Here is a 44481-nt window from a genome sequence, read left to right on the forward strand (position 1 = left end):
TCGCGAAGGGCTTCGTTCCTCAGCCCTTCACTCCGCTCACTGCGTCAGGTTCACTCCCATGAGATGAAGACGTTCTTGGTCTCGGTGAAGGCCGTCAAGGCGTCGGGGCCGAGCTCCCGGCCGAGGCCGGACTGCTTGAAGCCGCCGAACGGGGTCCAGTAGCGCACCGAGGAGTGCGAGTTCACCGACAGGGCGCCCGACTCCACCGCGCGGGCCACCCGCAGCGCCCGCCCGACGTCGCGCGTCCAGATGGAGCCGCTCAGCCCGTACGGGGTGTCGTTGGCGATGCGCACGGCCTCGGCCTCGTCGGTGAACGGCACCACCGACACGACCGGGCCGAAGATCTCCTCGGTGAAGGCGCGGTCGGTGACCTTGGAGGTGAGCACGGTCGGCGGGAACCAGTAGCCCTTGCCCTGGGGGCAGTCGCCCTGGAGGTAGGGCGTGCCCTCGACGAAGCCGCGGACGCGTTCCAGGTGCTCGGCGCTGATCAGCGGGCCCATCTCGGTGGACTCGTCGAGCGGGTCGCCCACCTTGACGCCGCGCACCGCCGCCGACAGGCGTTCCAGGAACTCGTCGTACACCTCGGCCTGGACGAGGATGCGCGAGCGGGCGCAGCAGTCCTGGCCGGAGTTGTCGAAGACCGCATAAGGGGCGGTTTTTGCTGCTTTTTCGAGATCTGAGTCGGCGAAGACGATGTTCGCGGACTTGCCGCCCAGCTCCAGCGTCACCCGTTTGACCTGCGCCGCCGCCTTCGCGGCGATCTCCTTGCCCACCTCGGTCGAGCCGGTGAACACGATCTTGGCCACGCCGGGGTGCTCGACCAGCCGGGCCCCCGCGACCTCCCCTGCCCCGGGCAGCACCTGGAGCACCCCCTCGGGGAGGCCCGCCGCCAGGGCCAGCTCGGCCAGCCGCAGCGCCGTGAGCGGAGTCCACTCCGCCGGCTTGACGATCACCGTGTTGCCCGCCGCCAGCGCCGGGGCGACGCCCCACGACATGATCAGCATCGGGAAGTTCCACGGCACGATGACGCCCACCACGCCCAGCGGCTCCTGGAACGTGACGTCCACGCCGCCGGGCACCGGGATCTGCTTGCCGTGGTTGCGCTCGGGGGCGGCGGCGTAGAAGTGCAGCACGTCACGGACGGCCCCGGCCGCCCAGCGCGCGTTGCCGATCGGGTGCCCGGCGTTGTCCAGCTCCAGCCGGGCCAACTCCTCGCCGTGGGCGTCCACCAGGTCGGCGAAGCGGCGCAGCAGCCGCGCCCGGTCGCCCGGCGCCACCTCCCGCCAGCTCCGGTACGCCTTCGCGGCCCGCTCCACCGCCCGGTCGACCTCGGCCGCGTCGGCCAGCTCGACCTCGGCGACGACCTCTTCCGTCGCCGGATTAACGATCTTCATGCCCTACCGTCACATTCGCTCGAAACCACGGAACAGCTCCCAGTCCGTCACCGCCGCGTCGAAGGCGGCCAGCTCCACGCGGGCGTTGTTCGCGTAGTGCTCGACCACGTCGTCGCCGAACGCCTCCCTGGCCAGCTTCGACCCCTCGAACAGGGCGAGGGCGTCCCGCAGCGTGTGGGGCACGGTCTCGGCGCCGGAGTCGTAGGCGTTGCCCGTGAAGGCGTCCTCCAGCGGCAGCTCCCGGTCGATGCCGTCCAGCCCGGCCGCGATCAGCGCCGACACCGCCAGGTACGGGTTGACGTCCCCGCCCGGCACCCGGTTCTCCACCCGCAGCGACGGCCCGTGGCCCACCAGCCGCAGGGAGCAGGTGCGGTTGTCGACGCCCCACTTGACGGCGGTCGGCGCGAAACTGCCGGGCACGTAACGCTTGTAGGAGTTGACGTTGGGCGCGTACAGCAGGGTGAGCTCGCGCATGCGGGCGAGCTGCCCGGCGATGAACCGCGCCCCGAGCGGCGAGAGCCCGTACGGCCCCTCGCCCGCCATCGCCAGGCCGCCGTCGAGGCCGCGCAGCGAGATGTGGATGTGGCAGGAGTTGCCCTCGCGCTGGTTCGGCTTGGCCATGAAGGTGATCGAGCGGCCCTCCTGGGCGGCGATCTCCTTGGCGCCGTTCTTGTAGATCGAGTGGTTGTCGCAGGTGCGCAGGGCCTCGTCGTAGCGGAAGGCGATCTCGTGCTGGCCGAGGTTGCACTCGCCCTTGGCCGACTCGACGTACATGCCGGCGCCCTCCATGTCGCGCCTGATGCGCCGCAGCAGCGGCTCGACGCGGGCGGTGCCGAGGAGGGAGTAGTCGACGTTGTAGAGGTTGGCGGGGGTCAGGTCGCGGTAGGCGCGCCGCCAGGCGTCCTCGTAGCTGTCGTCGTAGACGACGAACTCCAGCTCGGTGCCCACGTACGCGGCCAGGCCCCGCTCGGCCAGACGGGCGAGCTGGCGGCGCAGGATCTGCCGCGGCGAGGCGGTGACCTCGCCGCCCTCCTCCCAGGCCAGGTCGGCCATGACCAGGGCGGTGCCGTCCTGCCAGGGGATGCGGCGCAGGGTGGACAGGTCGGGTTTCATCGCGAAGTCGCCGTAGCCGCGGTCCCAGGAGGACATGTCGTAGCCGGAGACGGTGTTCATGTCCACGTCGACGGCGAGCAGGTAGTTGCAGCCCTCGGAGCCGTGGTGCAGCACCTCGTCCAGGAAGTAGCGGGCGGAGAGCCGTTTGCCCTGCAACCTGCCCTGCATGTCGGCGACGGCGAGCAGCACCGTGTCGATCCGGCCGGAGGCGACCTCGCCCCGCAGTTCCTCGACGGACAGGAATCCGTTGCCCGCTGGTTCGCTCACCCTAGGTCGCTCCGATCTGCTCTGAAGCGCTTTCCCGTTGATTGGGCTAGTCTCAGACCATTGATGTGCATGCCGGGATCGCTTGTCAAGACCTGAGGACACCTTGGACGATTCGGCGCGTTTGATGACAGTGCTCCGCCCGGTAAGGGCGGGAAACGCCTTCGAGGAGACCGTGGAACGGCTGCTCCAGGCGATCAAACTGGGCGTGGTGGCGTACGGCGACAAGCTGCCGCCCGAGCGCGAGCTCGCCGTGCGGCTGGGCATCAGCAGGGTCACCCTGCGCGAGGCCATCCGCGCCCTTCAGGACGCCGGCTACCTCGACGTGCGGCGCGGCCGGTACGGCGGCGCGTTCGTCACCTATGTCCCGCCGCGGCCCGACGCGGGCGACCTGCGGCAGGCGGTGGCCGACATGGGCGTGGCCGAGCTGTCGGACGCGCTGACGTTCCGGCTGGCGGTCGAGTGCGGGGCGGCGCAGGTGCTGGCCGCGGCCGGGCCGGCCCCGGCCCAGCGGGAGGTGCTGCTGCGCCGGCTCGCCGAGCTGGACGCGGCGCCCCTGGAGGACTACCGGCGCCTGGACACGGCCTTCCACCTGTCGATCGCCGAGCTGACCGGCTCGACGCTGCTCGCGGCGACGTGCGCCGACGCCCGCTCCCGGGTGAGCGACCTGCTGAACGCGATCCCGATGCTCCAGGTGAACATCGAGCACGCGGCCGCCCAGCACCGGGCCATCGTGGACGCCATCCTGGCCGGCGACCCGGACGCGGCACGCCGGGCCATGGCCGAGCACCTGGAGGGCACGGCAGCCCTCCTGCGCGCCTTCCTGGCCTGAACGTGGGCGGGGATGTCAGGCGGCCGGGGCGCGGACCTGGAAGGTGTGGCGGGTGCCGTCGGGCCAGGTCAGCGTGATCTCGTCTGCCGTCACCGCCGCCGTCGGCACGCTCGGCGTGATGTCGTCACCCGCCGCCGACGCCGCGCCGGCCGGGGCGCTGCTCAGGACGGCGGCGCTGACCGCCCAGCCGTCCGCCGCGACCCCCTCCAGCACGGGCACGGCCGCCGGGGCTCCGAAGGCGCTGCCCTCGGGGTCGTCGGCGACGTGGGCCCGGCTGTAGCCGCGCACCGCGACCAGCTCGGAGACCAGCCCGTCGCCGTCCCGGACCCGGGCGCCGGGCCCGCCGACCGGGTCGGCCAGGTCGGCCAGGTCGGTCGGGTAGGCCCGGTCGGCCGGGGCGGCGGCCGTGACGAGCGCCCAGCCGCTCTGCCGGACCGCCGAGCCCGGCGCGACCCGATGGACGCGCACCTCGACGGCCCCCCTGACCACGCTCAGGCTCTCCACGCCGGCGCCCGCCGACGCGGCCCACGCCAGGTCGCCCGCCGAGCCCGCACCCCGGGGCGTGATCGTGCCGCGCCCGGCGACCGTGCCGTCCGGGCCGACCACGCCGAAGTGGTTGTCGGGGACGCCCGTGGTCGGCGCGGTGCGGGTGGAGTAGGCGTAGCGGTCGTACAGGGGGTCGCCGGGGTGGTGCTGGCTGCCGTGGTTGAGCAGGCGGGCGACGTCGCCGGTGTGCTGGACGACCAGTCCTGGACCGGGCAGCGCGGCCAGGCCGGTGGGGCCGGGCTCCTCGGGCGCCGTCCACACCGGGTGGCCGGCCGGCAGCAGCAGCCCGAGGAACGCCTTCGACGCCCAGTACGGCGACGCCGAGCCGGAGTAGGACTGCAGCGACGGCTCGTGCGGGCCGTGCCAGCCGAGCGTGAGCAGCCCCTCGGGGGAGAGCGCGCCCTCGTCGAGGAACCGGCGCAGGACGCCGGAGGCGATGCGGCGGGTCTGGCCGGGGGAGAGCGGGGTGGCGTCCAGCAGGGCGCCGGCGAAGAGCGAGGTCGCCGAGGCGAAGCGGTAGGTGAGGGAGCGGCCCTGGTAGAGCATGCGGCCGTCCTGGTCGAAGGTGAGGGCGTAGCTCTCCAGGAAGCGGCGCAGGCGGGGCCCGGGGGAGCCCTGGCCCGACAGGTGGGCCAGCAGGGCCGGGTAGAGGTGCATGGCCCAGCCGTTGTAGTGGTCGAAGGAGCGGTTGTCGCCGTCGGCGTACCAGCCGTCGCCGGCGTACCAGGGCTCGATGCGGGCCAGGCCGCGCTCCACCGCCGCGGCGGCCTCCTCGGCGTGCAGGCCGACGGCCGACAGGAAGCCGCCCACCATGGCGGGGAACAGCCACCAGTTGTTGTCCACCGGCTCGTGCCGCAGGGCCCCGGCCAGGTAGGCGGCGACGCGGTCGCGGGTGGCGGGGGACAGGCGGTCCCACAGGCGCTCGCGGGTCAGCCAGAGGGACAGGGCGATCGAGGCCGCCTCGACCATGGGCTGGGTGCGGTCCTCGATCGGCTGCCAGACGCCGGGGCCGGACTCCAGGCCGCGCGCGTACGGGGCCAGCAGCTCCTCGGGGCCGCCGCCGGCCACCCGGAAGGCGGCCAGCAGGAAGGTGCGCGCGTACCCCTCCAGGCCGTCGCAGCGCGACCAGCTCTCGCGTCCCGGCAACGTGATCACGGCGCCGTCCGCGGAGCGGTACGGTTCCACCGCGGCCAGCAGCCCGTCGGCCACCGCCGCCCAGTGGGCGCGGGTCCAGCCGGTGTACGGGCTGAGCGTTCGATCCTCCGGCGGAAGCGGGAACATGCGGCACTCCAAGGGACATCCGGTCTCGGCCGGGACCTTAGCATCCTGATCGAACGAAAGCATCCGTTCAAAAACGAAAGCACTTCCCGCTAGGATCGTAGGGTCGAGTCAGAAGGAGTCGCGGTGTTCGCCGAACAACGTCATGAACTGATCCTGCGCGAGGTGCGCGAGCGCGGTTCCGTACGCCTGGCCGAGCTGGTCGACCGGCTCAACGTCTCGATGGTCACCCTGCGCAGGGACGTCGAGCACCTGGCCGGCCAGGGCCTGGTCAACCGTGTGCACGGCGGCATCACCCGGCCCGAGTCCGCGCCCGCCGCCACCAGGGAGCGCTCCCTGACCCTCGGCATGCTGGTGCCCTCGGCCACCTACTACTACCCGGCCGTCATCAGGGGCGCCCGCGAGCAGGCGGAACGGCTGGGCGCGCGGCTCGTCCTCGGCGTCTCGCGCTACGACGACGAGGAGGACCGCACCCAGGTCAGGCAGCTCGTGGAGGGCGGCATCGAGGGCCTGCTGCTCACCCCGAGCAGGCAGCCGGACGCCTCGCACGAGGGCTGGCTGGCCGAGCTGGGCGTGCCGGCGGTGCTCGTCGAGCGGCGGGCCGAGCTGGGCGGGCCCGCCTCGCTGCTGGACGCGGCGGCCTCCCACCACGCCCACGGGGCCTTCCTCGGCGCGCGGCACCTGGCCGAGCTCGGGCACCGGCGCCTGGCCATGGTCTCGCGGGACAGCCCGACGGCCCCCCGGGTGCGGCACGGGTTCCTCGCCGCCGTCCGTGACCTGGGGCTGGCCGAGCCCGTGCACCTCGACGTCGCGCAGGAGGGGCCCTCGCGCGAGCAGGTGGCCGACGTGGTCGCGGCGATCAGGGGCGGCGTCACGGCCATGCTGGTGCACAACGACGAGGACACGTTGCTGCTGGTCCAGCACCTGCGCACGGCAGGGGTGCGCATTCCCGAAGAGGTGTCGCTGGTCGCCTACGATGACGAGGTGGCGGCGCTCAGCGACCCCCCGCTCACGGCCGTCGCGCCCCCCAAGGCCGCGGTCGGCCGCTGTGCCGTCGACCTGCTGGTGAGCCGGATCCAGGAGGGCCCGCGGCGCCCTGCCCAGCACGTGGCGCTGCTGCCCGAGCTGAGGGTCCGGGAATCCACGGTCGCGCCGCGTCCGTGACGTTACGCATCCATTTCGTTATTGATCGATTTGTGGCCTCTCTCTAGACAACCGATCGAGTATGAGCGAATGATGCCTTATCGATCGAAAGCGATGAGGAGCCATCGATGGGACGCAAGAGCGCCGGCATTGCCGGACTGCTGGCCGGTATGAGCCTGCTCGCCGCCGCGTGCGGCAGCACGGAGCCGGCGCAGCCCGCGGGCGAGGCGGGCAAGCCCGCCGAGGTCACCTTCTGGGGCTGGGCGAAGGGCACCCAGCAGGTCGTGGACGCCTTCAACAAGTCACACAAGGACGTCCAGATCAAGTACGAGGAGATCCCCTCGGGCAACGCGGGCGGCTACGCCAAGTTCTCCAACGCCGTCAAGGCCGGCAACGCCCCCGACGTCATGTCCGTGGAGTACCCGCAGCTGCCCGACTTCGTGAACCAGGGCGCCCTCCAGGACATCTCGGCCGACGTGGCCGACGTCAAGTCCAAGTACCCGGCCGAGGTCTTCAGCCTGGTCGAGCTGGGCGGCAAGGCGTGGGCGCTGCCCATGGACGCCGCGCCGCAGGTGTTCTTCTACCGCAAGGACCTGTTCGAGAAGAACAAGATCGAGGTCCCCAAGACCTGGGACGACTTCCGCGCCGCGGCCGAGAAGGTCAAGAAGGCGGACGGCAAGTCCCGCATCGCCACCTTCTTCCCCGACGACCCGAGCGTGCTGGCCGCGCTGTCGTGGCAGGCGGGCGGCAAGTGGTTCGGCACCGAGGGCGACGCCTGGAAGGTGACGATCAACGACGAGCCCAGCAAGAAGGTCGCCGAGTACTGGCAGGGCCTGATCAAGGACGACCTGCTGAAGGTCCAGCCGTCCTTCAGCCAGGAGTGGAACGCCGCCTTCGAGAACGACACCCTCTGGGGCTACGTCGGCGCCAACTGGGGCGCGGGCGTCATGAAGGGCAACCACGCCGGCCAGTCCGGCAAGTGGGCCATCGCGCCGATCCCGAACTGGGGCACCCCGGCCAGCGGCATGCTCGGCGGCACCACGTTCGGCGTGAGCAAGGGGTCGAAGAACGCCAAGGCCGCCGTCGAGGTCGTCAAGTGGCTGACCGGCTCGGAGGAGGCGTGGACCGCCCGCCTGTCCTCGGGCACCTCCAGCGGCTTCCCGGCCATCGCCGACCTCGTGCCGGTCGCGGCCAAGAGCTTCGACGCCTCCTTCTACGGCGGCCAGGACATCTACGCGCTGTTCGCGGAGTCGTACAAGACGATCCAGCCCGGCTGGACGTGGGGCCCGAGCATGGTCCAGACGCTGACCACCTTCAAGGACGCCCTCGGCAAGGTCTCCAGCGGCGGCACCACCATCCCCGGCGTCCTGGACGCCGCCCAGACGGCCACCGTCGGCGAGATCAAGAGCCGCGGCCTCAACGTCGCCCAGCAGTAGCACGACGCGCGCGGCGGAGCGCAGGCTCCGCCGCGACCCACCGAAAGGCAGCTTGTGACTCCTCCAGTAGGAAGCGGTCGCGGCGGCGAGGGGTGGCGGCGGCGGGGGGCGATCCTGCTGTTCGTCGGGCCGTTCTTCGCGCTGTTCGCGGCCGTGATCGTGGCCCCGCTGGCCTACGCGGTCTACCTCAGCCTGTTCAGCGAGAAGTCGTCGGGGCTCGGCTTCGGCGGCGCGGAGACCGTGTTCGTCGGGCTCGGCAACTACCTGGACACGTTGAAGGACTCCGCCTTCACCGACGGCTTCCTGGTCATCCTCGGCTACTGCGTGCTGTACATCCCGCTGATGATCGGCGGCGCGCTCACGCTGGCGCTGCTGCTGGACTCCGGGCTGGCCAGGCTGGGCAAGTTCTTCCAGCTCGCGCTGTTCATGCCGCACATCGTGCCGGGCGTGATCGCCGGGCTGATCTGGCTCTACCTGTACCTGCCCGGCATCAGCCCCATCGTGGACCTGCTCGGCGACGTCGACTTCCTCGGCGGTGACCACGTGCTCGGCTCGGTGGTCAACATCGCGCTGTGGGAGTGGGTGGGCTACAACATGATCATCTACTTCGCGGCGCTGCAGGCCATCCCGGCCGAGGTCGTCGAGGCGGCCAGGATGGACGGCGCGGGCCCGCTGCGCGTCGCCCTCCAGGTCAAGGTGCCGCTGATCCGCGGTGCCGTGGTCACCACCGTGCTGTTCACGATCATCGGCTCGCTGCAGCTGTTCACCGAGCCGATGGTGCTGGACAACGTCAGCGACGGCGTCGTCAGCACCTGGACGCCCAACATGTACGCCTACAACGAGGCGTTCGGCAACAACGACTACGGCCAGGCCGGCGCGGCCTCCATCCTGCTCGCGCTGCTCGCCGCCGTGCTGTCCTACGCCGTCACGAAGTGGGGGAACCGCCGGTGAAGTGGATGTCCCGCGCCACGGTCAACGTGCTGCTGATCATCTCCGCGCTCTACACGCTGCTGCCGCTGACGTGGCTGCTGTTCGCCTCCACCAAGTCGCTGTCCGACCTGTACTCGACGCCCGGCTTCTCCTTCGCCGGCTTCAACCTGTTCGAGAACATCAGGGCGGTCGCGCAGGAGGGCGACGGCGTCTTCTTCCGCTGGTACATCAACAGCGTCCTGTACGCCGGCGTCGGCGCGGCGGTCAGCTCGTTCGTCACCGTGATGTGCGGCTACGCCTTCGACAAGTACTCCTGGTTCGCCAAGGAGAAGATGTTCGGGCTGGTGCTGCTCGGCGTGCTGGTGCCGACCACCGCCACCGCCGTGCCGCTCTACCTGCTGGCCTCCAAGATCGGCGTGGTGAACACGTTCTGGTCGGTGTTCGTGCCGGTGCTGGTGCATCCGTTCGGCGTCTACCTGGCGCGGGTGCTGTCCTCCGGGTACGTGCCCGGCGAGGTGCTGGAGGCGGCCAGGTCCGACGGGGCCGGCGAGCTGCGCACGTTCGTGTCCGTGGCGCTGCCCATGCTGCTGCCGGCGTACGTGACGATCTTCCTGTTCCAGTTCACCGCGATCTGGAACAACTTCTTCCTGCCCCTGGTCATGCTGAGCGACCAGCGGCTCTACCCGCTCAGCCTCGGCCTGTACGGCTGGGAGAAGCAGGGCAACGCCTTCCCCGAGTTCCACAGCCTCGTGATCACCGGGTCGCTGCTGTCCGTGGTGCCCCTGCTGCTGGTGTTCGTGTCCCTGCAGCGGTTCTGGAAGGCCGGGATGACGGCGGGCAGCGTCAAGTGAACGAGCTCTCGGGGGAGAACATGAACAAGCCGGTGACGGTCGTCGCCATGGCCGCCGAGGTCGCCGGGCGCCTGCTCACCGGCGAGGTGCGGGCCAGGCTGGCCCGGGTGGCCGACGTCCGGGCGGAGGTCGCCGCGTTCGACGACGCCGACCTGTCGCAGGCCGAGGTGCTGCTCACCTCGTGGGGGTGCCCGCCGGTGACCGCCGAGGTGCTGGCCCGCGCGCCCCGGCTGCGGGCGATCGTGCACGCGGCCGGCTCGGTCAAGCACCACGTCACCGACGCCTGCTGGGAGCGCGGCATCGTGGTCTCCTCGGCCGCCTCGGCCAACGCCGAGCCGGTGGCCGAGTTCACGCTCGCGGCGATCCTGTTCGCCAACAAGCGGGTGATCGACATCGCCCGCGCCTACCGGGCGCGGCGGGCCAACGACGACTGGGACGCCCGCTTCCCCGGCTTCGGCAACTACCGGCGGGTGGTCGGCGTCGTCGGGGCCTCCAGGATCGGGCGGCGGGTGATCGAGCTGCTGCGGCCGTTCGACTTCGAGGTGCTGGTCAGCGATCCGTACCTGACGGAGGACCTGGGGGCGCGCCGGGTCGGGCTGGACGAGCTGGTCGCCCGCTCCGACGTGGTCAGCCTGCACGCGCCCGACCTGCCCGAGACCCGCCACCTGATCGACGCCGGCCGGCTGGCCGCCATGCGCGACGGCGCCACGCTGATCAACACGGCCAGGGCCGCCCTGGTCGACCAGGACGCGCTCGTCGCCGAGCTGACCTCCGGACGGCTGTACGCGGTGCTCGACCACACCGAGCCGGAGTTCCTGCCCGCCGAGTCGCCCCTCTACGACCTGCCGAACGTGCTCGTCACGCCGCACGTCGCCGGCTCGCTGGGCGGCGAGCTGGCCAGGATGGCCGACCTCGCGCTCGACGAGCTGGCCCGGCACGCCCAGGGCCTGCCCTTCGAGCACGGCGTCGAGCCCGGCACGCTGTCCCGGTCCGCCTGAAGCCCCCTCTGAAGCCCTCTGAACCGCTCTGAACTGCTCAGAGTTCGCCTGAAACACCCCCGGAGAGGAAACATGCGCCTTCAGTTAGTCGCGGCCCTGGTCGTGGCGGCCGGACTGGTCGCCACCCCCGCGGAAGCGGCCGCCGCCCGGAACTTCTTCGTCGACTGCCAGGCGCCGGACGGCGGCTCGGGGCGCAACGCCGCCGGGCCGCTGAACAGTCTGGCGGACGTCAACGCCATCACCTTCCGCGAGAAGGACACGATCAAGTTCAGGGCGGGGACCGTCTGCGCCGGCCGGCTCGAACCCGTCGGCTCCGGCACGGCCGCCCACCCCGTCGTCTTCACCTCCTACGGCGAGGGCCCCAAGCCGATCATCCAGGGCGACGGCGGCGAGTGGGCCGTCCACCTGGTGGACAACAGCTACGTGACGCTGGAGAAGCTGCACGTCACCAACCCGGCGGCCACCACGGCCAAGCGGACCGGCGTGCAGTACAACTCCACCACCCCCGAGCCGAAGGCCGGGCTGGTCCTGCGGGACCTGGAGATCTCCGACGTCGCCGGCTGGGGCAACAAGACCGGGGCGAACAGCTCCTGGTTCGCCTACTCGGCGGGCATCAGCATCCAGGCGCTGCCCGAGGGCAAGGTCGGCTACCTCGACGGCATCACGATCACCGGCAACTACGTGCACGACACGGGCGGCGGCGGCATCAAGATCAGCCGTAAGGGCACCGACTACCACCGGAACGTGCTCATCGCCCGCAACACCATCCGGGCGGTCGGCGGCGACGGCATCGTGGTGCACGCCTCGGACCGGCCGCTGGTGGAGCAGAACCTGTTCGACGAAGGCGGCGCCGGGAAATACCCGTACGTAGACGGAAATTTCGCGGGAATGTGGCCGATCAACTCTGTTGACCCGGTATTTCAGTTCAACGAGGTGACCCGGCAGCGGCCCACCATCTTCGACTCCACCGCCTGGGACTGCGACGGCGGCATCAAGGGCTCGTGCGTCTACCAGTACAACTACTCGCACGACAACGCCGGCGGCTTCTACCTCGGCTGCCAGAGCTGCACCGAGTTCCCCAACTACAAGGCCACCGCCATTCTGCGGTTCAACATCGCCCAGGACGACTGCCGCATCGCGGGCAACGCCTCCGGCGACAACACGAGCCCGCTGTGGCTGTACAACAACACGTTCTTCTGCCCGTCGCAGAAGCTCGACGTGGCCGTGCCGACCGGGAACTCGAAGATCGTCAACAACATCTTCTACGCGCCGTCCGGGACGCTGCCCGCGGCCCCCGGCATCGGCTACGACTCCAACGTCTACCACGGCGGCGTGGCCGTGCCGGCGGCCGACGCCCGCGCGGTGACGGCCGACCCCGGGCTCGCCGCCCCCGGCACCGCCGACGGAGCCGCCGACGTGAACGGCTACAAGCTGCTCGAAGGCTCGCCCGCGCTCGCGTCCGGCGCGGTCGTGGACGGTCTCGGCGACCGCGACTACTTCGGCAACCAGGTCGCCGGCACGGTCTCGCGCGGGGCCTACAACGGGCCCGCCGCCGCGCCGGTCGTGTCCGCCTCGGTCGAGGAGGCCTACAACAACGTCGCGGTCAGCTCCGACCTCAACCCCAACGCCGGCGGCTTCTCCACCAGCGGCCGCAGCTACTCCGGCCAGGCGCTGGAGAAGGCCGGCCTGACGCCGGGCCGGACCGTGAACGTGCTCGGCGCCGACTTCGTCTGGCACCCGCGCCCGTACGGCATGACCGACAACGTCAAGGCCGCCGGGCAGACGGTCGCGCTGCCGGGGCAGGGCGCCAGGCTGGTCCTGCTCGGAGCCGGTGGCCTGAAGGCCCGCGAGGGCGTGTTCAAGGTCACCTACACCGACGGGACGACCGAGGACAAGACTGTCAGGTTCGGCGACCAGTGGGACGCGACCGCGCCCGCCGGTGGCGTGCTCGTGGCCCGCGCCGACTACCACAACATGACGCAGACCAGCTACAAGAACCCGGCCACCGGGCAGACGCGCGAGTCGGGCGTGTCGGTGTTCGGCTACGCGGTGCCGCTCGACGCGTCCAGGACGGTCGCCACGGTGACCTTCCCGGCGGGCAGCCCGCTGGCGAACGCGGGGCTCCACGTCTTCGACATGAAGATCGCGAGCTGACGCCGTGACGAGCACCCAGGCCACCGGCCGGTCGCGCCGGGCGTCCGGCCCGCGTCCGGGGTTCCCGGCGCGCGGGCGGGTCCTGTGGGCGGCTCTCGCCCTGGCCGGGGTGCTCGTCGTCGGCATCGCGGTGTCGGGGAGACAGGCCGGGGGCGAAGTTCCCGCGCGGGCGGCGTCCGCGGGTGTGGCGGAGGTGCTCGGGATGCGTCCCGGGGACACGGTCGTCACGTTCGAGGGGGAGCCGGTGAGCGGGGCCGAGGTGCTGCGGGCGGCCGAGACCGTGCGCGCCGAGGTGATCTCCGAGTTCGCCGCCCAGGGGCTCGGTCCTGGCTTCTGGGACCGTCCCCGCGACGGCGTCACCCCGGCGCGGCGGCTCAGGGAGCGGGCGGTGCGGGCCGCCGTGCTGGACAAGGCGCGGCGGATCTGGGCCCGCGAGGCGGGCCTGCTCGCCGACGTCAGCGAGCAGGGCTTCCAGCGCGAGCTGGCCGCCGAGAACGCCCGCCGCGCGCAGGCCGCGCGCTCCGGCCGCCCGATCCCGGGCGTGCCCTCCTACGACCAGTACACCTACGCGCAGGTGCGGGCCGCCGAGCTGGACTCCGCGCTCGGCAAGCTGCACGCGGCCACCCTCGACCTGTCCGAACGCCGCCTGCGCGACCGGTACGCCCGCACCGCGGCCCCCGGCGCGCCCCCCTTCGACCAGGTACGCGACACCATCAGGCGGCAGCTCGTCATCGAGGGCTACGAACGGGCCCTCCAGGCGAGAGCCGCCTCATGAGCCCTCCCGCAGCGGACATACAAGGCTGTTCCGGCTCGTACCATCGACTTCTAAGGTCATGGGGAACTGGTTCCAGAGCAACATCGTCACCACGGGACGGCTGCCGCTGTTCTGTTACTTCGTCACGCTCATCGTGGCGTTCATCGCCACCCGCATCAACGTCCGCCTGATCAGGGCCAAGGTCGGCTGGTTCCGCAACGTCAACGTGGGCGAGATGCACATCCACCACGTCGTGTTCGGCGTCGTGCTCATGCTCATCGGAGGCGTGACCGGGCTCATCGTCAACGGCGCCGGGCAGGTCGGGCAGGTCGGTCAGGTGGTCGCCGCCTGCGTGTTCGGCGTCGGCTCCGCGCTCGTGCTGGACGAGTTCGCGCTGATCCTGCACCTGCACGACGTCTACTGGGAGGAGGAGGGGCGCACCTCGGTCGACGCGGTCTTCATCGCCGTCGCCGTGACCGGCCTGCTGCTCATCGGCCTGCGCCCCCTGACCTGGGACTACGGCACGCCGGTCAACCCGGCGGCGCTGATCGTGGCCAACCTCGCGCTGGCGGTGATCACGCTGCTCAAGGGCAAGATCTGGACCGGGATGGCGGGGCTGTTCCTGCCTTTACTGCTCGTGGTGGGCGCCGTGCGCCTGGCCCGTCCCGGCTCGCCGTGGGCCCGCTGGTTCTTCCGCGGCGGACGCTCGCCCCGCAAGCTGGCCACCGCCGTCCACCGTGAGGAACGCTGGCGGCGTCCGGTCATCAGGGCCAAGATCGCGTTCCAGGAGTTCCTGTCGGGGCGGCACGACCTGCCCTCCAGCCGGCGCGGCCGTCGGCATACTTGACCCATGACACCGCTCGCGTCCCCCGTCGCGCTCTGATGCGCTTACCGCCGTTCCCCGAGCGCCTGCTGCGGGCCCTGTCGCCGGCCGGCGAGCGGCACGGGCTGCTGCTGGCGGGCGGCCACGCCCTGCGGGCCCACGGCTTCACCGACCGCCTGGTCGAGGGCCTCGACCTGGTGACCGCCGCCGAACGGCCGCTGCCGTCCGCGGCCGGCGACGTCGTGGCCGCGTTGCGCGCCGGCGGGCTGGTCGCCGAGGTCGCCGAGAGCACCGCGTGGGCGGCCCGCCTGGCCGTCACGGACCCGGCCGGCGGGCGCGACGCCGAGATCGTCCTCACCCGCGAGGCGCTGCGCGAGCCCCCGGTCGTGTGCGACGGCGTGCCGGTGGCGGCCCCGGCGGACGTGATCGGGCTGCGGGTGCGCGACCTGCACGAGCGGGGGCTGCCCGCCGACGTCGCCGACGCGGCCTCGGCGGCGCACGTGTTCTCCTTCCGCGACCTCGAACGTCTCGCCGCCGTCCACCTCGACGACTTCTCGCCGCAGGAGCTGCTCATGCGGCTGGAGTTCGTCGAGCTGATGAGCGACGAACGCTTCGAGGCCCACGGCCTGGACGAGCGGCACATCGCCGACATCCGCGCCTTCGCCCGGGAGTGGGCCGAGGACATCAAGCTGCGCAGGGCCGACGACGGCGACGCCGACTACGACGACCCCGACCTGCCCGAGGTCGACTGATCCGGCAGGTGCGGTAGCACCGGCGCGAGCGCCGGGCGCTTGCACGCCCGGCCGTCGCCCGACGAGCGGCCTCGCAGGCGCCGGGCGATCCACGGCCCGGCGAACGAGCCGAGCCAGCGGGCCTCGGCCGCCGCCGTGCGCAGGCGGCCGGGCGGCGGCAGCACGGGCAGCGGCAGGTTCCAGCTGTCGTCGCTGCCGGGCAGCTCCAGCGCGTACGCCACCGACGCGGCGAACCTGGCGTGCCCCGCCGGGCTGGCGTGCAGCCGGTCGGGGCTCCACAGCCGCGCGTCGGTCACCGCCGTGTCGGGGAAGGTGTCCACCAGCGTCACGCCGTGCCGGGCGGCGGCCTCGCGGACGCGGGCGTTGAGGTCGAGCACCCGCGGCAGCAGCGGCCTGGCCAGCGGCGCGATCCGGCCGATGTCGGGGAACGTCACCGTCACCACCCGTGCGCCGGCCCCGGTCAGCGCCGCGAACATGTGCTCCAGGTCGGCCGCGACGGCGGCGGCGTCGAAACCGGGACGGATGACGTCGTTCATGCCCGCCATCACCGTGGCCAGGTCGGGCCGGAGCTCCAGCGCGGCGGGAAGCTGCTCGGCGCGGATCTCGGCGGCCACCCGGCCGCGCACGGCGAGGTTGGCGTAGAGCAGGCCGGGATTGCCGCGGGCCAGGTGCTCGGCGAGCCGGTCGGCCCAGCCGCGGTGGCCGAGGACGTCGTCGCCGTCGCCGAGGCCCTCGGTCTGGCTGTCGCCGAGCGCGACGTAACGGGTGTAGGTCACGGGTTCTCCTCGGGGGTGCGGGCGGCGCGCTCGCCGAGCGTCCGGGCGGTGCTCAGGCACCAGTCGCGCATCTCCCGCTCCAGGCGGCAGCCCGCCAGGCAGGACAGGTAGGGGCCGACCCGCTCGCCCTCGCGCAGGAACGACTCCTCGTCGCGGTCGCCGCGCAGGCGCAGCAGGGTCTTCTCGAAGAACGCCAGCTTGGCGGCGGCCTCCCCGGCGCGGTCGAGGAGCTGGGCGATCAGCGTCGCCGGGTCGAGCCGGTCGGCGGCGTGGACCTTGACGGCCAGGTCGTCGCGGAGCAGCAGCGGTTTGGCCGGGGCGGCGGCGAAGGCGGCCAGCTCGTCCAGGCCGGCCGGGGTGACCGAGAACAGGCGCTTGTTCGGACGGCCGCGCTGGACCACCTCCCGGCCGGTGACCAGGCCGTCGGCCTCCAGCCTGGTCAGCTCGGCGTAGAGCTGCTGGGGGGCGGCGTACCAGAAGTTGGAGACGCCCGCGTCGAAGATCTTGGTGAGCTGGTAGCCGCTGTACTCGCCGTCGAGCAGCGCCGCCAGCACGGCATGCCGTAACGCCATCAGCGACGCTCAAGAACATGACTAGTCATGGACATGACTATAGGGCTGCCGCCGATCCCGGTGCCAGGGGGTGGTGATCGCCTAGCTCCTCCTTCTCGAGGAGGAGACGTCAACGAAAGTTGACATACTTTGGTCGTCAATCTAAGTTGACCCTGGCGTGGCGGTGCGGATCGCGCTGCGCCGTTCGTTGGGAAATTTCGAGAAATGTCGTGAGAGGAGTCGGGGTGCTCAAAGAGCTGCTGGCTTACATCAAGCCGCACCGGAAAGTCCTGATCGCGGGTGGTCTGCTCGGGTTGATCGGCTCGGTGGCGGGGCTGGCGATGCCCCTGCTGGCCAAGTACGTCGTGGACGCCTTCGGCGAGGACCAGTCGCTGGCCGCGCCGCTGTTAGGACTGACCGTGGCGGTGCTCGTCGGAGCCGTCGTCTCGGCCGGGGGCAACTACCTGATGGAACGCACCGGCGAGGGCGTCGTGCTCGGCGCCCGGCGCAGGCTCGTCGACCGGATGCTCCGGCTCAGGGTCGCCGACGTCGACCGGCTCAAGCCCGGCGACCTGATGTCGCGGGTGACGAGTGACACGACGCTGCTGCGCGCGGTGCTGACCAACGGGATCGTGGAGTCGGTCAGCGCGGTGTTCATGCTGGTCGGCGCGATCGTCATGATGGCCACCATGGACGGCGTGCTGCTGCTGGTCACGCTGCTCGTGGTGGTGGTGATCGGCGGCCTGGTCGCGCTCATCATGCCGCGCATCCAGCGGGCCCAGACGCAGGCCCAGGAGGCCGTCGGCGAGATGGGGGCGGTGCTGGACCGGGCGCTGCAGGCGTACCGGACGGTCAAGGCCAGCGGCGCGGAGGAGCGGGAGATCGCGGTCGTCGGGGAGGCGGCCGAGCGCGCCCGCGACCGCGGGCTGCAGGTGGCCGGCTGGACGTCGCTGGCCGGCGTGGCGACCTGGATGGCCGTGCAGATCGCCTTCCTGTGCGTGCTGGCCGTCGGCGGGTCGCGGGTGGCGTCGGGCGTGCTGGAGGTCTCGTCCCTGATCGCGTTCCTGCTCTACCTGTTCTACCTGGTGCCGCCGATCGGGCAGCTCGTGCAGGGCGCCGTCCAGCTCCAGAACGGGCTGGCCGCCATGCGGCGCATCAAGGAGATCGAGGACCTGCCCGGCGAGCCGGTCAGCGCCGCCGTCCCGGCCGCGAGCACGCCGGTGGGCCTGCGGTTCGAGAACGTCGTCTTCCGGTACGGCGACGACCGTCCCGCCGTGCACGACGGCGTCACCTTCGAGGTGCCCGCGGGCGGGCTCACGGCGCTCGTCGGGCCGTCGGGCGCGGGCAAGTCCACGGTGTTCGCCCTGCTCGAACGCTTCTACGAGCACCAGGACGGCCTGATCTCCATCGGCGGCCGGGACATCCGCGACTGGCCGCTCGGCGAGCTGCGGGCCGCGCTCGGCTACGTCGAGCAGGACGCCCCCGTCCTGGCCGGCACGCTGCGCGAGAACCTGCTCTTCGCCGCCCAGGACGCCACCGAGGACGAGCTGCGCCGCGCCGTCACCCGCACCCGGCTCGACGACCTGGTCGCCCGGCTGCCCGAAGGGCTCGACACGGCCGTGGGGCACCGCGGCGTGCTGCTGTCCGGCGGCGAGCGGCAGCGGGTCGCCATCGCCAGGGCGCTGCTGCGCAGGCCCAGGCTGCTGCTGCTCGACGAGGCCACGTCCCAGCTCGACGCGGTCAACGAGCTGCGGCTGCGCGAGGTCATCGCCGAGGTGGCGGCCGAGACGACCGTGCTGGTCATCGCCCACCGGCTGTCCACCGTGACGAACGCCGACCGCATCGTGGTGATGGAGGCGGGCGGCGTACGGGCGGTCGGCACCCACGCCGAACTCGTCGCGGGCGACGACCTCTACCGCGAACTGGCCGCCACCCAGTTCCTCACGAGCTGACCAAAGACAGCGGGCCGCTTAACGCTTTGGGGACCGTAGGCGCAGGCTTTGCCTGCTGCCTGCGGTGGACCGCTGGACGCGGTCCACCGTAGTCTTCGGGTGACAAAGGTGAATGTGTTCATTCAGGAGGGTCACCATGAGCCGCAGCGTGCGCGCACCGCGAGGCACCACGATCACCGCGAAGGGGTGGCCGCAGGAGGCGGCGCTCCGCATGCTCCAGAACAACCTGGACCCCGAGGTCGCCGAGCACCCCGAGCAGCTGGTCGTCTACGGCGGCTCCGGCCGGGCCGCCCGCGACTGGCCCTCCTTCGACGCCATGGTCAGGACCCTGACCACGCTGGAGGGCGACGAGACGCTGCTGGTCCAGTCGGGCCGCCCGGTGGGCGTCTTCCGCACCCACGAGTGGGCCCCCCGGGTGCTCATCGCCAACTCCAACCTGGTCCCCGACTGGGCCAACTGGGAGGAGTTCCGCCGCCTGGAGGCGGCCGGCCTCACCATGTACGGCCAGATGACCGCCGGTTCATGGATCTACATCGGCACCCAGGGCATCCTCCAGGGCACGTACGAGACGTTCGCCGCGGTCGCCGCCAAGCGGTTCGGCGGCTCGCTGGCCGGCACGATCACCCTCACGGCCGGCCTCGGCGGCATGGGCGGCGCCCAGCCGCTGGCCGTCACCATGAACGGCGGCGTCGCGATCTGCATCGACTGCGACCCCCGCTCGGTCACCCGCCGCATCGAGCACCGCTACCTCGACGTGCAGGCGGCCTCCCTGGAGGAGGCGCTGCGACTGGCCTACGAGGCCCGCGACGCGCGCCGCCCGCTGTCCATCGGCGTCGTGGCCAACGCCGCCGAGGCCCTGCCGGAGCTGCTGGCCGCGGGCGCCGAGATCGACATCGTCACCGACCAGACCTCCGCGCACGACCCGCTGATGTACCTGCCGGTCGGCGTCGCCTTCGAGGACATGGGCGCCGAACGCGACAAGGACCCGGCCGGCTTCACCGAGCGGGCGCGCACGTCGATGGCCCGGCACGTCGAGGCCATGGTCGGCTTCAAGGACGCCGGGGCCGAGGTGTTCGACTACGGCAACTCCATCCGCGGGGAGGCCCAGCTGGCGGGGTACACGCGGGCCTTCGACTTCCCCGGGTTCGTGCCGGCGTACATCAGGCCGCTGTTCTGCGAGGGCAAGGGGCCGTTCCGGTGGGCCGCGCTGAGCGGCGACCCGGCCGACATCGCCGCGACCGACCGCGCGATCCTGGAGCTGTTCCCCGACAACGAGCCGCTGGCCAGGTGGATCGCGCAGGCCGGCGAGAAGGTGCACTTCCAGGGCCTGCCCGCGCGCATCTGCTGGCTCGGCTACGGCGAGCGCAACGTCGCGGGCGAGCGGTTCAACGACATGGTGGCCTCCGGCGAGCTCCAGGCGCCGATCGTGATCGGCCGCGACCACCTGGACAGCGGGTCGGTGGCCTCGCCGTACCGGGAGACCGAGGCCATGGCCGACGGCTCGGACGCCATCGCCGACTGGCCGCTGCTCAACGCCATGCTCAACACCGCCTCCGGCGCGGCCTGGGTGTCCATCCACCACGGCGGCGGCGTGGGGATCGGGCGGTCCATCCACGCCGGGCAGGTCACGGTCGCCGACGGCACCGCGCTGGCCGCGGAGAAGCTCAACCGCGTGCTCACCAACGACCCGGGCACCGGCGTGATGCGGCACGTCGACGCGGGTTACCAGGAGGCCGCCGAGGTGGCCGAGGCCCGTGGCGTGCGCATCCCCATGCGCGAGTCCTGACGCCGCCGTCGCCGTCCCCCGCGCGGCGCGGGGGATGAGAATGCCGGTGGCGAAGTGTTGGAGGTGGCGTGGCTGACGGATATCACGGTGGGCTCGGCGTGCTGCTCGACGGCCGGAGGTTGTCGCCGGTGCAGCGCAGGATCGCCCATTACCTGGGCGAGCACCTCGACGAGGCGATCTTCCTGTCCAGCGTCGAGCTGGCCGAGCGGGCCGGGGTCAGCCAGCCGTCGGTGACGAGGTTCGCCATGGTGCTCGGCTTCGCCGGCTATCCCGAGCTGCGCCAGGCGCTGCGCCCGCTGGTGCTCGGCGGCGGCGTGGTCGCGCCCCAGGAGAGCCTGCTGCGCAACGCGATCGACAGCGAGATCCGCAACCTCGCCGTCGTCCGCGAGCGGCTGGCCGCCCTCCCGCTCAAGGAGCTGGGCGAGCAGCTCGCCGCCACCGAGCCGCTGCCGGTGCTGGGCCTGCGGGTCTCCTGCGGCCTGGCCACCACCTTCGCCTACTACGCCAGGCGCATCCACCCCGACGTGCGCCTGCTCACCCACGGCGGCTCGGAGCTGGTCGAGGGGCTGCACGCGGCGCGGCGGGCGGGCGCGGAGTGGGTGGTGGCGGTGGTGCTCCCGCGTTACCCGGCCGAGGTCGTGCAGGCGCTGGAGTACGCCGGGAAGCTCGGCCTGCGCGTCGCCGCCATCACCGACAGGCCGGACTTCCCGGCCGAGGTCGTGCTCGACGGCCCGGTCGGGGACCGCCTGGTGTTCGACTCCCACGCGGCCCCCCTGGCCCTGGCCATGGCCCTGGTCGAGGCCATGGCCGACGCCGCGCCGCTGCGTACCAGGGCCAGGCTGGAGGAGTACGAGCGGATGACCGACGAGGCCGGCACGTTCCTACCCGGCGATCCTGCGTAGCGACCGCATCGACCACAGCGTCGTGAGCACCGCGAGCACGATGAACAGCGCGAACGCGATCGGGATCGACGAGTCGCCGAGCCGCCCGGCGAACAGCGCCCGCCCGGCCTCGACCGCGTGGTAGAGCGGGTTGACCGGCGCGATCGCCCGCATCCAGCCGGGCGCGAACGAGATCGGGATGAACAGCCCGGCCAGCAGCATGATCGGCAACATGAACAGGTTGAGCGTCTGCGACATGCCGTTCTCGTCGCGCACGGTCAGCGCCAGCCCCTGCGACAACCCGGACGCGAACAGCCCGGTGGCCGCCATGAGCGCCAGCACCAGCACCAGCTCGACGCCGCCGATCCGCACGCCCATGGCCACGGCCACGACCAGCACCAGGACCGCCTGGCACACCAGCACGACCATGTCCTTGGCCACCCGCCCGAGCACGATGGCCGGCCGCCAGGCGGGGCTGACGGCGTACCGTTCGAGCGAGCCGTTGCGCAGCTCGGCGATCAGGCCGAACCCGGAGAACAGCGAGCCGAACACGGCGATCATCATCATCGACGCGGGCGTGAACATGCGCAGGGCGTCGACCGTGCTGTGGCCCGGCGTCAGGTCCTTGAGCAGCGGCGCGAACATCAGCAGGTAGAGCACCGGCTGCAGGATGCCGAACAGCGGCCAGACGGGGTTGCTGAAGGACTTCTTCAGCTCGTAACCGGTGAACAGGGCGATGTGGCGGATCATGCGGCGGCTCCGGTGTCGCGCAGGGACCGGCCGGTCTTGGCCAGGAAGACGTCGTCGAGGGTGGAGCGGTCGAGCGCGATCGAGCGCAGGCCGATGCCCTGCTCCTCGAGGACGCGCAGCAGCGCGGGCAGCGTGTGCTCGCCGTCGTCGACGTAGACGCGCAGGGCGTCCTCGTCCAGGCGGACCTCGCGGGCCAGGGGCCTGAGCGCCTCGGCGGCCCGCTCGGGCTCGGCCAGCCGCAGCGTGACGACGTCGCCGGAGACCTCGCGCTTGAGCTCGCCGGGCGTGCCCTCGGCCACGATGCGCCCGTGGTCGACGATCACCAGCCGGTCGCAGAGCGCGTCGGCCTCGTCGAGGTAGTGGGTGCTGAGCAGCACGCTCGTGCCGGCCTCGCGGAGCTGCCTGATGCGGTCCCAGAGGTTCGCCCGGTTCTGCGGGTCGAGGCCGGTGGTGGGCTCGTCGAGGAAGAGCAGCGGCGGGGCGTGCACCAGCCCCAGCGCGATGGCCACCCGCCGCTTCTGGCCGCCGGAGAGCGTGCGGCCGGGCCGGTCGGCGAGGTCGGCGAGGTCGAAGCGGTCGAGCACGTCGGCCGTGGCCTGCCTCGGGTCGGCCACGCCGTGGATCTTCGCGGCCATCATGATCTGGGCGCGGGCGCTCGTGGTGTCCTCCACGCCGCCCGCCTGGCTGACGTAGCCGAGCCGGCGGCGCACGCCCTCGGGCTCCGTGCGCAGGTCGTGGCCGGCGACGACGGCGGTGCCGGAGTCGGGCGTGATCAGCGTGGCCAGCATGCGGATCGTCGTGGTCTTGCCGGCGCCGTTGGGGCCGAGCACGCCGAAGATCTCGCCCTTCTCGACATCGAGGTCTATGCCGCGCACGGCCTCGACGGTCTGCGAGCCCTTGCGGCTCCTGGTGGTGAACGTCTTGCGTAACTCACGTGCCTCAATGATCATCTTTCTCCTCAGGGCAGTTCGTCCTTCTCGACCCGGCCGATCGCGCCTTCGACCCAGTCGAGCTGGGCCTGGAGCATGGCTTGGGTCAGGCGGAGGTTCTCGTCGAGGTGGCGGGGCTCGCCGTAGCGCTGCTTGGTGCCGTACGCGTGGTCGATGGTCTCGATGTTCAGTCGCAGTTGCCGAATCCTGCCATGCAGAGCGTCGAGAATCTCCTGCTTTTTCATCCGGTGCATGAACGTCAGCGCGACCTGGAAGGGGTCGACGACGGGTCTCACCTCGGACCAGCTGTGCATGAGCAGCCGGTGGAACTCGTAGCGGCCGGCCTCGGTCAGCTCGTAGACGACCTTGCCGCCCTTGCCGGCCTCGACGACCGCGAGCAGCCCCTCGTCGGCCATCTTGCCCAGGCCGTGGTAGATCGAGCCGAAGGCGACGTTGGCCCAGGTGTCGGCCCCCATCATCTCCAGCCGGCGGCGTACGCCGTAGCCGTTCATGGGGCCGTCGAGCAGGGAACCGAGGATCAGGATGCGCGTGGACGCCGACATGTGCTCAAGTTTGTACTCAAATTTGTATAACTGTCAAGGTCATAAACTCGGCCCCATGACTGAACGACCGACTGCGCTGGTCACCGGCGCTTCCCGTGGTGTGGGCGAGGCCGTGGCACGGGCGCTGGGCCCCACGCATCACGTCATCCTCGGCGGCAGGGACGAGTCCGCGCTCGCCGCGCTGGCCGCCGAACTGCCCGACGCGCGGCCCTGGCCCGTCGAGCTGACCCGGCTCACCGAAGCCGACGTCAGCGGTGTCGAGCGGCTCGACGTGCTCGTGCACAGCGCCGGGATCGCGCTGCTCGGCCGGATCGCCGACCAGCCCGCCGCCAACTGGCGCACGACCATGGAGCTCAACGTCGTCGCGGTCGCCGAGCTGACCCGGCTGCTGCTGCCCGCGCTGCGCCGCGCCCGGGGGCAGGTCGTGTGCGTGAACTCCGGCGCGGGGCAGCGGGCCAACCCCGACTGGGCCTCGTACGCGGCCAGCAAGTTCGCCCTGCGCGCCTTCGCCGACGCGCTGCGCCTGGAGGAGCCCGAGCTGCGGGTCACCACCGTCTACCCGGGCCGGGTGGCCACCGACATGCAGCGCGGCGTACGCGCCCAGGAGGGCGGCGCGTACGAACCGGACAAGTACCTCACCCCGGAGAGCGTCGCGCGGGCCGTGCTCGCCACGATCAACGCCGGACCCGACGCCCACCTCACCGAACTGACCATCAGACCGAGCGCGGGCCCGGCCAACTGACATCTGAATGGATCCATTCACTACAGTGGACCCATGCTTGAACCACTCGCGCACATAGGACGAGATCCCCGCTCCGGCGGATACGTGAGAGACGCCTGGTCGGCCGCCGACATGGAGCTACGCGGGTGGTTCGCGGGCGAGGCCGCGCGCCGCGGGCTCGACCTGCGGGAAGACCGCAACGGCAACCTCTGGGCCTGGTGGGGCGACCCGTCGCGGCGGCCCGGCGTGGTCACCGGCAGCCACCTCGACTCCGTGCGCCACGGCGGCGCCTACGACGGCCCGCTCGGCGTGGTGTCCGCCTTCGCCGCCCTCGACCTGCTGTGCGAACGGCAGGTAACGCCGGGCCGGCCGATCGGCGTCGCCTGCTTCACCGACGAGGAGGGGGCCAGGTTCGGCGTGCCGTGCATGGGCTCGCGGCTGCTCACCGGCGCGCTCACACCCGAGCGCGCGCTCGCCCTCACCGACGACGAGGGCGACACGCTGGCCGACGTCATGGCGCGGGCCGGCCGCAAGCCGGCGGACGTCGGCCACGACGCCGAGACCCTGGCCACCGTCGGCACGTTCGTCGAGCTCCACGTCGAGCAGGGCCGCGGCCTGGTGCACGAGGGCCGCCCGGTGGGCGTGGCCAGCGCCATCTGGCCGCACGGCCGGTGGCGGTTCGACTTCCACGGCAGGGCCGACCACGCGGGCACCACCCGGCTGGCCGACCGCGACGACCCGATGCTGCCCTTCGCCCGCCTGGTGCTGGCCGCCCGCGAGGCCGCCGAGCGGCACGACGTGGTGGCCACGGTCGGCAAGACCCGCGTCTCGCCCGGCAACGCCAACGCCGTCCCCGGCCTGGTCACGGCTTGGCTGGACGCCCGAGGCCCGGCGGAGCCCGCGGTGCGCGCCCTGGTCGAGGAGCTGTCCGCGGCGGCCGGTGCCGACGTGCGCGAGGAGTCGTGGACCCCCGAGGTCGCCTTCGGCGCGGCGCTGAGGGACCGGCTGGCCCGCGTGGCCGGCGGCGACACGCCCGCGCCGATCCTGCCGACCGGAGCCGGCCACGACGCCGGAATCCTGGCCACGGCGGGCGTCCCGAGCGCGATGTTGTTCGTACGCAACCCCACCGGCGTGTCCCATTCCCCCGAGGAGCACGCCGACCAGGCAGACTGCCATGCGGGAGTGGTGGCACTCGCGGACGTGCTGGAGGATCTGTGTCGCTGACCTACTGGTGCGAGCAGGCCTGGTTGCCCGACGGGGTCGCCCACGGCGTGCTCATCGAGGTCGAGGGCGCCCGGATCGCCCGGATCGGGCGGGGTGAGCCCGGCTCGGCCGAGCGGCTGCCGGGCCTGACCATCCCCGGCCTGGCCAACGCCCATTCCCACGCCTTCCACCGGGCCCTGCGCGGCGCCACCCAGCGCGGCAAGGGCGACTTCTGGACCTGGCGCGACCAGATGTACGAGGTCGCGGGCAAGCTCGACCCCGACACCTACTTCCAGCTCGCCAGGGCCGTCTACGCCGAGATGGCGCTGGCCGGGGTGACCTGCGTGGGCGAGTTCCACTACCTGCACCACGGCCCCGGCGGCCGCCCGTACGAGGACAGGAACGTGATGAGCCACGCGCTCGTCCAGGCCGCGCGCGAGGCCGGGCTGCGCATCACGCTGCTCGACACCTGCTACCTGTCCGGCGGCATCGGCGTGCCGCTGTCGGGCACCCAGCTGCGCTTCAGCGACGGCAGCGCCGACGGCTGGGCGGCCAGGGCCGACGAGCTGGCCGCCGCCTACGAGGGGCAGCACGACGTCGAGATCGGGGCCGCCGTCCACTCCGTGCGCGCGGTGCCGCCCGACCAGATGCCGGTGGTGGCCGAGTTCTCCCACCGGCACGGCGCCCCGCTGCACGCGCACGTCTCCGAGCAGCGCGCCGAGAACGCCGCCTGCGCCGAGACGTACGCCGCCACACCGGTCCAGATCCTGCACGAGCGCGGCGTGCTGGGCCCGCGCTCGACCGCGGTGCACGCCACCCACCTGACCGACTCCGACGTGGAGCTGCTAGGCCAGTCCGGCACGTACATCTGCATGTGCCCCACGACCGAGCGCGACCTCGCCGACGGCGTCGGCCCGGCCAGGGCGGCGGCCGACCGCGGCACCCCGATCACGCTCGGCTCCGACGGCCACGCCGTGATCGACCTGTTCGAGGAGGCCCGCGCGGTCGAGCTCGACGAGCGGCTGACCAGCGAGCGGCGCGGCCACTGGAGCGCCGCCGACCTGCTCACCGCCGCCACCGGCGCCGGGCACACCTCGCTCGGCTTCGCCGACGCCGGCCGGCTCATCCCGGGTGCGTGGGCCGACCTGGTGTCGGTCCGGCTCGACTCGGTGCGCACGGCGGGCATCGGCGGGCTGGAGGCCGTGGTGTTCGCGGCGACGGCCTCCGACGTGCACTCGGTGGTCTCCGGCGGCCGCAGGGTGGTCGCGCAGGGCCGCCACGAGCTGGGCGACGTCGGGCACATGCTCTCCGAGGCGATAGGAAAGGTGCGATGACCACCACGCTGATCGACGGGATCGGGCTGCTCTACACCGGCGACCCCGAGCGCGAGGAGATCACCGACGCGGCGCTGGTCGTCGAGGACGGCCTGGTGGCCTGGGTCGGCCCCGCCGCCCGGGCGCCCGCCGCCGACGAGCGCGTGGCCGCCGGGGGCCGGGCCGTGCTGCCCGGGTTCGTGGACAGCCACGCCCACCTGGTGTTCGCCGGCGACCGTACGGCCGAGTTCCAGGCCCGCATGTCCGGGCAGCCGTACACCGGCGGGGGCATCAGGACGACCGTCGCCGCCACCCGCGCGGCCAGCGACGCCGACCTGGCCACGCACGCCCGCGCCCTGGTGGCGGAGATGCTCGCCCAGGGCACCACCACGGTGGAGATCAAGAGCGGCTACGGGCTCTCCGCCGAGCACGAGCGCCGCTCGCTGGAGATCGCCACCACCCTCACCGACGAGACCACCTACCTGGGCGCGCACGTCGTCCCCGAGGGTGCCGACGCCGACGACTACGTCCGGCTGGTGACGGGCGAGATGCTCGACGCCTGCGCCCCGTACGCCAAATGGGTCGACGTCTTCTGCGAGCGCGGCGCGTTCGACGGCGACCAGACCAGGGAGATCCTGAACGCCGGGATCAAGGCCGGGCTCCAGCCCCGGGTGCACGCCAACCAGCTCACCGAGGGGCCCGGCGTGCGCATCGCCTGCGAGCTGGGCGCGGCCTCGGCCGACCACTGCACCCATCTGTCGGCGGCCGACGTCGACGCCCTCGCGTCGAGCGGGACGGTGGCGACGCTGCTGCCGGGGGCCGAGTTCTCCACCCGCTCGCCCTATCCCGACGCGCGGCGGCTCATCGACGCGGGCGTCACGGTCGCGCTGGCCACCGACTGCAACCCGGGCTCGTCGTTCACCTCCTCGATGCCGTTCTGCGTGGCGCTGGCGGTGCGCGAGATGGGGATGACGCCGCTGGAGGCGGTGCGGGCGGCCACGTACGGCGGGGCCCGCGCGCTGCGCCGCACGGACGTGGGATGGCTGCGTCAGGGAGCCCGCGCGGACCTCGTCGTCCTCGACGCCCCCTCCTACGTCCATCTGGCGTACCGGCCCGGTGTTCCCCTTGTCCACCAGGTGTTTCAGTCCGGTCTCCTCCTTCAGGAGGACGTTTAAGACCCTCCCTGTGGCGTAGCTGTTTAGGGAATCTTTGCTTCCGGCCGGACGTTGGCCGGGTATAGGACGCAGCTGCGGAACGAGGTGCCAGGGGATGGCAAGGCCTACGGGGAGTCGCACGCAGGAGCAGCACGTCGCTGACCGCGACCTGCTGGGGACGTATCTGGCCGAGATCGGCCGGGTCCCGCTGCTCACGGCGGAGGAAGAGGTGGAGCTCGCCAAGCGGATCGAGGCGGGCCTGTTCGCCGAGCAGCTTCTTGACAGCGGAGGCTCCGAGCCGCGCATCGGGGACGCGGCCGACGAGGAGCTGGAGCGCCTGGCCGTCTCGGGCCAGCGTGCGAAGGACGAGTTCATCCAGGCCAACCTGCGCCTGGTGGTGGCGGTGGCCCGGAAGTACTCGGGCCGGGGGATGCCGCTCATCGACCTGGTCCAGGAGGGGAACCTGGGCCTGGTCCGGGCGGTCGAGAAGTTCGACTACCGCCGGGGGTACAAGTTCTCCACCTACGCGACCTGGTGGATCAGGCAGTCGGTCGGACGGGCCATCCACGAGCAGGCCCGTCCGGTCCGGCTGCCGACGCACGCCGGCGAGCAGATGACCCGGCTGATGCGGGTGCGCCGCGACATGCTGGCCGAGTTCGACGCCGAGCCGACCGACGGCGACCTCGCCGAGATCCTCGAACTGCCGATCGAGCGGGTGCGCGAGCTGCGCCGCTGGGCGTCCGACCCGGTGTCGCTGCAGCTCGGCGTGGGTGACGAGGACGAGACCGAGCTCGGTGACATGATCGCCGACGAGACGTGGGCCGACCCCGAGCAGCAGGCCATCGACATCCTTGAGCGCGAGCGGCTCGACCAGTGGCTCACCGGCCTGGAGGGCGACACCAGCGAGATGCTGCGCTGGCGCTACGGGCTGGTCGACGGGCGCGAGCACACGCTGACCGAGGTGGGGGAGCGTTACGGCATCGGCCGCGACCGCGCCCGCCGCATCGAGCGCGACGCCCTGGCCCGGCTGCGCCGCATGGCCAACGCCGCCGCCTGACCTTTCTCCGCGTTTCCGGCCCCGCCGCCCGGCCTCCCGGGCGGCGCCGCCGTGTCCGGCGCCCCGCCGCCCGGCCTCTTGGGCGCCGCCGTCTTCCGAGCCGTGTCGCAGCGCCCTGAGGGCCTGCTACGGCTTGAGCACGCGGCGCAGGAACTCCTCCACGGCGGCCTCCGCCGTCGCCGTGTCGCCGCCCCTGGCGACCAGCAGGGCGCTCTCGTTGACGGCGGCCAGCAGCATGTGGGCGTGCAGGTCGACGTAGGCGTCGGGCACCGCGCCGGTCGCCTGCAGGGCCGCCTTCAGCATGCCGAACGAGTACTGCTCCTCCATCGCCCGCCAGCTCTCCCAGCCCAGCACCGCGGGCGCGTCGATGAGCACGATGCGCCGGATCACCGGATCGCCCGCCAGCCTGACCCAGGCCAGCGCGCCGGCCAGGAGCGCCGCCGCCGGGTCGGCGATGCCGCGCACCGCCTTGGCGATCTTGACGCCGATGGCCGACTCCGTGGCCTCCAGCACCGCCTCGAACAGCGCGTCCTTGCCCGCGAAGTGGTGGTAGAGGGCTCCGCGGCTCAGCCCCGACTCCTGGAGCACGGTCTCGATCGACGTGTCGTCGTAGCCCCGCTCGGCGAACAGCCGCGTGGCGATGGCCAGGACCTTGTCGCGGGTGGCCGCGCCGCGCTCCGCCTTGAGGTTCATGCCCTCACTCTAGACAAACCGACCAACGGTCGGTAATTTCCTAGACCGACAGTCGGTCTGTAATCGAGAGGGAGTCGGCATGGACGGCATCACCTACGTGGACGTGGGCCAGGGCCCGGTGACCCTGTTCGTGCACGGCGTGGGCACCAGCTCGTACCTGTGGCGCAACGTCATCGCCGAGCTGCGCGACGAGCGCCGCTGCGTGGCCCTGGACCTGCCCGCGCACGGCGGCAGCGAGCCGCGTGACGACCTGTCCATCCCCGCGCTGGCCGAGGCCGTGGAGGAGCTGTGCGCCGGGCTCGGCCTGGACGAGGTGGACCTCGTGGCCAACGACACCGGCGGCGCCGTCGCCCAGGTCTTCGCGGTGCGCCACCCCGGACGCCTGCGCTCGCTCACCCTCACCAACTGCGACGTGCACACCAACACCCCGCCGGAGGCGTTCAAGGACACCGTGGAGCTGGCCGTCAGGGGCGAGCTGGCCGGGCTGGTGGCCGCCGTGCTGGACCACCCCGAGCTGCTGGCCGGGACCGCCCTGGGCGCCGGCTACGAGCACATCGACGACCCCGCCGAGCTGGTGGACGCCTACCTGCGCCCGATCCTGGCCAAGCCGGACGGCGGCCGCGCCTTCGAACGCCTGCTGGCCTCGATCGACGCCGCGGACATGGTCGCCATCGAGCCGCGGCTCACCGTGCTCACCGTGCCGACGCTGGTCGTGTGGGGCACCGGCGACGTGTTCTTCGACGTGAGCTGGGCCCGCTGGCTGCGCGACACGATCCCCGGCGTGCGGGAGGTCGTCGAGATCGAGGGCGGGCGGCTGTTCTTCCCCGACGAGCGGGCCGCCGAGCTGGTCCCCCACCTGCGCCGCTTCTGGGGCCGGGCCTAAGCTCTCGATCATGCATGTCGAGACGTTGCGCCGCTACCCGGTCAAGTCGATGCTGGGCGAGGAGGTCGCCGAGAGCGAGGTGACCGAGCGCGGCCTGGCCGGCGACCGGTCCCGGGCGGTGCTCGACGTCGCCACGGGGAAGATCGCCAGTGCCAAGAACCCGCGGCTCTGGCGCGACCTGCTGACCGTCGAAGGCGCCCGCGCGCCGGGCGACGAGGAGCTGTCGAAGCTGCTCGGCCGCGAGGTGCGGCTGATCGACGTGCCGCCGGAGGGGGCCGAGCTGGAGCGGTCGGTGCCCGAGCGGGTGCTGGCCGAGGGCATCGAGGCGGAGGTGCCGTACACGGCAGGCACGCTCGGCGGGGCCTCGCCGCAGGGCACCTTCTTCGACTTCGCGCCCCTGCACCTGATCTCCACCTCGACGATCGACCGCATCGGCGAGCTCAGCCCGCGAGGGCACGTCGAAGCCCTCCGCTACCGGCCCAACCTGGTCATCAGGACGGACGCGGCGGGCTTCGTGGAGAACGGCTGGGTGGGACGCGAGCTGCACGTCGGGGACGAGGTCGTGCTCCAGGTCATCGTGGCCAGCCCACGCTGCGCGGTGCCGACGCTCGCCCACGGCGGGCTCGGCCGCGACACCGAGGCGCTGCGCGTGGTGGCCCGGCACAACCGGGTCCAGGTGCTGGAGGCCGGGCTCCAGGCGTGCGCGGGCGTCTACGCGCGGGTGCTGCGCCCCGGCCGGATCGCCCGGGGCGACCGGGTCAGGCCAGCGGGCTGAGGTACTTCTCCAGGTCGTCGAGGATCTTGCCGGCGGCGGTGACGCCGATGCCGGTCATCCAGATCTCGTCGTCCACGTCGTGGGCGTGGCCGGCCTTCACCGCGGCCAGGTTCTTCCACAGCGGGCCGCCGGTCACCGTGGCCTGCGACTTGGCGGCGGCCTCGCCGTAGGCGCTGTAGAAGACGGCGTCGCCGTCGGCCTTGGCGATGTTCTCCTGGCTCAGCTTGCCGAAGCGCTTGTCGTCCTGGTCGGCCAGGCGCTGGGCCTCAGGCCGCTGGACGCCGGCGTCGGCGACCACGATGCCGCTGAACGACTCGGGGCCGTACATGCGGATCTCGGTGGGCATGAAGCGCACGATGCTCACCGACAGCTTGCCGAACTTCCCGCCCAGCGCCCCGGCCCGCTGCTCGTAGGCCGACAGCAGCCCGGACGCCTGCTCCTTCTTGCCCAGGGCGTCGGCGTCCAGCAGGAAGTTCTCCTTCCAGGTGACGCCCACCTTCTCGGTGAACACGGTCGGCGCGATCTTGCTGAGCTTGTCGTAGAAGGCGGCCTGGCGGAACTTCGAGCCGAGGATGAGGTCCGGCTTGAGCGCCATGATGGCCTCGATGTTGGGCTGCTGGAGCGTGCCGACCGGCTTGGTGGCCGACAACGCCGAGCCGAGGTACTCCGGCCAGGTCTGGTTCTCGCCCGCCTGGGCCGCGCCGACGGGGGCCATCCCCAGGGAGACCATCGTGTCCAGCTTGTCGGTGTCGAGCACGACCACCCGCTTGGGGGTCATCGGCACCTTCGTCTCGCCCATGGCGTGCTTGACGGTCCGGGTGGGGCCGGCGTCCTCCGTGCCGGTCGAGGTGCCGCAGGCGGCCAGGGCGAGGACGGGGAGCAGGGCCAGAAGCCGGAGACGCATGAGGGATTCCTTGATCTATTAGGTTAGGCAAGCCTAAGTATCTCATGACCGGATCGGCGCGTGTGAAGGGGCCGAAACCTACCCGAAACACCGTGCCGGCGAGATTCACCGGCGCGAAACACTGCAGGTCGAGGCACGAAACCCCGGCCGAACACGCTGTGGCAACACGTCACACGTAAGGAGGGTCGCGTCGTGAAGATCGATAGCGGCACCACAGCCTGGATGCTCGCGGCCACCGCGCTGGTGTTGCTGATGACTCCGGGTCTCGCGTTCTTCTACGGGGGCATGACCAGGGCCAAGAGCGTCCTGAACATGATGATGATGTCCTTCGGCGCCATCATCACGGTCACCGTGGCCTGGGTGCTGTTCGGGCACTCGCTCGCCTTCACCGACAACGGCAGCTCGCTGCTGAACAACGTCGTCGGCGGTTTCGACGCCCTGGGCCTGCAGAGCCTGGTGGAGACGGCCACCAAGGACGACGGCACCGGCATGCCGAGCCTGGTCTTCTCGGCCTTCCAGCTGACGTTCGCCATCATCACCGTCGCCCTGATCAGCGGCGCGATCGCGGACCGGGCGAAGTTCGGCGCGTGGATCCTGTTCAGCGTCATCTGGGCCACCGTGGTGTACTTCCCGGTCGCCCACTGGGTGTGGGGCACCGGCTGGCTCAACACCATGGGCATCGAGGACTTCGCCGGCGGAACCGTCGTGCACATCAACGCCGGCGCGGCGGCCCTGGCCCTGGCCCTCGTGATCGGCAAGCGCCAGGGCTGGCGCAAGGAGCCGATGCGGCCGCACAACCTCACGCTGGTCCTGCTCGGCGCGGGCCTGCTGTGGTTCGGCTGGTTCGGCTTCAACGCCGGTTCCGAGCTGGCCGTGGACGGCACCGCCGGTCTTGCGTTCATGAACACGCAGATCGCCACGGCGGTCGCGGCCGGGGCCTGGCTCGTCGTGGAGAAGCTGCGCGACGGCCACGCCACCAGCCTCGGCGTCGCCTCCGGCGCGGTCGCCGGCCTGGTCGCCATCACGCCGGCCTGCGGCTTCGTGGACCCGTGGGCCGCGATGGTCATCGGCCTGGCCGCCGGGGCCGTCTGCGCCTACGCCGTCGGACTGAAGTACCGGCTGGGCTTCGACGACTCGCTCGACGTGGTCGGCGTGCACCTGGTCGGCGGCGTCATCGGCGCCGTCTCGCTCGGCTTCCTGGCCGCCTATCCCTTCCTCGACCAGCAGAGCAAGGGCCTGTTCTACGGCGGCGGCCTCGGCCAGCTCGGGCTGCAGGTGCTCGGCCCGGTCGCGATCGGCGGCTACTCGTTCGCCGCCACCTGGATCGTCGGCAAGCTCATCGACAGGACCATGGGCTTCCGCATCCCCGCCGAGGACGAACTCACCGGCATCGACGTCACCACGCACGCCGAGACCGGGTACGACCTCGGCACGGTCTACGCCTCCGGCGTGACCACCCCGAACGGTCCCCTCACCCCGGCACCGGCTCCCAAGAAGGTGGAGGCATGAGGCTCATCACCGCGATCATCAAGCCGTTCAAGCTCGACGACGTCAAGGCGGCGCTGGAGCAGTTCGGCATCAAGGGCATGACGGTCAGCGAGGCCAGCGGCTACGGCCGCCAGCGCGGCCACACCGAGGTCTACCGCGGCGCCGAGTACCAGGTGGACCTGGTGCCGAAGGTGCGCCTGGAGGTGCTGACCGAGGAGGACGACGCCGAGGACGTCATCGACGTCATCGTCAAGGCGGCGCACACCGGCAAGATCGGCGACGGCAAGGTCTGGTCCGTGCCCGTCGACACGGCCGTGCGCGTACGCACCGGAGAGCGAGGGCCGGAGGCCCTGTGAGAGGAGAGGCGCGCTCGTACGCCGCGGCCCGCAAGGAGCGGACCGCGGACACCGACCGCTGGCTCAAGGACCTCTTCAGGACGGCGAGCGACGGCGACCAGGTCTCCCTGGTCGCCGTCGGCAGTCTCGGCCGCGGCGAGCCGGCCCCCGGCAGCGACCTGGACCTGGTCCTGCTGCACGACGGGCGGGCCGACGTGGCGCGGATCGCCGACCGCATCTGGTACCCGATCTGGGACTCCGGCGTCGGCCTCGACCACTCCGTGCGGACCGTGGCCGAGGCCGTGGCCGTGGCCGGGCAGGACCTCAAGGCCGTGCTCGGCCTCATCCAGGCCAGGCACGTCGCCGGCGACCCGGAGCTGACCCGCAGGGCCAGGGAGGCGGTGCTGGCCGAGTGGCGGGCCGACTCGCGGCGCAGGCTGGCCGAGCTGCGCGCGTCGGCCGACCGGCGGGCGCAGGTCAGCGGCGAGCTGGCCTTCCTCCTCGAACCCGACCTCAAGGACGGCCGCGGCGGGCTGCGCGACGTCCAGGCGATGCAGGCCGTGGCGGCGGCGTGGGTCGCCTCGGCGCCGGGACCGCGGGCGCGCGAGGCCCACGAGTTCATCCTCGACGTGCGGCACGCGCTGCACGTCGTCACCGCGCGTGGCGCCGACCGGCTGGTGCTCCAGGAGCAGGACGCGGTGGCCGGGCTGCTCGGCCTGCTGGACGCCGAGGCCCTCATGCGCCGGCTCGCCGAGGCGGGCCGGACCGTCTCCCACGCCTTCGACGCCACCTGGCGCACGGTTGACAGGCTGTTGTCAGGGCCGGTCCCGCGCGGGCGCCGTCCGCTGGCCGACGGCGTGGTCGAGCACGGCGGCGAGGTGGTGCTGGCCAGGGGCGCCGACCCGCGCAAGGACCCCGTCCTGGTGCTGCGGGCCGCCGCCGCGGCGGCCGGCTCGGGGCTGCCGCTGGCGCCCGCGACGGTGTCCGTCCTTGCTGCTCAGTCGGCTTCGATGCCGGTGCCGTGGCCGGAGGAGGCGCGCGACGCGCTGGTGTCGATCCTCGGCGCGGGACGGGCCGCCGTGCCGGTGTGGGAGGAGCTCGACCAGGCGGGCGTCCTTGTCAAGCTGCTTCCTGACTGGGAGCGCGTGCGGCACCGTCCGCAGCGCAACCCCATCCACCGCTTCACCGTCGACCGGCACCTGATCGAGACCGCCGCGAACGCCGCCGGCCACGCCCGCGAGGTCTCCCGTCCCGACCTGCTGCTGATCGGCGCGCTCCTGCACGACATCGGCAAGGGCTGGCCGGGCGACCACTCGGCGACGGGCGAGGTCGTGGTCCGCGACCTCGCCCGCCGCATGGGGCTGCCCGCCCGCGACGTCGAGACGCTGGCCACCGTCGTACGCCACCATCTGCTGCTGCCCGAGACCGCGACCCGCAGGGACCTCGACGACCCGGTCACGATCGAGAAGGTCGCCGCCACGGTCGGCTCCCGCGAGGTGCTCGACCTGCTGGCCGCGCTGGCCGTCGCCGACGGCAACGCGACCGGGCCGGCCGCCTGGAACGCCTGGAAGGCCGGGCTGGTCGCCGACCTCGTCCGCCGCGTCAGGTCGGTGTTGTCGGGCGCGCCGCCGCCCAAGGCGCCCTCGATCCCGCCCGAGCAGGCGGCGCTGGCCCGGCACGGCGGCGGCGCGGTGCGCGTCAACGGCGGGGCGGTCACCGTCGTCGCGCCCGACCGGGCCGGGCTGTTGTGGAGCGCCGCCGGGGTGCTGGCCGCCCACCGGATGGTCGTGCGCTCGGCGTCGGCGGCCTCGGCCGGCGGCACGGCGGTGATCGAGTTCGCCGTCGTGCCCGAGTACGGCTCGCCGCCCGACCCCGCCACCCTGGAGGCCGACCTCCGCCTGGTCCTTGCCGGGCGTCTTGACATCGAGCAGCGGCTGGCCCGCCGGGCCAGGTCCGTGCGGGCGCCGCGGGTACCTGTGGCTCCACCTCGGGTGACACTGGTCGACGACGCCTCCGCGACGGCCACCGTGGTGGAAGTCAGGGCCCATGACAGGCCGGGGCTCCTGTGGCGCATCGGACGGGCGTTCGGGGAGTGCGGTCTTGACGTGAGAGCCGCCCGCGTGGAGACTCTCGGCGCGGAGGCGGTGGACGTCTTCTATGTCGTGGACCGCGCCGGTCGCCCCCTCAGCGACAGCGCGCAGCGAGCTCAAGTCCGCGATCAGGTGCTGGCCGCACTGCGATAACCAACAGTGAACAACTGTCGGTCACATATGTAACGATTGTGTCCGAAATGCCTGTTAAGTCGGATGCTGCGGATACCTTGTGGACGGCTTTGACACCCGTCGTTGCACGGGACGATTGAGGGGTAGCGAAAGCAGTGATCACGGGGAACTCCGACAGCGGCCATGCCGCGAGGCGGGACCGCGGGAAGCGGTCGCTGCCTCGCCTCGGCCTGCGGAACTGGCGCGTGAGATGGCGTCTGACGGCGCTCATCCTCGTGCCCACCATCGCCGGCGTCGTGCTCGGGGGAGCGCGCGTGGTCGGCTCGGTCCAGAGCATCGGCGACTACGACCGCACGGCCACCGCGGCCGAGCAGGCCGGCCGGATCCGCGACCTGGTGCAGGCACTCGGCCTGGAGCGTGACACGGGGGGCTGGATCGGCGCCTATCCCAAGCTGCGCAAGTCGAAGGCCGGCGAACTCGCCGAGTACAAGGCCGCGGTCGACAAGCTGGTCACCAGCGTCCGCGCCGACCTCGACACCATGGACGGGTCCTACGGCGATCGCGTCGTCAAGGCCGCCGGCCAGGCCAAGTACGACCTCAACCGGCTGTCCAAGATCCGCGCCGAGGGCCAGGCCGACACCATCCGGTACGACTTCCTGACCGACACCCTGCTCAAGCTGCACGACGAGCTCGCGCTGCTGTCGGACGACTCCCAGATCATCGGCCACTTCCGCGCCCTGAGCGCGCTCGCGCAGGCCAAGGAGGAGATGTCCCGCCAGCGCGTGCAGCTGCTGAAGAACTCCTACAACGTCGAGCGCGTCGACGCCAAGGAGGTCGAGCGGTTCATCGCCTCCAACGCCCGCGAGCAGAGCGACATCGCCACCGTGGGCGCCGAGGCCGGCGTCGAGATCGGCCTGCAGCTGTCCAAGCTGCTGACCGGCAAGAACGAGTACGTCAACGTCCAGCTCACCAAGGCCCGCGCGGTCACCCTGGCCAGCGGCCGGGCCCCGGGCGTGCGGATCGCCGACAACCTGATCTCCTCCCGGTCCAACGCCCGCGAGCAGTGGTTCAACGACAACAAGGTCGCGATCGGCGTCCTGCACGAGATCGAGAAGGACCTCGCCGACAAGGTGAACCTGCGCAGCCAGGAGCTGCGCGAGTCCGAGATCCGCAACGCCATCATCGCCGGTGTGCTGATCCTGGCGCTGCTGCTGATCGTGCTGCTGCTCACCGTGGCCATCGCCCGTTCGATGGTCGGCCCGCTGCGCCGGCTGCGCACGGAGGCCCTGGAGATCGCCGGTTTCCGGCTCCCCGACGTGGTCCGCCAGCTCCGCGTCTCGGGCGAGGCCAGCACCGAGGTGCGCCCGATCGAGGTCGAGGGCCAGGACGAGATCGGCGAGGTCGCGCGGGCCTTCGACCAGGTCCACCGCCAGGCCGTGCGCCTGGCCGGCGAGGAGGCCGAGCTCCGCAGCAACATCAGCTCGATGTTCGTCAACCTCTCGCGCCGCACCCAGACGCTGGTCGAGCGGCAGATCTCGCTGATCGACGGCCTGGAGAAGGGCGAGCAGGACGGCGGCCGGCTGGCCGACCTGTTCAAGCTCGACCACCTGGCCACCCGCATGCGCCGCAACTCGGAGAACCTGCTGGTCCTCGCCGGCCACGAGGCCACCCGCCGGCGCAGCCAGCCGGCCAAGCTGGTCGACGTCGTGCGCGCCGCGCTGTCGGAGGTCGAGGGCTACGAGCGCGTCCAGGTCAAGGTCCACCGGGCCACGTCCGTGCAGGGCAGCGCCGCCAACGACCTTGTCCACCTGGTGGCCGAGCTGGTCGAGAACGCGATCCAGTTCTCCCCGAGCAACTCCCAGGTCCTGGTCTCCAGCAGCCTCATCGAGGGCGGCGGCGCGCTGCTGTCGGTGAGCGACTCCGGCATCAGCATGACCGAGGAGGAGCTGGCCGAGGCCAACCGCCGCCTGGCCGAGCCGCCGGTCGTGGACGTGTCGGTCTCCCGCCGCATGGGCCTGTTCGTGGTCGGCCGGCTGGCGCTGCGCCACGGCATCCGGGTGCAGCTGCGCAAGGGCGAGGGCACCGGCCTGATCGCCATGGTGCTGCTGCCGCCCACGCTGATCGCCGACAACATGCAGCAGCCGCTGCCGCAGCGCCCGGCGTTCGGCGGCGGGACGGTGCCGCCGCCCACGCCGAACGGCTCGTTCCGGTCGTTCGGCAGCTTCGACTCGGTCGAGGCGAACGGGGCCAGGCCGGCTCCGGGCGACCCGGCCAGGTTCGGCACCGGGCCTTCGGCGCCCTCGGGAGCCTTCAACAGCGCTCCCTCCGGGCCGCCGTCCTTCGACAACCCGCCGCCGCCCGCGCCCCGGCACGGGCTCGGGGCGTTCAACTCCGACCCGGGCGGTCCGGTCAACGGCTTCACGGCCGACACCGACGGCGGTTCCTACCGGCGGCAGCCGTCCTCGTTCGACTCCGGGGCCTACCCGTCGTTGTCGTCGGGCAACGGCTCGTTCCCGTCGTACCCGGCGAGCGGCGGGACGTTCCCGACGCCGCCGCCGTACGCGACCAACTACGGGACGAACGACGTGCGTCGTCCCGATCCGACGCCCTCGGTGGACGTCTCGCCGATGGAGCCGGAGCAGGAGGAGTTTCTGCCGATCTTCGCGTCGGTGGAGTCCGCGTGGTTCCGCAGGCCGCCGGGGGAGTCGGCGCCCGAGGCGCCCTCGTCCGGCGAGAACGGCGGTGAGGCGAGGCCCGCGCAAGCCGTACCCTCTGGGGAGGAAGCGTGGCAGACGGCCGCGGACGCCGGTTGGCGTGCGGCGGCCAAAGCCAGCGAGCCCAGCCTCGGCGGCGTGACCGCCGCGGGGCTCCCCAAGCGCACCCCCAAGGCCAATCTGGTCCCCGGCACGGCCAGCCAGCCCGCTCAGCAGCAGGCTCAGCAGTCGCCGCCGCCGGCGCCACCGGTCTCAGCCGACCGGATGCGCAGCCGCATGGCCAGTTACCAGAAGGGTGTGCGACGGGGCCGCCAGGAAGTACGTGGACAGGAGGAACAGAGTGAGTAAGCGTCCCGCTGGGGAGGATGCGTGACAACGCTGAGCCATGAAGCGCACCGCTTCGACTGGCTGATCACCGACTTCGTGCGCAACACCCCGGGGGTCGCGCACGCCGTCGTCGTCTCGGCGGACGGCCTGTGCCTGGCCGCCTCCGAGGGTTTCCCGCCGGACCGGGCCGACCAGCTCGCGGCGGTCTCCGCCGGTCTGCTGAGCCTGACGGTGGGCGCGTCCAGGGTGTTCGAGGGCGGCGCGGTGTCGCAGACGGTCGTCGAGATGCAGCGCGGGCTGCTCCTGGTCATGGCGATCAGCGACGGCTCCGTGCTCACGGTGCTGGCGGGTCCTGATTGTGACATGGGGCTGGTGGCGTACCAGATGACGCTGCTGGTAGACAGAGCGGGACAGGCGCTCACGCCGGCCCTGCGCGCCGAACTCCAGGCCGCCAGGACCCGGTGATGTGATGGAACTGATGGGAGAGGGCCGTGTACGGCAGTGACGGGACCGGGGACGACGAGCCCCTGTTCCGTCCTTACGCGGTGACCGGCGGCCGTTCCGAGCCGCGGTATCACCTCGCGATGGAGACGCTGATCTCGTCGATGTCGATCCCGGACGACGAGATGGCCATGCTCACCCCCGAGCAGGAGGCCATCATGCAGCTCTGCAGGACGTTCCGGTCGGTCGCCGAGATCTCGGCCCTGCTCCGCGTCCCGCTGGGCGTGGCGAGAGTGCTAGTGGCGGACATGTCAGACGAAGGTCTCGTCCGCCTGCACCAGCCACGCCTCAGCCAGGGACAGCCAGACCTCAACATGCTCGAAAGGGTGCTCAGTGGACTTCGCAGGCTCTAGCCCCGGGCTCACTTCGACGAAGATCGTCGTCGCTGGTGGGTTCGGCGTCGGCAAGACGACGTTCGTGGGGGCGGTGTCCGAGATCCTCCCGCTCACCACGGAAGCGGTGATGACCGACGCGTCCGCGGGCATCGACGACCTCGGGTTGACACCGAACAAGCAGACCACCACCGTCGCCATGGACTTCGGCCGGCTCTCGCTCGACCGCGACCTGATCCTGTACCTGTTCGGCACGCCCGGACAGCACCGGTTCTGGTTCATGTGGGACGACCTCGTCCGCGGCGCCATCGGCGCGGTCGTGCTGCTCGACACCCGCCGCCTGGCCGACAGCTTCCCCGCCATCGACTACTTCGAAGAGGCCAAGCTGCCGTTCGTGGTGGGCATCAACGGCTGGGACGGGCAGTTCCCGCACACCGACGACGAGGTGCGCGAGGCGCTCGCGCTGGGCTCGCACGTGCCGATCGTGCGTACCGACGCGCGCAACCGCGAGTCGGTCAAGACGACGCTGATCTCGCTGGTCGAGCACGTCGTACGGCTGCGCGCGGCGCCCGTCCGCTAGCCGCCGACCGCCCACGGGACGCTCTCCAGCGAGTTGAGCACGGGCACCAGCGCCCGCTCCTCGACGTCGAAGTGGCTCTCCAGCTCGGCGGCGACGCGTTCGATCGCCGCCGGGTCGCTCGCCGCCCGCAGCTCCTCGACCAGTGCCGCGATCACCTCGTGCTCGCGGCGCAGCCGGTCGAGCGCCTCCTTCAGCTCCGGGCGCGTGCCCTCCAGGAACGGGAACGCCACCCGGTCCTCGCCGGAGTGGTGGAAGCTCAGCGCGTCGCAGAAGGTCAGGCAGTGGGCCCGCAGGTCGTCGGTGACGGCCCCGCCCGCGCGCAGCTTCGCCAGCTCGCCCCTGAACCAGTCGTGCACCTTGACCAGCTCGTCGCCGAAGGCCCGCACCCGCTCGTCCATGTCACTATCCTTTGCTCAGACGACGACAAATTAGCTTTGTGAACAAAGCTAATTTAGACAGCAAGGTATTGGCGATGTCAACCGACGGCTTGAGCGTGGACGAAGGCATCAGGACGCTGCTGCTCCTGATGCCGCGCATGGTGGGCCGGGCCAAGCGGCTCAAGGTGCCCGAGGCGCTGCGGTCCTTGTCGCTGGCCCCCCGGCACCTGTCGATGCTGGCCTACCTGCTGTTCGACGGCCCGACCACGGTCAACGAGCTGGCCGGGCGCCTGGAGGTGGCGCCGGCCACCGTGAGCCTGATGGTGGGCGAGCTGAGCAGGAAGGGCGTGCTGGAACGCCGCGAGGACGACGCCGACCGCCGCCGCACGATCGTCAGCATCGCCCCGGCCCACCAGGAGGCGATCACCGAATGGCTCGGCTACGGCGCCACGGCCTGGCGGGCCGCGCTCGACCCGCTGACGCCGCAGGAGCGGCAGACGTTCGTGCGCACCCTGCTGGCCTACGAGCAGGCGTTGTCAGCCCGCTGACCGGCTGTCCACCAGCACCTCGACGCCGTCGAGCACACGCTGGAGGCCGAACTCGAAGGCGTGCTCGGGGCTGTAGGCGGCCTGCAGCGCCTCCCCGGCCGCCTGGCCGACGCGCGAGGCCGTGGGGAACATGGCCGGGTCGGAGATCCGGCTGAGGAAGGGCGCGTGCGCGGCCCACCACTGCACGTCCGTCATGCCGGTCTGGCTCTCGGCCTGGGCCGCCTCCACCGCGCCCCGCGCGGTGCCGTGCACGAAGCCGGTGACCAGCGTGATCACCGAGTCCATCTCCAGGTCGGTCAGGCCGATGCCGTCGATGGCGCGCAGCTCGTAGTCGTACTTGGCGGTGACGTTGGGGCCGAGGACCGGGCGGCTCGCCGCCACCTGCAGCAGCCATGGGTGGCGCAGGTAGAGGGCGAAGTTCTCGCGGGCGATCAGCTCCAGCCGGGCCCGCCAGCCGCCCGGCACGTCCTCGGGGCGGGCGGTCTCGCCGTAGACGGTGTCGAGCATGACGTCGAGCAGCTCGGGTTTGCCGGGCACGTACGTGTAGAGCGACATCGTGCCCACGCCCAGCTTCTCGGCCACCCGGCGCATGGACAGCGCCGCCAGCCCCTCGGCGTCGGCCACGTCGATGGCGGCGCGGACGATGCGCTCGACGCTCAGCTCCGGCTTGCCCTTGCGGCTGGCCCGTTCGCTCGTCCGCCACAGCAGCGCGAGGCTGCGGGCCGGGTCGCCCTTGCCCGGGTACTCAACAGTCACCCTCGTACGGTACACCGTACGGTTGCGTGCGTCGAGCGTATGCTGTACGGTACGCCGTACGATTCGATAGGGAGGTGGCCATGTCCGCAGTGCTCGCCCAGGGCCTGCGCAAGACCTACGGCTCGAAGACGGCGCTCGACGGCGTCGATCTCGACGTGCCCGCGGGCACCGTCTACGGCCTGCTCGGGCCCAACGGCGCCGGGAAGACCACCGCCGTCCGCATCCTCACCACGCTGCTGCGCCCCTCGGCCGGCCGGGCGGAGGTGGCCGGCTTCGACGTGACGGCCCAGCCCCGCCGGGTGCGCGCCGCCATCGGCCTGGTCGGCCAGCAGACGGCCGTGGACGAGATCCTGACCGGCCGGCAGAACCTGGAGCTGTTCGGCCGCCTCCACCACCTGAGCGCGCCGGCCGCCCGCGCCAGGGCCGCCGAGCTGCTGGAGCGCTTCGGCCTGACCGGGCACGACGGCCCGGCCAAGGAGCTGTCCGGCGGCCTGCGCCGCCGGCTCGACCTGGCCGCGAGCATGATCCTCGCGCCGCCCGTGCTCTTCCTCGACGAGCCCACCACCGGCCTCGACCCGCGCAGCCGCGCCGGGATCTGGAACGCGGTGCGCGAGCTGGTCGCGGGCGGCACGACCGTGCTGCTGACCACGCAGTACCTGGAGGAGGCCGACCAGCTCGCCGACCGCGTCGCGGTGATCGACTCGGGCCGGCTGGTGGCCGAGGGCACGCCGGAGGAGCTGAAGTCCAAGCTCGGCGGCGACCGGCTCGACGTGGTGATCAACGACCCGGCGCGGCTCGACGAGGCGGCAGCGATCCTCTCGGGGGCCTCCGCGGGCCCCGCCGAGATCGACCGGGACACCCGGCACGTCAGCGCCCCGGTGGGCGACCGGGTGAGCGCGCTCACCCGGGTCCTGCCCGCGCTGGCGGCGGCCGGCATCGAGGCCGCCGACGTCGCGCTGCGCCGGCCGACCCTCGACGAGGTCTTCCTGAACCTGACGACCGTGGGAGGCGATCGATGACCGCACTCAGATGGGCGCTGGCCGACGGCTGGACCGTCGCCCGCCGCGACCTGATCCACTGGGCCAACCAGCCCATGACGCTGGTCTTCGGGGTGCTCTTCCCCGTGGTGATCACCCTGGCCTTCGGCTACCTGTTCGGCGGCGCGGTCGAGGTGCCCGCCGGGGCCGACTACTTCGCCTTCCTCATGCCCGGCATGTACGGCATGACGATGCTCTTCGGCCTGAGCTCCACCATGGTGGCCGTCTCGTCCGACGTGTCCAAGGGCGTCACCGACCGTTTCCGGTCGATGCCCATGGCGCCCTCGGCCGTGCTGACCGGGCGGGCGGTGGCCGACCTGCTCAACTCGGTCCTGATCCTGGGCGGGCTGTTGTTGTGCGGCCTGGCGGTGGGCTGGCGGCCGGCCTCCGCCGGGGGCGCGCTTGGCGCGATCGGCCTGCTGCTGCTCCTGCGCTTCGCCCTGCTGTGGGCGGGCATCTACCTCGGCCTGCTCACCCGCGAGCCGGGCGCGGTGGTCGCGATCCAAACCCTGGAGTTCCCGATCGGCTTCCTGTCCAACGCCTTCGTCGCGCCCGGCACCATGCCCGGCTGGCTGGGCGCGATCTCGGAGTGGAACCCGCTGTCCTCCACGGTCGCCGCCACCAGGCAGCTGTTCGGCAACCCGGGCTGGGGCGGCGACTCGTGGGTGGCCCAGCACGCCGTGACGATGGCGGTGTTGTGGCCGGTGGCGATCACCGTCGTGTTCTTCGTCCTGTCCGTCCGCCTGTACCAGCGCCTGGACCGTTAGCCCGCTCAGGCGTGGCGGTGGAAGGCCGTGGTGTCGGGGGCGAGGGGGGTGTTGCCGAGGATCAGGTCGGCGGACTTCTCGGCGAGCATCATGACCGGGGCGTAGATGTTGCCGTTGGTGACGTACGGCATGGCCGAGGCGTCCACGACGCGCAGGCCGTCCAGGCCGTGCACGCGCATGGTGCCGGGGTCCACCACGGCCAGGTCGTCCACGCCCATCTTGCAGGTGCACGACGGGTGGAGGGCGGTCTCGCCGTCCTTGGCCACCCAGGCCAGGATCTCCTCGTCGGTCCGGACATCCGGGCCGGGGGAGATCTCGCCGCCGTCCAGGCCGGCCCA

General features: G+C 72.0%; 43 protein-coding genes. 30 read left to right on the forward strand and 13 right to left on the reverse strand.

Going from position 1 to position 44481, the window contains the following annotated elements:
* Positions 1 to 50 precede the first annotated feature (50 nt).
* Both AB0J71_RS45380 and AB0J71_RS45385 read right to left on the reverse strand, forming a co-directional pair.
* On the reverse strand, positions 51 to 1394 hold the full coding sequence (locus tag AB0J71_RS45380) for an aldehyde dehydrogenase family protein (protein WP_352324990.1): 1344 nt from the start codon (positions 1392 to 1394) through the stop codon (positions 51 to 53).
* A 9-nt stretch (positions 1395 to 1403) separates the two neighbouring features.
* On the reverse strand, positions 1404 to 2774 hold the full coding sequence (locus AB0J71_RS45385) for a glutamine synthetase family protein (protein WP_352324989.1): 1371 nt from the start codon (positions 2772 to 2774) through the stop codon (positions 1404 to 1406).
* Positions 2775 to 2898: 124 nt separating this feature from the next.
* Here AB0J71_RS45385 and AB0J71_RS45390 point away from each other — a divergent pair, with 124 nt between their 5' ends.
* Positions 2899 to 3603, forward strand: coding sequence for an FCD domain-containing protein (locus AB0J71_RS45390; protein ID WP_364420405.1), 705 nt, complete (start codon positions 2899 to 2901; stop codon positions 3601 to 3603).
* Between the two features lie 15 nt (positions 3604 to 3618).
* Here AB0J71_RS45390 and AB0J71_RS45395 read toward each other — a convergent pair whose 3' ends face one another.
* Positions 3619 to 5430 (reverse strand): DUF2264 domain-containing protein, encoded by a 1812-nt coding sequence (locus AB0J71_RS45395; protein WP_364420407.1) that lies wholly within the window; start codon positions 5428 to 5430, stop codon positions 3619 to 3621.
* 123 nt (positions 5431 to 5553) lie between these two features.
* Here AB0J71_RS45395 and AB0J71_RS45400 point away from each other — a divergent pair, with 123 nt between their 5' ends.
* From AB0J71_RS45400 to AB0J71_RS45440, 9 genes are all read left to right on the forward strand, one after another.
* Entirely contained in the window at positions 5554 to 6591 is a 1038-nt protein-coding gene (locus AB0J71_RS45400) for a substrate-binding domain-containing protein (protein ID WP_364420409.1), read from the forward strand.
* Between the two features lie 107 nt (positions 6592 to 6698).
* A complete protein-coding gene (locus AB0J71_RS45405; RefSeq protein WP_364420412.1) occupies positions 6699 to 8006 on the forward strand; it encodes an extracellular solute-binding protein in 1308 nt (435 codons plus the stop codon).
* 54 nt (positions 8007 to 8060) lie between these two features.
* Positions 8061 to 8957 (forward strand): sugar ABC transporter permease, encoded by an 897-nt coding sequence (locus AB0J71_RS45410; RefSeq protein WP_352324984.1) that lies wholly within the window; start codon positions 8061 to 8063, stop codon positions 8955 to 8957.
* A gap of 5 nt (positions 8958 to 8962) precedes the next feature.
* Complete coding sequence (locus AB0J71_RS45415; protein WP_364420442.1) at positions 8963 to 9787, forward strand: carbohydrate ABC transporter permease; 825 nt, start codon at positions 8963 to 8965, stop codon at positions 9785 to 9787.
* Positions 9784 to 10785, forward strand: a complete 1002-nt coding sequence (locus tag AB0J71_RS45420; RefSeq protein ID WP_352324982.1) for a hydroxyacid dehydrogenase — start codon at positions 9784 to 9786, stop codon at positions 10783 to 10785. The genes AB0J71_RS45415 and AB0J71_RS45420 overlap by 4 nt, the downstream gene beginning before the upstream one ends.
* A 72-nt stretch (positions 10786 to 10857) precedes the next feature.
* Positions 10858 to 12939 (forward strand): right-handed parallel beta-helix repeat-containing protein, encoded by a 2082-nt coding sequence (locus AB0J71_RS45425; protein WP_364420414.1) that lies wholly within the window; start codon positions 10858 to 10860, stop codon positions 12937 to 12939.
* A gap of 4 nt (positions 12940 to 12943) precedes the next feature.
* A complete protein-coding gene (locus AB0J71_RS45430) occupies positions 12944 to 13714 on the forward strand; it encodes a hypothetical protein (protein ID WP_352324980.1) in 771 nt (256 codons plus the stop codon).
* A 58-nt stretch (positions 13715 to 13772) separates the two neighbouring features.
* Complete coding sequence (locus AB0J71_RS45435) at positions 13773 to 14540, forward strand: hypothetical protein (protein ID WP_352324979.1); 768 nt, start codon at positions 13773 to 13775, stop codon at positions 14538 to 14540.
* 35 nt (positions 14541 to 14575) lie between these two features.
* Positions 14576 to 15268: a hypothetical protein gene (locus AB0J71_RS45440; RefSeq protein WP_364389064.1), complete on the forward strand. Its 693-nt coding sequence runs from the start codon at positions 14576 to 14578 to the stop codon at positions 15266 to 15268.
* On the opposite strand, the gene AB0J71_RS45445 is transcribed toward AB0J71_RS45440, so the two are convergent.
* Together AB0J71_RS45445 and AB0J71_RS45450 are read right to left on the reverse strand one after the other, a co-directional pair.
* Positions 15235 to 16044: an SGNH/GDSL hydrolase family protein gene (locus AB0J71_RS45445; protein WP_352326826.1), complete on the reverse strand. Its 810-nt coding sequence runs from the start codon at positions 16042 to 16044 to the stop codon at positions 15235 to 15237. The genes AB0J71_RS45440 and AB0J71_RS45445 overlap by 34 nt on opposite strands.
* Positions 16041 to 16616: a PadR family transcriptional regulator gene (locus AB0J71_RS45450; protein ID WP_364420416.1), complete on the reverse strand. Its 576-nt coding sequence runs from the start codon at positions 16614 to 16616 to the stop codon at positions 16041 to 16043. The genes AB0J71_RS45445 and AB0J71_RS45450 overlap by 4 nt, the downstream gene beginning before the upstream one ends.
* A gap of 224 nt (positions 16617 to 16840) precedes the next feature.
* Here AB0J71_RS45450 and AB0J71_RS45455 point away from each other — a divergent pair, with 224 nt between their 5' ends.
* From AB0J71_RS45455 to AB0J71_RS45465, 3 genes are all read left to right on the forward strand, one after another.
* Complete coding sequence (locus AB0J71_RS45455) at positions 16841 to 18547, forward strand: ABC transporter ATP-binding protein (protein ID WP_352326828.1); 1707 nt, start codon at positions 16841 to 16843, stop codon at positions 18545 to 18547.
* Between the two features lie 136 nt (positions 18548 to 18683).
* Positions 18684 to 20333 (forward strand): urocanate hydratase, encoded by a 1650-nt coding sequence (hutU, locus tag AB0J71_RS45460; protein WP_364420418.1) that lies wholly within the window; start codon positions 18684 to 18686, stop codon positions 20331 to 20333.
* A gap of 68 nt (positions 20334 to 20401) precedes the next feature.
* Complete coding sequence (locus AB0J71_RS45465; RefSeq protein ID WP_352326830.1) at positions 20402 to 21235, forward strand: MurR/RpiR family transcriptional regulator; 834 nt, start codon at positions 20402 to 20404, stop codon at positions 21233 to 21235.
* Here the strand turns inward: AB0J71_RS45465 and AB0J71_RS45470 are convergent.
* From AB0J71_RS45470 to AB0J71_RS45480, 3 genes are read right to left on the reverse strand one after another with little or no spacing between them, the layout of a single operon-like run.
* A complete protein-coding gene (locus AB0J71_RS45470; protein ID WP_352326831.1) occupies positions 21215 to 21964 on the reverse strand; it encodes an ABC transporter permease in 750 nt (249 codons plus the stop codon). The two genes, AB0J71_RS45465 and AB0J71_RS45470, sit on opposite strands and share 21 nt — an antisense overlap.
* Positions 21961 to 22914, reverse strand: a complete 954-nt coding sequence (locus tag AB0J71_RS45475; protein WP_352326832.1) for an ATP-binding cassette domain-containing protein — start codon at positions 22912 to 22914, stop codon at positions 21961 to 21963. Before AB0J71_RS45475 ends, AB0J71_RS45470 begins: the two co-directional genes overlap by 4 nt.
* A gap of 8 nt (positions 22915 to 22922) precedes the next feature.
* Complete coding sequence (locus AB0J71_RS45480) at positions 22923 to 23456, reverse strand: PadR family transcriptional regulator (protein WP_352326833.1); 534 nt, start codon at positions 23454 to 23456, stop codon at positions 22923 to 22925.
* Between the two features lie 55 nt (positions 23457 to 23511).
* On the opposite strand from AB0J71_RS45480, the gene AB0J71_RS45485 reads away from it, so the two are divergent.
* The 5 genes from AB0J71_RS45485 (at position 23512) to AB0J71_RS45505 (ending at position 28904) form a co-directional block, all read left to right on the forward strand.
* Complete coding sequence (locus tag AB0J71_RS45485) at positions 23512 to 24198, forward strand: SDR family oxidoreductase (RefSeq protein WP_364420420.1); 687 nt, start codon at positions 23512 to 23514, stop codon at positions 24196 to 24198.
* Positions 24199 to 24231: 33 nt separating this feature from the next.
* The gene (locus AB0J71_RS45490) at positions 24232 to 25401 is read left to right on the forward strand and encodes an allantoate amidohydrolase (RefSeq protein ID WP_364420422.1); all 1170 of its coding nucleotides are present in this window, start codon (positions 24232 to 24234) and stop codon (positions 25399 to 25401) included.
* Positions 25392 to 26714, forward strand: coding sequence for a formimidoylglutamate deiminase (locus AB0J71_RS45495; protein WP_352326836.1), 1323 nt, complete (start codon positions 25392 to 25394; stop codon positions 26712 to 26714). The genes AB0J71_RS45490 and AB0J71_RS45495 overlap by 10 nt, the downstream gene beginning before the upstream one ends.
* Entirely contained in the window at positions 26711 to 27868 is a 1158-nt protein-coding gene (hutI, locus tag AB0J71_RS45500) for an imidazolonepropionase (protein ID WP_364420424.1), read from the forward strand. The genes AB0J71_RS45495 and hutI overlap by 4 nt, the downstream gene beginning before the upstream one ends.
* A 94-nt stretch (positions 27869 to 27962) precedes the next feature.
* Entirely contained in the window at positions 27963 to 28904 is a 942-nt protein-coding gene (locus AB0J71_RS45505) for a sigma-70 family RNA polymerase sigma factor (protein ID WP_352326838.1), read from the forward strand.
* A 126-nt stretch (positions 28905 to 29030) separates the two neighbouring features.
* On the opposite strand, the gene AB0J71_RS45510 is transcribed toward AB0J71_RS45505, so the two are convergent.
* Positions 29031 to 29597 carry a TetR/AcrR family transcriptional regulator gene (locus AB0J71_RS45510; RefSeq protein ID WP_364420426.1) on the reverse strand — a complete coding sequence of 189 codons (567 nt, stop codon included), beginning with the start codon at positions 29595 to 29597 and terminating at the stop codon, positions 29031 to 29033.
* Positions 29598 to 29676: 79 nt separating this feature from the next.
* Between AB0J71_RS45510 and AB0J71_RS45515 the strand changes: the two genes are divergently transcribed.
* Positions 29677 to 30480, forward strand: coding sequence for an alpha/beta hydrolase (locus AB0J71_RS45515; protein ID WP_364420428.1), 804 nt, complete (start codon positions 29677 to 29679; stop codon positions 30478 to 30480).
* 10 nt (positions 30481 to 30490) lie between these two features.
* Positions 30491 to 31255, forward strand: coding sequence for an MOSC domain-containing protein (locus AB0J71_RS45520; protein ID WP_364420430.1), 765 nt, complete (start codon positions 30491 to 30493; stop codon positions 31253 to 31255).
* Here the strand turns inward: AB0J71_RS45520 and AB0J71_RS45525 are convergent.
* A complete protein-coding gene (locus AB0J71_RS45525) occupies positions 31239 to 32159 on the reverse strand; it encodes an iron-siderophore ABC transporter substrate-binding protein (RefSeq protein WP_364420432.1) in 921 nt (306 codons plus the stop codon). The two genes, AB0J71_RS45520 and AB0J71_RS45525, sit on opposite strands and share 17 nt — an antisense overlap.
* 192 nt (positions 32160 to 32351) lie before the next feature.
* On the opposite strand from AB0J71_RS45525, the gene AB0J71_RS45530 reads away from it, so the two are divergent.
* The 7 genes from AB0J71_RS45530 to AB0J71_RS45560 all read left to right on the forward strand — a co-directional run bounded on the left by AB0J71_RS45530 (position 32352) and on the right by AB0J71_RS45560 (position 40658).
* On the forward strand, positions 32352 to 33668 hold the full coding sequence (locus AB0J71_RS45530; RefSeq protein ID WP_352321404.1) for an ammonium transporter: 1317 nt from the start codon (positions 32352 to 32354) through the stop codon (positions 33666 to 33668).
* Positions 33665 to 34003, forward strand: coding sequence for a P-II family nitrogen regulator (locus AB0J71_RS45535; protein ID WP_352321406.1), 339 nt, complete (start codon positions 33665 to 33667; stop codon positions 34001 to 34003). The genes AB0J71_RS45530 and AB0J71_RS45535 overlap by 4 nt, the downstream gene beginning before the upstream one ends.
* Positions 34000 to 36225 (forward strand): [protein-PII] uridylyltransferase, encoded by a 2226-nt coding sequence (locus AB0J71_RS45540; RefSeq protein WP_352321408.1) that lies wholly within the window; start codon positions 34000 to 34002, stop codon positions 36223 to 36225. Before AB0J71_RS45535 ends, AB0J71_RS45540 begins: the two co-directional genes overlap by 4 nt.
* A gap of 224 nt (positions 36226 to 36449) precedes the next feature.
* Positions 36450 to 39266: a nitrate- and nitrite sensing domain-containing protein gene (locus AB0J71_RS45545; RefSeq protein WP_364420434.1), complete on the forward strand. Its 2817-nt coding sequence runs from the start codon at positions 36450 to 36452 to the stop codon at positions 39264 to 39266.
* 21 nt (positions 39267 to 39287) lie between these two features.
* Positions 39288 to 39710, forward strand: a complete 423-nt coding sequence (locus AB0J71_RS45550) for a roadblock/LC7 domain-containing protein (protein ID WP_185844483.1) — start codon at positions 39288 to 39290, stop codon at positions 39708 to 39710.
* 26 nt (positions 39711 to 39736) lie between these two features.
* The gene (locus AB0J71_RS45555; RefSeq protein WP_125631446.1) at positions 39737 to 40099 is read left to right on the forward strand and encodes a DUF742 domain-containing protein; all 363 of its coding nucleotides are present in this window, start codon (positions 39737 to 39739) and stop codon (positions 40097 to 40099) included.
* A complete protein-coding gene (locus AB0J71_RS45560) occupies positions 40080 to 40658 on the forward strand; it encodes an ATP/GTP-binding protein (RefSeq protein ID WP_352321413.1) in 579 nt (192 codons plus the stop codon). Before AB0J71_RS45555 ends, AB0J71_RS45560 begins: the two co-directional genes overlap by 20 nt.
* Here the strand turns inward: AB0J71_RS45560 and AB0J71_RS45565 are convergent.
* A complete protein-coding gene (locus tag AB0J71_RS45565; protein WP_364420436.1) occupies positions 40655 to 41056 on the reverse strand; it encodes a hemerythrin domain-containing protein in 402 nt (133 codons plus the stop codon). The genes AB0J71_RS45560 and AB0J71_RS45565 overlap by 4 nt on opposite strands.
* A 74-nt stretch (positions 41057 to 41130) precedes the next feature.
* Here AB0J71_RS45565 and AB0J71_RS45570 point away from each other — a divergent pair, with 74 nt between their 5' ends.
* Entirely contained in the window at positions 41131 to 41583 is a 453-nt protein-coding gene (locus AB0J71_RS45570) for a MarR family winged helix-turn-helix transcriptional regulator (RefSeq protein ID WP_352321416.1), read from the forward strand.
* On the opposite strand, the gene AB0J71_RS45575 is transcribed toward AB0J71_RS45570, so the two are convergent.
* On the reverse strand, positions 41572 to 42339 hold the full coding sequence (locus tag AB0J71_RS45575; RefSeq protein ID WP_352321418.1) for a TetR/AcrR family transcriptional regulator: 768 nt from the start codon (positions 42337 to 42339) through the stop codon (positions 41572 to 41574). The genes AB0J71_RS45570 and AB0J71_RS45575 overlap by 12 nt on opposite strands.
* A gap of 80 nt (positions 42340 to 42419) precedes the next feature.
* On the opposite strand from AB0J71_RS45575, the gene AB0J71_RS45580 reads away from it, so the two are divergent.
* Together AB0J71_RS45580 and AB0J71_RS45585 are read left to right on the forward strand one after the other, a co-directional pair.
* Positions 42420 to 43358, forward strand: a complete 939-nt coding sequence (locus tag AB0J71_RS45580; protein ID WP_352321420.1) for an ATP-binding cassette domain-containing protein — start codon at positions 42420 to 42422, stop codon at positions 43356 to 43358.
* Positions 43355 to 44143 carry an ABC transporter permease gene (locus AB0J71_RS45585; RefSeq protein WP_364420438.1) on the forward strand — a complete coding sequence of 263 codons (789 nt, stop codon included), beginning with the start codon at positions 43355 to 43357 and terminating at the stop codon, positions 44141 to 44143. Before AB0J71_RS45580 ends, AB0J71_RS45585 begins: the two co-directional genes overlap by 4 nt.
* A 5-nt stretch (positions 44144 to 44148) precedes the next feature.
* Here the strand turns inward: AB0J71_RS45585 and AB0J71_RS45590 are convergent.
* A partial coding sequence (locus AB0J71_RS45590) for a GMC oxidoreductase (RefSeq protein ID WP_364420440.1) occupies positions 44149 to 44481 on the reverse strand: 333 nt, incomplete at its 5' end.

The sequence above is a fragment of the Nonomuraea sp. NPDC049637 genome, assembly GCF_040675235.1.
In the GTDB taxonomy this organism is placed as follows: Bacteria; Actinomycetota; Actinomycetes; order Streptosporangiales; family Streptosporangiaceae; genus Nonomuraea.

Excerpts from the sequence above, each read along its gene's own strand:
- AB0J71_RS45380 (WP_352324990.1), bottom strand. The coding sequence starts at position 1,394 with ATGAAGATCGTTAATCCGGCGACGGAAGAGGTCGTCGCCGAGGTCGAG.
- AB0J71_RS45470 (WP_352326831.1), bottom strand. The coding sequence starts at position 21,964 with ATGATCCGCCACATCGCCCTGTTCACCGGTTACGAGCTGAAGAAGTCC.
- AB0J71_RS45520 (WP_364420430.1), top strand. The coding sequence starts at position 30,491 with ATGCATGTCGAGACGTTGCGCCGCTACCCGGTCAAGTCGATGCTGGGC.
- AB0J71_RS45440 (WP_364389064.1), top strand. The coding sequence starts at position 14,576 with ATGCGCTTACCGCCGTTCCCCGAGCGCCTGCTGCGGGCCCTGTCGCCG.
- AB0J71_RS45525 (WP_364420432.1), bottom strand. The coding sequence starts at position 32,159 with ATGCGTCTCCGGCTTCTGGCCCTGCTCCCCGTCCTCGCCCTGGCCGCC.
- AB0J71_RS45580 (WP_352321420.1), top strand. The coding sequence starts at position 42,420 with ATGTCCGCAGTGCTCGCCCAGGGCCTGCGCAAGACCTACGGCTCGAAG.
- AB0J71_RS45450 (WP_364420416.1), bottom strand. The coding sequence starts at position 16,616 with ATGGCGTTACGGCATGCCGTGCTGGCGGCGCTGCTCGACGGCGAGTAC.
- AB0J71_RS45515 (WP_364420428.1), top strand. The coding sequence starts at position 29,677 with ATGGACGGCATCACCTACGTGGACGTGGGCCAGGGCCCGGTGACCCTG.
- AB0J71_RS45435 (WP_352324979.1), top strand. The coding sequence starts at position 13,773 with ATGGGGAACTGGTTCCAGAGCAACATCGTCACCACGGGACGGCTGCCG.
- hutU (WP_364420418.1), top strand. The coding sequence starts at position 18,684 with ATGAGCCGCAGCGTGCGCGCACCGCGAGGCACCACGATCACCGCGAAG.
- AB0J71_RS45490 (WP_364420422.1), top strand. The coding sequence starts at position 24,232 with ATGCTTGAACCACTCGCGCACATAGGACGAGATCCCCGCTCCGGCGGA.
- AB0J71_RS45425 (WP_364420414.1), top strand. The coding sequence starts at position 10,858 with ATGCGCCTTCAGTTAGTCGCGGCCCTGGTCGTGGCGGCCGGACTGGTC.
- AB0J71_RS45585 (WP_364420438.1), top strand. The coding sequence starts at position 43,355 with ATGACCGCACTCAGATGGGCGCTGGCCGACGGCTGGACCGTCGCCCGC.
- AB0J71_RS45510 (WP_364420426.1), bottom strand. The coding sequence starts at position 29,597 with ATGAACCTCAAGGCGGAGCGCGGCGCGGCCACCCGCGACAAGGTCCTG.
- AB0J71_RS45505 (WP_352326838.1), top strand. The coding sequence starts at position 27,963 with ATGGCAAGGCCTACGGGGAGTCGCACGCAGGAGCAGCACGTCGCTGAC.
- AB0J71_RS45570 (WP_352321416.1), top strand. The coding sequence starts at position 41,131 with ATGTCAACCGACGGCTTGAGCGTGGACGAAGGCATCAGGACGCTGCTG.
- AB0J71_RS45395 (WP_364420407.1), bottom strand. The coding sequence starts at position 5,430 with ATGTTCCCGCTTCCGCCGGAGGATCGAACGCTCAGCCCGTACACCGGC.
- AB0J71_RS45390 (WP_364420405.1), top strand. The coding sequence starts at position 2,899 with ATGACAGTGCTCCGCCCGGTAAGGGCGGGAAACGCCTTCGAGGAGACC.
- hutI (WP_364420424.1), top strand. The coding sequence starts at position 26,711 with ATGACCACCACGCTGATCGACGGGATCGGGCTGCTCTACACCGGCGAC.
- AB0J71_RS45480 (WP_352326833.1), bottom strand. The coding sequence starts at position 23,456 with ATGTCGGCGTCCACGCGCATCCTGATCCTCGGTTCCCTGCTCGACGGC.
- AB0J71_RS45475 (WP_352326832.1), bottom strand. The coding sequence starts at position 22,914 with ATGATCATTGAGGCACGTGAGTTACGCAAGACGTTCACCACCAGGAGC.
- AB0J71_RS45405 (WP_364420412.1), top strand. The coding sequence starts at position 6,699 with ATGGGACGCAAGAGCGCCGGCATTGCCGGACTGCTGGCCGGTATGAGC.
- AB0J71_RS45485 (WP_364420420.1), top strand. The coding sequence starts at position 23,512 with ATGACTGAACGACCGACTGCGCTGGTCACCGGCGCTTCCCGTGGTGTG.
- AB0J71_RS45535 (WP_352321406.1), top strand. The coding sequence starts at position 33,665 with ATGAGGCTCATCACCGCGATCATCAAGCCGTTCAAGCTCGACGACGTC.
- AB0J71_RS45415 (WP_364420442.1), top strand. The coding sequence starts at position 8,963 with ATGTCCCGCGCCACGGTCAACGTGCTGCTGATCATCTCCGCGCTCTAC.
- AB0J71_RS45565 (WP_364420436.1), bottom strand. The coding sequence starts at position 41,056 with ATGGACGAGCGGGTGCGGGCCTTCGGCGACGAGCTGGTCAAGGTGCAC.